This window comes from Absiella sp. AM29-15, assembly GCF_003434225.1.
GTDB classification, from domain to species: Bacteria; Bacillota_I; Bacilli_A; order Erysipelotrichales; family Erysipelotrichaceae; genus Hoskinsella; species Hoskinsella hominis.
The window spans coordinates 1-42,367 of sequence record NZ_QVFL01000026.1 but is presented as its reverse complement, the minus strand read 5'-3'; the positions used below and the strand labels follow the sequence as shown (position 1 = coordinate 42,367).

Below are 42,367 nucleotides of genomic sequence, written 5' to 3'. Positions count from 1 at the left end.
TCATCAAAATTGTTGGCTTTTCATTTCTATTTTCGTTTGTTTTGTATATAATAATACCCGAATAATAAAGGAGAATCATATGAAACTACAAGAACTTTCAACATATAGAAAAAAGCTTTCTTCCACTGATTTTATATATCGTGCAGATTTATTTAGCAAAGCCATATGGGGTGATATGGGAGAGGATTGTGCATCCATCCATGTAAGTGCCCAAGATGATCACTGGCATTTGCATTTTATCCGTACCCAAAGTGGAGAACCATATCCACTTGCGGACACTGTCTGCAATGTCATAGATGAATATGAAAAGGATTTGGATGATGAAACATTATTTGATCTGTTGTCCATGCATCAATTGATTCAGGATTTTCAGACAAGCATTCCCATGTGTCAAATAAAAAAATAAACTTTTTTTCTCCAATCATAGATATGTGTGAATTTCGGTGTTAAGATACAGGTAGAGATATTCATACGATTGTAAAGGAGGTATGAGGTATGTTAAAAGAACAGTTAGAACGCATGCAGCATGGTCTTGGCTTTATCGCAGCTCTTGATCAAAGCGGAGGCAGCACACCAAAAGCATTACGTCTGTATGGCATTGATGAAACACAATATCATAACGATGAGGAAATGTTTGATTTAATTCATGAAATGCGTACCCGCATCATTACGAGTCCTGTATTTACAAGCGAACACATTCTGGCAGCCATCTTATTTGAAAATACGATGGATCGTAAAATCTGTGGTGAATATAGTGCAGATTATCTGTGGAATGTGAAAGGAATCCTGCCAATCTTAAAGGTGGATAAAGGGCTGGCACCACTTGAAAATGGTGTACAGTTAATGAAACCTATTACCAATCTGGATGAGTTATTGATCAAAGCAAAACAACGTCATATCTTCGGCACAAAGATGCGTTCTGTAATTAAGGAAGCCAATCCACAAGGCATCGCAGAAATTGTAGAGCAGCAGTTCGCAATCGCTCATCAAATTGCTCTGGCTGGCTTTATCCCAATTCTAGAACCAGAAGTTGATATTCATGCACCAGATAAAAAGGAATGCGAGGTATTATTAAAGGAAGAAATCATCAATCATTTATCTATGCTGGATGACAATATCCATATCATGTTTAAATTAACGATTCCAGATACACCAGATTTCTATCGTGCCTTAATGAGTGATCCTCATGTTGTACGTATTGTGGCTTTATCCGGCGGTTATACCCGTCAGGAAGCAAATGATAAACTGGCACAGAATCATGGCTTAATCGCAAGCTTCTCCCGTGCATTAACACAAGGATTGCACATTGATCAAAGTGATGAGGATTTCAATGCATTATTAAAAACTTCTATCACTTCCATTTATGAAGCATCTATCTTATAGTCTATGGGGTATCCAAATCGGATACCCTTTCTAAAGGAGCTAACATATGAAAAAAAACGAACAAAACGTCCATACCTATATACAAAGCTTTCCTGCTCATGTGCAAGTAAAGCTACAGAAACTAAGAGAGATTATAAAACAATGCGATCCTGATGTAGAGGAAAAAATCGCTTGGGGTGTTCCTACCTTTTATGACCATGGCTACCTTCTTCAGATTGCTGCCTATCAAACATATATTGGATTTTACACAAATCCTGAAGCCTTACAGCACTTTGAAAAACGATTAGCCCCATATAAAACCAATCATAAAAACACAACGCGTCTACCTTTAGATGTTGACATTGATGAAACACTTATCAAGGATATGGTCACGTATTGTGTACAGATGAATCGAAAGAAATCTAAGTAATGGCTATCATTTCTAAAATTGTAAATTTTCTATTGTAAAATGAAACACAATCGTCTATAATGCAACTGTACGCAGAGTAGAGATAAAAGCGTTAAGTACCCACGAACGGGGAGTTGTCGTGTGGGCGAAAAGGTTTCCTTGCGGTTTTTATCTCGCATCCCGCTGTTGCAATAGAAAATCAATACCTCTTTTTCTATATGCAATATGGAAAAGGAGGTATTTTTATATGAACTTTGCACATGAATGTTTATCAGTACCCAGTCTGATCAAAGAATCTATGAAGGAAAATAAAAAGGTAAAATCCATTTGTGGATGTGCCATGTTAACAGCATTAAATGTTTCCGTTGGTGCCTTGTATATCCCGATTTCCCCAACCCTTCGCATTGGCTTCTCCAGTGTATTTGCCGGTGTGAGCGGTATGGTTTATGGGCCAATGTTGACAGGTTTTGCCGGTGTGATCGCAGATACATTAAAGTATATGATCCGTCCAGATGGTCCTTATTTTCCTGGCTTTGCCATTAATGAATTTTTAACTGGCTTTATTTATGGATGTTTCTTTTATAAAAAGAAAATCACATTACCAAGAGTCATTATTGCACGTGCAGTAATTACCATCTTTATCAACCTGATTTTAACCTCCCTATGGTTGAATATCCTGTATCAATCCCCTTTATTCACAATGATTCGTTTAATCAAAAACATTGTGATGTTCCCTGTTGATGTCGCTATTTTATATTTTGCGTTAAAGGGTGCACAACGGGTAAACCTGAAATAGAAAAAGCATTGACGTCATCATTTTTTCAAACTATACTATACTTAGAAAATGTTTATTAAAGGAGATGAAATGATGCTGCCATTATTGATTTTCATCGTTCTATGTTTCATTTTGGTATATCTCATTCAAATATTGAGTCAGCTAAAAGAAATGAAAGAAATGATGCGCACAAAGCAATTAACAGAATTAAATCAAGTATTAGACGATTATGAAGAAAAGGAATGAAAACACGTTCATTCCTTTTTTATCATCTTTTCCACATCTTCTAAAGCAGGAATTGCAACATTGCCACCCAGCTTTTCTGTGGATAATGCTGCTGTGGCACTGGCAACTTTTAAGATTTTTTCCATATCCCATTTCTTCATCACACCATATGCATAAGCCCCATGAAAGATATCTCCCGCACCTGTTGTATCCAGAGCCTTTACCTTAAATGCCGGTAAATGTATGATTTCATCCCCTTTTCCATATAATAAACCATCTTCTCCAAGGGTAACAACAATTTGTTTCTTATTTAATTTTCTCAAGCTCACAAAGGTATCCACAACACTTTGTGGGTTTTCTTTATCGATGGTGATGCCACTATATTGACGGGCAAAATCCTGTGAACAAACCAAATGATCTACCATAGCGCCTAATAAGCGGGTTTCCTCTTTACATGTGCCTGCATCAAGTACAGATATCGCATCAGGAAAACGTGTCAATGCCTCTAAGCTTGCCTCCATTTCATGACCATCTAATAAAATTACATCACAGGAAGAAGGATATTGAAATTCACATGGATGTAATTCACCCGGACAGTTAAAAATTGTACGACTGCCATTTTCCGCATGGGCGATAATCGTGGACACAGGTGTTTTAAAATCTTCTAGTTCCTTTATATAACGAGTATCCACGCCCTGTGCTCTTAATGTCTGTAAAATCTTTTCTCCATAAAGATCATTTCCTACTCTGGAAATCAACGCACTATCCTCCTGCCATTTCGCACAAAGACTGGCAGCATTGGTCGCAGGTGCTCCTACACATTCCATCGTTTCATAAATACGATACTTTTGATTTTCTATCAAATCTTCATGAATCACATATGTAATATCATATGCACTCTGTCCTATACATAAAATCATAACAATTTCTCCCTTTTCTTATTTAAGCTCTTTATATATGTAATTTCTAACTTCACTAATAAAATACAATGAACCCGTCACAACACAATCTTTTCCCTGTGCCATGGCATCTTTAATCGCACATCGATAATCTTTTTCATATTGGATATGTCCACGTTTTTCCAGCACATGTACATCTAATGCACGTTCATTATAAAATGGAGTTACCACGATATCGCTTGTTAATGTTTCTAGTATATCCAGCATTTCTTCAAAGTTTTTATCTTTCAATACTGAAAAAATCACACGAATGTTTTCATGCCCCTGCAGACTTTCCACAAGTGCTTTGATACCATGTGCATTATGTGCCCCATCCAACAACAATAATGGTTTTTCCTGTATGATTTCAAAACGCCCGATCCAGTTTGCCTTTTTTAACCCTGAACGAAGCTGTGCTTCATTTACAGATATCCTTTGTTTACGATTCAGATAATCAATCACTTCTATACATAATGCCGCATTTTTACTTTGATAAGCCGCATGGCTTTGTAAATGTACTTGTGCGTAGCTCCCATAATCAAACACGATACCATCAGGATATTCCTTCAAATTAGTAATATCCCCTGTGATAAACATTTCACTTCCAGCATCTGTCACATGTTTTTGAAACACCGCAAGACAGCCTGCATCATGTTCTCCAGTAATCAAATCAATACCAGATTTTATAATACCCGCCTTTTCATTTGCGATTTTCTCTTTGGTATCCCCCAGAAACTCCATATGATCTAAGCCGATATTGGTAATGATGGATACCATTGGTCTTAAGATATTGGTTGAATCCAGTCTACCACCCATACCTACTTCAAATACACAATAATCCACCTGATGTTTCAAAAAATACAGTATCGCAATACATGTGTCAATCTCAAACATGCTTAAATCCCATTTCATCCATTCTTCATAATGGGCATTGCTGATATCCAGAAACTCCTGTTCATCAATATATACATCGTTGATACGGATACGATCATAATGCGTAATCATATAGGGGGAAGTAAAACTGCCAACCGTATATCCTGCTTCTTGCAGCACACTGCGGATATCGTTGGTGGTAGATCCTTTTCCATTGGTTCCTGCGATATGAATCGTTTTTAACTGTCCCTGTGGATTTCCCAGAGTATCCATATATTTTTTAAAATGTTCTAATCCATATCCTCTGTTTTTACGCTGTTCAATTTGCGCTACAACCTCATCTGCACATGTAAACTTCATCATTCTTCAATCTTCCATTCTATCGGTGTTCTGCCCATTTCTTTTAAATACGCATTGGTTTTTGAAAAAGGACGGCTGCCAAAGAAACCACGACTTGCGCTTAATGGTGATGGATGTGCAGAGGTGATGATTTTATGCTGGGGATTGGTAATCAGTTCTGCTTTCTTCTGTGCCCAGTTTCCCCACAATAAAAACACAATACCACTTTCATGTTCGTTCAACGCCTGAATTGCATGGTCTGTAAATGTTTCCCAGCCTTTTTTCTGATGGGAACCAGCTTTTCCTTCCACCACACTCATTACCGCATTCATCATAAACACACCCTGCTTCGCCCAATCAATCAAATAGCCATGTGATGGCATATCGATATCCAAATCTGTTTTTAATTCTTTATACATATTTCGTAAACTTGGTGGTATCTTCACACCTTTTCTTACTGAAAAGCACAATCCATGGGCCTGCCCTACTTCATGATAGGGATCTTGTCCTAGCATTACAACTTTTACATCTTCATAAGAACATGCCTTGAAACAGGTAAATAAATCCTCCTTTGGTGGGAAGATTGTTTTTGTCTTATATTCTTCTTCCAGAAACTGCATCAACTGTTGATAATACGGCTGTGCTTCTTCCTGTGTAAAAAATTCATCCCATGATTTCATTCTATCAACTCCTAGCCTGTTTATTATATCATAACCATTTATGTATTGACATCCTGAAAGAGTAGGTCTATACTTTAGATTGTTCTAAATAGAACTAAATTGGAGGTGTCCTATGCAAAGTGAATTTCTTTTTAATATCTCTTTAATCAAGCATTTGTATGATCAGCATATGGAAACTGTTGTACAAGCTTATGATATCAAACGAAAAGAACTGGATATCCTGTTGTTTCTTGCCAATAATCCCGGTTATGATACTGCCAGCGATATCATTCATCGTCGTGGAATTGCGAAGTCCCATGTTTCCACATCCGTACAACATCTGATTGAAAAAGGCCTGATCTACACTGATAAACTAGAAGGCGATAAGAAAAAAATTCATCTTCATTTATGTCCTGATGCTAATGCAATCATACAAGAGGGACGAGAGGCACAGAAGAAGTTTTATCATGTATTAATCAAAGATTTCACAAAAGAAGAAGTCATGACACTTCAAAAACTGTTTAAAAAGATTGAACATAATATGCAGAATGCGGGTAAATAAGAAAGAGGGAAGAATATGTTATTTAAGTTTGTAATTTGTTTTATCGCCGGTATTGGCGCTGGTTTAGGTACTGGTTTTGCGGGAATGAGTGCTGCGGCTGTCATTTCTCCCATGCTCATTGCATTTCTAGGAATGCCTGCCTATGAAGCCGTTGGTATCGCTTTGGCATCGGATGTCTTAGCCAGTGCAGTTTCTGCTTATACATATGGAAAGAATAAAAATTTAGATATCAAAAATGGTATCGTGATGATGATTACCGTATTGATTTTCACAATGGTAGGAAGTTATATTTCTTCCCTTGTGCCAAATGATGCCATGGGTGGTTTCTCTACCTTTATGACATTGTTGCTAGGTATTAAATTTATTGTACGACCAGTTATGACAACCAAAGAAGCCATGGGCGATGTTGATCCAAAGAAACGGTTTATACAATCTGTTTTATGTGGCATCCTGATTGGATTTATCTGTGGATTCATTGGCGCAGGCGGTGGTATGATGATGCTGTTGATTTTAACCAGTGTCCTTGGCTATGAATTAAAAACAGCAGTAGGTACCAGCGTATTCATTATGACATTTACCGCATTAACTGGAGCTGTTTCTCACTTTATGATTGGTGGAGCGCCTGATGTATGGGCACTTGTATTCTGTATTGCTTCTACACTGTTATGGGCAAGAATTGCGGCATTATTTGCGAATAAAGCCAAACCTATTACATTGAATCGTGCAACTGGTATCGTTTTAACAGTGTTAGGATTAGGTATCATTGCGGTAAATTATCTATAACAAAATGACATGGCGAATTGCCATGTTTTTTTGTATCTTATACAATTCATCTGTATTTTATACAAAAAGTCTTTTCATATCGCTTCACAAAAGGTACACTATAGGTAGAAAGCGTATATATGAGGGAGAATCATCATGAACCATTACATCAAAATTAAAGTAAAATATCTTATTCTTACACTTATTGTAGTAGTACTAGCTTGTGGCATTCATGTATTTTATATATGGTGTGCAGATCATCCAGAAATTTGTATCAGTGTAGGTGGAGGCAGTGCAGGTAGAAATTTAAAAATAGAAGCACCTTATATCTCATTTTTTGGCAAAAATGGAATTGATTCTTCTGCTTCCGCAGAATTAAAACTCTTTATGATACACTCGACGCATGAAGTTGTCTGTTCAAATTTAAAAGATGAATATAAAGCCTCTGATATTAAGTTGGATATCGAAGAACAGGACAAACAGTTGCTTTTGAAATACCATGGAACAGCAACCACATTTGATGGAAAGACGGTTGACTTTAAAAGAGAAGAAACAGTTTACTTTGATTTAGATGCAGAAATCACTCGTCATAATTGATCATCTTAAAAAGACACGTTGATGTCTTTTTTTATCCTTAAAACACAAAAAAGCGGATATCTTTTTATCCGCTAATTTTATATTATATATCCTTTGCAATCTCATAACCACGATGGATTGCATCTTTGATATTACCAACTTTTTCTGCATCACCAATGATATGATAGTGTGTATCTGCTTCCTTCAACATATTTTCCATTGCTGGATCAATTCGATATCCTGCCGCAAATACAAGGGTATCCGCATCGCTAATACAATGCTCTTGGCCATCTTTTTCATACCAAATATTTGTTTCATCTACTTTGGTAACCTTGGCTTTACATACAACTTCTACACCTTTACTCATCATACGCTGTACCAACAGGCTTCTTCCCGGACCACTTTCATTCATGATAATTTCATCTGCCATTTCTAAAATGGTAATGGCTTTATTTCTTGGGAAGCGATCATTCACAAGTGGCGCAAGATAATCTGCTGTTTCACATCCAACAGAGCCTCCACCAATGATCACAACTTTACGACCTGGCACTGCTTTACCCGCAAGGATATCATCTGCACTCATCCATTGTTTAAAACCAGTAAAGGCATTGATGATGATTGGTTTTGCGCCTGTTCCTGCAATAACTTCATAACCAGCAAATTCATTTTCCAGCATTTCTTTTGTGACTGGTGTAGATAAACGAATTTCCACGCCTGCATGCTGAAGTTTGCGACGCATATACTGTGTAACTTTAGTCAGGTCTTGTTTTGCGATTGGTACTGCCGCAATATTTAACTGTCCACCTAAATCGTTTTCAGCTTCACATAGAACCACATGATGTCCACGTTTTTTCGCAACATAAGCAGCTTCCATACCAGCAGGTCCACCACCAATGACCAAAACATTTTTCTTCTGGTTAGCTTCTGTAATGGTATCTTCATTTTCAAGCTCCAAGGATGGATTGATACTGCAGGCAACACGTTTTCCAAACATGATACCATTTAAACAACGAAGGCATCCAATACAAGGTCGTATATCCATTTCATTTCCTTCCATTGCCTTATTCACAAATTCTGGATCACATAGGTTGGCACGACCAATCATACAGATATCAGTTTTGCCATTGGCAATCAATTCATCCGCAATCCAAGGTTCTGTGATACGCCCAACACTGGCGATAGGAATATTTACATGCTTCTTGATTTCTTCCGCAAGCAATGCATGAGATCCCTGTTTTGTTCCAGGTGCTGGAATAGAGCTTCCACGTTTGATCGTTGTACCACCAGATACATGGATAAAATCAGCACCAGCGTTTTCTATCTGTTTAGCAATATAAATACCATCATTCAGGTTTAATCCACCATCACTGTATTCATCACCTGATATTCTTACATCAATGATGAAATCTGTGCCACAAACTTTTCTTACTTCTTCAATCACTTCTAACGTTAAACGTAAACGGCCATTGATATCTCCGCCATATTCATCTGTTCGTTTATTATACAAAGGTGATAAGAAGCCACCTAATAAGCCATGTGCATGTGCAGCGTGAATTTCTACACCATCGCCACCAGCCTGTTTGACTCTGGCAGCTGCTTCACCGAATTGTTTGATAATGACTTTCAATTCTTCAATCGTAACTGGTCGTGGTGCTTGTTTTAAATAACTTGGTCCTACAGTAGAAGGCGCAATCAACTGTGGTGTGCCTGGAAGTGGAAAAGCCATATAAGCTGGATGAAATAATTGTGGCATGATTTTAGCGCCATATGTATGTACTGCATCCGCAAGTTTTTTCCAGCCTGGAATATAAGAATCATCAGCGATAGAAATATCTCCTGGCAAATAGATATAGGTTGGCTCAACTGTTGTGACTTCTGTGATAATTAATCCTACACCACCTTTTGCTCTGGCAGCATAATGTGATACCAATTCATCTGTGATATAGCCTTTATTTGCTAGATTGGTAGATATCGGTGGCATAAAAACACGGTTTTTCACAACCGTTTCCCCGATTTGGATAGGTTCAAATAAATGTGGATATTTGTTCATAGTTTACATCTCCTTCATGTGTTAATTGTAACATATCAAGAAAATGTAATCGTTATCATAGGTTGATAAAAAAGGTTATTATTTGCTATTATTCAACTTTTCACAAGTTATAATACAACAAAATTTGACTGATTATTTCCGTTTTATGACGACTTCCAACATATTCTGTTGGGTAGATAACACACTTTGATATTCTGATGCATTTTTAATTTGACATATAATTCCCCCTTGCTGCTTGATAATTTTGACCTGCTCATCTTCATATACCACTTCTTTTATCTCCATCAAAAGATGGGCTAACAGCTTTTTCAGTGCATCATCAAATACCATTTCCTGTTCATGTAATTCATTTCCAACTTTCATATTGCGTTTAAAACGTTTACGATATACACTTGGCACAACCCCATACATCTCTTTAAACACACTCGTATAGGATTTTGAATTTGGCATGCCACATGCTGCTGCGATTTCTTCGATACTGTCTTTCCCCTCTAATAAAGCTTCTAATGAAGCACGTATTCTGACATAAGCCAGATACTTTACAAATGGTATGCCTGTATATTTCTTAAACAGACGTGATGTATAAGATACACTAAAAGATAAGGTATTTGCAACATCTTCTAAGTGTAAATCTTCTTCATAATGTTGATCAATATAACGAATTGCCTTCATATAATTTTCATGATGTGTAGACTGAAAGGGTAGGTTTTCCACAGGATATTTACGATTTGCGGCCACATTGACAAGCTCCATCATAATCGCATTTAATTCAAACAAATTATTCTGTTCTTCCATCAAATGAACAATTAATTGCGCAATCATGTGTCTTAACTTTCCATAAACTTTTGCGTTCTCAACATCTGTACAGATCATGGATTGAAAAGCATCCTTCACTATTGGTACCATTGCTTCAGAAAACCTTGAGAAGTCTACATGAATCGTTAAGATTACATGTTCCCCTTCACCTATTTTTCTTATCATATGAATATCATCCGGGGCAATCATCACAAGCTCATGTTCTTTGATGATTCTAGTAAAATGATCAGACAATGCTTCATATTCTCCCTTTAATACATAGGATATCTCTAAACTGCTTTGTCGTGAAAACACCTGTCGATCAAAACTATTAATACTAAGACTTAAAGGGTAATTAAACTTCTGCCCTGAAAAGTCATAATAGTAATTCATATTCTGCACAATATCACTTCCAATCCTACTAGAAGAAGTATATCATATTATTTTGATTCTAAGCGCACAAAAAAAGCTTTTACTTCCCAAAGCATCAAACAATAATCATTGAGTTTTCAATGATATAGTTTATATACAAAAAAAACAGAGATTCAATTTCATCTCTGTTTCCTTCCAACTGAGGCTATGGTTCTCCGATATACTTCATGGATAATTTAGCATCCATCTAAAGTCAATACTACGATCCTTGCTCTTAAATTACTTCTTCAAACAACGGTTTGATTTTTTTCTTTGTCATAAAGAATGCAATTACCAAAATCAAATAAGTGATATCAAAATTGCCCGGTGAAACAATCTTCACAACGATACAAGCAGCCAATGATGAAACATCCATCTGCATAAAGAAACTGTCAAAATCATAACGCTTAATAATTCTTCTACGTATCATGAAGTTCTGGAAGGAAATACCACCAGCGATACATCCTACTATCACATCTACAATGTAATTTACCAAAAACTTCTGCATTAATAAATTCTTAAAGAAGAACAATACAATACAGGTTGCGAATACATACCAGATACTACTGATCTGAAACTTTTCCCAATCTTGATCACGAATCTTCTTTTTCATTTCTTTATACGCATGACCTTTGGAATTCTTTTGGATATAATCCTTTACATCCTTTGGAATAACCATGGTCACTTTTTTACCATCTTGCATACCTTTTAAACAATCTTCCAAAGCAATGTTTGCGATGATATTGATATCTGTATCACTTTTCTTGGATTTCATCAAACTATCATAGACACGATTAAATCCTGCAAGATATTCTTCATCCAGTTTTTTCATTAAATGCAGATTATCTACATGTATTTTCTTTTTTTTCTTTGCCATTATTAGTCTTGTACCTCAATACATTCACTATCTGTGATGTGAAGATTTGTATCATAGAAGCATGTCAAAGCATCAATCATATATTGAGAATCTTTGATTCCAGCTGTTTCATATGAAGAATGCATAGCAAGCTGTGCAAGTCCGATATCCACTGTATGCATAGATACTTTTTGACTTGATAAATTTCCAAGTGTACTGCCACCTGCTGCATCACTTCTGTTTGCGAAATGTTGTACAGGTACACCTGCTTTTTCACAAATGCCACTAAATACTGCAGAGCTGATTGCATCTGTTGTATATTTCTGGTTTGCGCTATATTTGATGACGATTCCCTTATTCATGTAAGTACAGTTTTCTGCGTCTGTTTTTTCAGGATGGTTAGGATGTACAGCATGTGCATTATCACAAGACACCATAAAACTCTTCGCAACTGCACGATAGTAATCTTCCTTCGCAAAACCTAAATTATCGTTGATTCTTTGCAATACATCAAACAAGAATGTTGAACATGCCCCCTGTTTAGTACCTGAACCAACTTCTTCATTATCGAAACAAGCAAATACATTTACCGCATGATCATTCTTACTATTGATCATTGCCTTTAATGATGTAAATGCACATTGTAAATCATCCAGTTTCGGTGAAGAAATAAATTCTTCTTTTGCGCCCCAGATGCTAGGTGCCATACGATTATATAAATATAAATCAGTACCGAAAATATTTTCTTTGCTTGTGCCTAATGCTTCTGCAATCAATGCATAATAATCACCTTCTCCACATTCTCCAGCAGAGAATAACGGCAGCATATCTACCTGATTATTGTATTTCATTCCACTGTTTACTTCACGATTCATATGAATTGCGACATTTGGAATCAATACCAAATCTTTATCAAAAGATAACAGCTTGCTTACGAAACTGTTTCCTTCTTTCACAAGTACACGTCCAGCTAATGACAATGGTCGATCCATCCATGTTGCACAAAGCATACCGCCATAGCCTTCTGTATTTAACTGTAAGTATCCACCTTTTCCTTTTAATTCCGCAACTTCTTTTACTTTAAAAGTTGGAGAATCACTGTGAGATGATGTTACCTGATAGTGATAATCATCTAATGTATTACCAATCTGGAAAGCAATTAATGATGAACCATTTCTTGTGGTAAAATACTTTCCACCTTTTTCTAATTTCCAATTTTCACATTCTCTTAATTCTTCATATCCAGCTTCCTTCAACATCGCTTTCATACTGTCTACAGCATGAAAACAGCTAGGGCTTTTCTGAATAAATGTTAATAATTCTTTTGCTGTATCTTTATACATGATTTTACCTCCTGATAGATTTTTTCCTGTTTTAGTATAACACAAAAGTTCATGATTATATAGTGAAAGACAAGATATCGCTATCTTGCCTTTTTTGTTTTAAGCATTTGTTTTTTCGCGTTTTTTGATCATTGGCAGAATCAACCCCAATGCAGTCAATACGATTGGTGTAATAACGTTCAACAATGTTGTAAATAAGTCGCCTTCTTTGTACATTCCAAGAATACAACAGAATGCTGTAACGAAGAAGCACCAGAATCCAAAGAAATAAGCAACTTTCTGGTTCTTCACAAACTTATACTCTGGATTAAATTTCTTAATCTTCTTACGCAACATAATGTAAGCTAAGAATACCCATAAATAACGCATTGGCATAGTGACAGAGTTTAACTGTGTCAACTGACGAAGTACTGTATCCGCACTAGGTACCAAAGCCTGAATCAGAATAATAGAACCTGATAAAATAACTACCATCCAAATACCGTTTACATAAGCTCCATATTTATTCTGTTTCAATAATTTTGTAGGAATAAACTGTCTAGCATCTTCATTGTCTAACAACATACGAAGTGGAGCGTCAATACTAATAACAAGAGTTGAGAACTGTCCAATTGCATTACATGCAGCATAGATGATCATTAAGATATTGCCCATACCATAATATTCACCTAACTTCTGGAATGCCCAATAGGAACCATTCGCATTGTAAGCATCAAAGTTGTTTGCGATATCCGCTGGATCAAACATCATACCCATCGCTACTGTACCAAGGATAGCACAAACCATAACCATGATTGCAAGTGCAATCATACCTTTAGGGAATCCTTTAGAAGGATTTTCTACCTTATTAACATAAGGTGAAATCTTTTCACATCCACCAACTGCAAATACCAGGATGGATAAAGATGTAAAATACTTCGTATCAAACTGAGGAATCAGATTACTCCAGCTGAAATCAGCATGCAGATATCCGCCACCCGGATTAATTGCAGGTGCTGCAAACATCATAATAATGTAAAGAATTGACATTACAAACATAGATGTACCAGCAAGTGTCGCAAGTTTCTTCAATGGATTTAATCCTTTACTTGCAATCCAACAGAACAGAAGGAACACGCCCAATGTTGCCAACTGAACCAAACGAGTGTCAAAGCTAGCGTAAGTTTCACTATTCTGGAATACCATCCAGCTTAATGCTTTTAACCCACCACTACCTTTACTTGCAATATATGTAACGTGACATGCCCAATATGTCCACCCTGCATAATATGCAAACTTTGGACTGATTGTTTCGTGAATCCAAGAACTCACTCCACCACCAGAATTTTTAAATGCGGATCCCAGCTCACCTACCATAAGTGCATAAGGCACGAAATATAGAGCGAACATCAGAACCCAGCTGAATATAACCTGTACACCGTTGAAGTACATGTAACCATTTAATACGTTACCGAAACCCCAAACAGTTGAGAACGCCATAAACGCAAGGTTATACCAGACGATCTTTTTTGAACTTTCCATTTTAAACCTCCTATATTTTAAAACGTACGGGGCAATCATACCATTTTTAGCTAATTATTGCTATTCATTTAACGTTATTTATTTATAGATAATGCTACAAAGTGCCAATTATGTCTATAATTATGCAAAACTTTCCATATACAGGTAAAAAAAATCTTAAAAAATCTTAATTCTGTATTACAAATTGGTAAGATATACCATTAAAAAAAGCATACATGATATAATATAACATATACAAGGGGTATACCCATCGCACTACAGAGAAAGACAGGGTGATGCTTAATGAAACAGAAAAACGGAACCAGCACAGTCATTGATCCAAAAGAAACCATTAGTGAGAATATCTTTAGTGTCAAAGGCATAATCATTGTCGCAGGAATCGTCTTATTATGGATTGTTTCCTTCTATTTATTCATGTAGTTTATACATCAAAAAGAAATGTGTATCCTTTGATCACATTTCTTTACTGTCTATTACCATTACGATAGGATTAATATTTTAATTTTTTTCTTACGATTCTATAAAAATCTGCGACTGTGATTCGCTTTTATGCTATAATACTCAAGTCCAGAAAGGAAGAAACGTCTTAAAGGGGTGAAACAAATGGATGAAAAGAATCTGCATCAGCCGATTTTCGACGATGATGAGGGAAATGAAGAATTCTTTGATAAACTATTAAGCTTTAAAAACGTATTGATATTAACAGCAGTTCTTGGCATCCTGTTGTTAATTTATCTGATGTAAAGGAAAAGGTCACTGACCTTTTTTTTAATCTTTTTTCATCTTTTTTGCATGTTCAATGTATTCAAAAATAGATGGCACAATTTTATAAAGCATCATAGCTACTGACACAATCATACAAATTTTAAACAATTTATCATCATTTCCACCATACGGAACAAATGATTTTAATGACAATTCCATGACAAACGTTAGAAATCCTAGTCCAAAATAGAAATCTCTCTTTTCCATAATTTTCTCCTTATCCTAAATATAGGCAAAGGGATTGCCACCAGCAACCCCTTTATTTTAGAATTCATTTGTATCCATGCAAATAATTTCAAATACGTTTTAGAAATAGGAATGATTTGTCATAAGAAATTTAGTTTTCTGAAATCATTTCATGTGTACTACTAGAACCCCTTAATTGAAAATCCTTTAACAGTATCAAACCAAGCTGTGAGCTGAATACCTGAAAGATGATAACACCAAGATTAGCCCGAAATATGATAAAAATGGCTATATATACGGTATAGAAGAATAACAATTTCTTTGTTATTTCTTCCTTTCTCAAGCATAATATCAATGCAATCATCATTAGCATTATGGTTAATGATGCATAACCTATATACTTAAAATACCATAAATTTAGTAAAACAGTAAATAGGTAACACATGCTACAGCGAAATCTGGTTGTACAATGGAAGCTCGTTAATCTTATCTTAATAACTGATAATAATAGAATATAGAAAAATCCAAAGTATGCCTCATGTAATAGGCAACAAATCAGGAAGGATAATCCTAAACATTCTGTTGTTGAAACAATTGCTTCCAATCCATAAAGGAAAACTTCTTTTTCGTCTTCATCGGAAGACTCACAAATGTAATTGGTAAACTTTCTTAATAGCCTATTTACCATGTTTCTCTAAACTTTTTGGTTTTTTAGGCTCATAATGTCCTAACCAAGTCACATTTGAAGAAGCTACGGATGCAGTCTTTACAACTACCTTTTTAATCATGTTTTTCATTTTCTAAATCCTCCTTTTTCTTTAATATATTCCTATAGTATGTGAACTTCAAGTTGCAAGGGATATTTTGTGGTGATAGGGACAAAGCGAATTCATTGTTTAAAAATAAATATATGTATTAAAATATTCATCAATATCAATTACTATATTGCCATTATATTTATTAATAATGCTTTCTATATTTTTCATTCCTATACCATGATTTTTACCATCTGATTTATTAGTGATATACTCTCCATTCTCATATTTTAATCGACTTGAATCAAATGTATTTCTAAGGTTTATAAAGACAACATCTTTATTCTTATCAATAATCAATTCAATAAAACGATTATTCACTTTTTCTACAGCCTCAATACAATTATCCAATAAATTTCCTAATAAGATGCATAAATCAATATTATCCATAAAATCTAAATTATCATTTATATCAATAACATACCGTATATTTAATCCTTTTGTATTAAATAATTTAGAATCTATAATATAATTAAGTATTTCACGATCAGTTTTAACAGCTTTAAATGTACCAATTTTATGATAAATATCTTGTATATATTTCATAGCATTATTTACTTGATTTTCTTGTAACATAGTATAAATTAATGTGATATGGTTTTTTAAATCGTGTGACAACGCTTTGTTCATATCATAACTTTTTTGAAAATCTTCATAATATGTTTTATTGAATTCAAGAGCAGCATGCTTTATTTCTTCGTCTAATAATTTTTTATTGGCCCCTATTAATTCAATATATTGATAAAAAAACAGTAAAAACATAATAGCCATAAATATTATTATACAAGTAGATAATGTATAATTGATATCACCTTTAATAAACAAAGATAAAACTATAGCCATAAGAAAATACATGATTGTTTCAGTTATTGAAAACATAACCATTTGTCTTTTTTTAATATTATAATCTTTAAAATCCATTTTATGCCTTCTAAAGAAGACGAAAATCAAGACTAGTACTATTTTATTCATCATAAAACAAATTTGATATACAAATTCATCATTATAATCTATTTGTCCAATATGCTTTATAAAAAGCGTTTCAATAAAAATACAAAACATATCTAATAATGACAATATAGTAAAAGCGAAAATTATATAGAAAATGCAAAGGCCCTTATCTTCATCAAAGTTAAAAAGGCAATATGAAATAATAATGATTAAAGGTATTAACATAAGAAAAGGATAATTCAATGTATCAAGATAAAAAGATGTCAATGTCAAAATCCCCATAAACACCCACTTCAGCCAGGGATACTTTTCTTTCACAAAGATGGCTGGAAAGCTAAGTGTTAAATAGTTCTCCAACAAAGACATGCAAATACTAAGCAATAACATAAATAATCCCTGTTCTAATCTAGCGTCTTGCTAATGTAAAGGTACGGATGATCGGACCTATATTACGCTTATTGAATTTCACAATTCTTCCGGATTTTAATGTGATTTCTAAGCGTTTGCTGTCTACATTTTTGATATAAATCGGATTGATCAATTCTCCACTGCTGCATTTCACTAAATTTGTTGGATGTTCTTCTAAGAAGTTTTTCATAGAATCCCGTTTTCTAAACAGATAGTTGTCTTTATCTAGAAAGTAAAGATAACTTCCACTTGAATAGATATATTGTATATTATTGATCATAATTCTACATTCAATATTATTACGATCTTCTTTTACATCAACATACGCCTGTCTGATACGCAAGATTTTGAATAGTGCTTCTAATGCTTCTGGCAGTTCTTTTTGATAGTATTGTTTCCTAATGAAACGAAGTGCACTATATTTATACCCTTCACATACCAGTTCATCATGAGAGCTGATAAAGATAATTGGAAATCCTAAATCTTTTTGTTTTAGTTTATTTGCGATTTCAAATCCCTCATGAACGCCCTTCAATTCGATATCCAGCAGGCAGCCATCAAAATCAAAATCATCAGGCATATCCGTAAAACAGTTAACTTTCCAAGAAGGATAAAGTTCTTCTATTTTGTTTTTTAGTAAACCTGAGAATAATTCGTCATCATCGATAATTGCAATTTTACTCATTTTTTATATCTCCCTTTTGTTGTAGAAACATTGTCCTTATTTATTGTACTATTTTTTTTCTCCCTTAAATACATCAGTTTTAAGAAATAATTCTCTTATAAGAGATAACTTGTGACTTTTATGTATTTCCTAGTTATTTATCATACCAAATTATGCATAAAATATCAGCATTTACTCTTATAAGTGGTAAAAAATGGTCTTAACAGGAAATTATATATCATATGTTTAATATTTTGGAATATTCAAACGATGTTAGAGAAAACTATGATATGATGTAGATAACGCAGATCAAATTGTAAATTTTTACAATATTGGAAATATTTTCTATTTATCACGCCAAAGTGTTGTAATTTACGTGCGTTAGTGGTATGATACTAACAAATTTGATAGAGGCGCGGATGCGACTATAACGTACAGAGCTGGCGAGCGATTGATGTATGTTAACAGCAAATCTGCCGAACTGTTTTCTTAGGCATAAGGAAATGGTGGGCTGATGGAGAATATCCATTGGACTGTCTGCGAATACGTAGATGTGCTATCTTATTGTCAGGAGATAAACACCATGTCAGTAAGAGCGAATCTACTGGCATTTTTTATTGTGAGAGGTAAATGATATGAACAAAAATGTGTTAGAAATTTCTGGAGTATCTGTAGAACAGCTGGCGGCTACCTGCAAAACTCCCCTATATGTATACGACGAAAACAAAATACGCCAGCAATTAAGTATGTATCATGAACTGTTTCAGTCTAAGGATTTCGATACAGAAGTTTTATATGCCAGTAAAGCATTTAGCTGTAAAGCAATGGTTGAGCTTGTGAAGACATATGGCTTAAGTCTAGATGTTGTGAGCGGTGGTGAACTGTTTACTGCATATCAGGCAGGATTTCCAATGGAACGTGTTTATTTCCACGGAAATAATAAATCATATGAAGAACTGGAAATGGCAGTTAAATATGGTGTAGGTACGATTATCATTGATAATGATATGGAGTGCGATGCATTAGTTTCTATTATGAAAAACGCAGGTACTTCTATAAAGACAATGTTGCGTGTAAATCCGGGTGTAGAAGCACATACCCATAAATATATTGTGACAGCACATGTGGACAGCAAGTTTGGTATTTCTATCTTGCGTGAACAGGAAATTGCGGATATGATTCATAAATTAACAAGTATTCCTAATATTACTTTTGAAGGCTTCCATTCTCATATCGGTTCTCAGATATTTGATAAGGAAGCGTATGTTGCGGAAATCGGCAAGCTTTGTGAATTCATGAAAATCATGCAGGAACGATTTGGCATCACTTGTTCGTCTTTAAATCTTGGTGGTGGATTTGCGGCATATTATACGCAGGCTGACCATCCAATTCCTTTACAGGATGTTTGTAAGACGATTTTAGATACCTGCAAGGCGCAGAAAGAAGCTTGTGGTTTATCATTCCATAAGGTGATGATTGAACCAGGCAGAAGTATTGTGGCAGAAGCTGGTTCTACATTATATCGTATCGGTTATCAGAAACAGACAGAAAACAAAAAATATCTGTTTGTGGATGGTGGCATGAGCGATAATATCCGTCCTGCTTTATATCAGGCAGAATATGCCTGTGATATCGCAAATCGTATGAATGAAGAAAAAACTGAAAAAGTGACGGTGGCCGGCAAGTGTTGTGAATCTGGAGATATACTGGTAGAGGATGTGATGCTGCCAGAAGCAAAACAGAATGATTTATTGATTATTTATACAACCGGAGCTTATGGCTACAGCATGGCCAGCAACTACAACAAGCTTGGTAAACCTGCCGTTGTCTTTGTAAAAGATGGTGTGGTACGTGTCGTAGTAAAACGTGAAAGCTATCAGGATATGAACGCAATGGATTGTGATGAGGTTGTGAATGTATGAATGTAGTTGAGAAGTATGGAGGAACAAGTGTTGGTACGATTGATCAGATCCTTGCGATTGCTCAGCATGTCAAGGAAATGAAAGAAGCCGGTCACAATATTGTGATCGTTGCCAGCGCAATGGGGAAAACTACAAATAAACTGATTGAAATGACAAAAGCAATCAGTGATAAGGTAAATCAAAGAGAATTGGATTCTTTATTAAGTACAGGTGAACAAAGAACCATTACCTTACTTGCGATGGCAATTGATGCTCTAGGTATCCCTGCAATCTCTTTAACTGGATATCAGTGTGGATTTATTACCAGTCATCATCATGCCCATGCACGCATCAAAGATATTGACATCACTAATTTAAAGAAACATCTGGACGACGGAAAAGTCGTTGTCGTGGCAGGTTTTCAGGGTGCGACAGAAAATGGTGAAATCACAACCCTTGGAAGAGGTGGAAGTGATACAACCGCTGTGGCACTAGCTGCTAAACTTGGCTGGGAATGTCATATATATACAGATGTAAATGGTGTATATACGATTGATCCACGTTTATATCCACATGCAAAACGTTTAAAAGAGATCACTTATAACGAAATGATGCAGATGGCCTGTCTTGGCTCTGGTGTACTGGAAACAAGAAGTGTGGAATTAGCCAGTAAGTATCATGTGAAATTATTTTTAGGCAAGGCCTTAGAGAAAGATAAACGCAAGGGGACATATATTATGGAAACAATAAAGAATTTAGAAGATATGCCGATTACCGGTATCAGTATCAAAGACGACTATGCCATCATGCGTGTGAATGAGCTTCCTAATGATGGAAAATTCCTTGGGGAATTATTTGCGATGATTGCGAAATTAGATATCAATCTAGACACAATTTCCCAGCAGCTGACACATGATGGAAAGGTAAATTTCTCTTTCTATTGTAATAAGCAGCAATCCGATACGATTTTAGAGCATCTGGATGAGTTACATTCAAAATATCCAATCAGCCGTTTATTAGGTTTTGTGAAGCTGTCTGTAGTTGGTGTGGGTATTTCTACACATAGTGGTATTGCCGCAAAGGTATTAAATACATTAAGTGCTCATGGTATTCGTTATTATATGATCACATCCAGTGAGATTTCTATTTCTTTAACAATCGAGGAAAAAGATAAACAAAAAGCCATACAGGTACTTGGCGAAGCATTTGATTTATAAGAAAGGCTATAAAACAGTATAACTGTTGAAGATAAGTGATTCTAAGAGAACCACGAAAGGAGAAGCAATTATGATTAAGGGTAGTATTGTAGCATTGATTACACCGTTCCACGAAGATGGCAGTGTAAATTTTGAAAAACTTGAAGAATTATTGGAATGGCATGTTGCCAATCACACAGATGGTATTCTAGTATTGGGTACCACTGGTGAAAGTTCTACCATGACACATGAAGAAGATGACGCAGTTGTGGAATTCACATTAAAGGTTATCAACAAGCGTTTGCCAGTCATTGTTGGCGCAGGCAGCAACTGTACACAGACAGCTGTGGAAAAGAGTATAAAATACGAAAAAATGGGCGCAGATTATCTGTTGATTATTTCTCCATACTACAACAAGGCGAATAATCAGGGTATGATTGCACACTTTACTGCCGTTGCGGATGCTGTGAATATTCCAATTATCATGTATAACATTCCAGGAAGAACTGGTGTCGCAATCAGTGAAGATGCTGTGAAAGTATTAAGTAAACATCCAAATATCTGTGGCATCAAGGAAGCCAGTGGAAATATTTCATACGCTACCAACATTGCACGTTATTTAAATGATGATTTCGCAATGTACAGTGGAAATGATGATATGATTACCAGTATGTTGTCTTTAGGTGCTAGTGGTGTCATTTCTGTACTTGCCAATGTATTGCCAAAGGAAACACATGATATGGTTATAGACTATCTGAATGGCGATGTTAAAAAATCATTAGAAGCTCAGTTAAAATATCTGGATTTGATTCACGCTTTATTTATTGAAGTCAACCCAATTCCAGTAAAAGAAGCATTGAATATTATGGGCAAAGGCGTTGGCGGTTATCGTCTGCCTTTATGTGAAATGAGTGATGCGCATAAAGAAGTACTGGCACAGGCATTGCATGAGGTGGGACTATGAATATCGTAGTTGTCGGCTTTGGTAAAATGGGACAGCTGGTAAAGAAAACAGCAGAGGAGCATGGTCATCAGGTCGTCATGGTAGTGGATATTACCAATTGCCAGGATTTAGATGCTTTACAGGAAAAAGTGGATTGTGTCATTGATTTCTCTCATCCAGATAATCTGTCATGGATGATTCCCTATGTGAAGAAAAGTGGTGCTGCCCTGGTTTGTGGTACCACAGGCTTAAATGATTTACAGCGTAAACAGATTGAAGATTTAAAAGACAGCAATCGTGTGATTTATTCTGCGAACTATTCTTTTGGTATCGCTGTGTTTAAAGAAGTTCTTTCATTGATTACACCCATGCTGGAAGATGGTTTTGATATCGAAGTGATTGAAAAACATCATAACCAGAAACAGGATGCGCCAAGTGGAACTGCGAAATTATTAGTGGAAACCATGAATCCTGATCATGAATATAAAGAAGTACACGGTCGTAATGGCATGGTTGGAAAACGCCAGAAAGAAATTGGTATCCATGCAGTACGTGGTGGAACCGTTGCTGGTGAACATACCGTTATGTTTTTAGGGGATGATGAAAGTTTTGAAATCACCCATACAGCAACAAGTCGTCAAATCTTTGTGAATGGTGCGATTCGTGCAGCGGAATTTCTGATGACACAAGAAAATGGCAGCTATACCATGAAGGATCTATTATTCAAAAACTAACAAGCAACCCTTATCATCATAGGTAAGGGTTTTTTATTGGTGTAAACACCACGCTTTACTATATGCATGAATTTCTTTTTGGATCGTTTTCGCAGATTTATTAGCGACGATCCCATTCTGTAAGATCGATACAATATTTGTTTTCAGATATAAATCTTTATAATGAATTGATGGTTTTTCTTTGATAGCTCCCATACTCCATAAACGACTGCCATTCATCGCCTGGATCATTTCTTTATTCAAAGCATCATAGATATGAAAGTCTGAAATATCTTCTTTTTGAAGCAATACCACCCCATCATTATGATCAAGATATGCTTGGATGCCTGCTTTACTGCGTACCATATTCATAAATGCCTTTGCGCAATTAGGATAGGGACAGTCTTTGTTTACCATAAATCCATAGGTATCCGCATAGGGCGAATAGCCCTGTTCATCAAGTGATGGCATTGGTTTGATATGTAACTGTTGACTGGCATAATATGGTTGTTTCTTTATCTCTTGTGAAGGCAACAAGCCACTAAAATACCCTTGTGTAAAAAAGTTTGTCGCATGATATGGATCATCTTCTAATTGATGTTCATGATAAAAATCTTTCATTTGCTGAATACAGTCTAAAAATGCATCCTCCATAAATATATCCTCCATTGAAACCCCGCTGTCTGGATCATAATGAGAGAGCCATAATGGAAGAATCTGATCAGCATAATGATTATAGTAATACATATGTGGGTTATGATAATTCATAAAATCTGAGATTTCATCTTCTTTGATCGAATATGTATCCAGCATGGGTTGTGCATATACAAACAGCATCCCCTTCCCTTCTATTGGCTGAAAATAATCTTCTAAAGATGTACGTTTTAAGCTTGATGGAACATCATAAGCAGAGGTTATATCAAAAGCCAAAGCATATGTACGTTTTGATAATGCATCACAATCATTTACCCATTCGATATCATGATAAAACTGCTGATGGAAGCAATTATCCGGACTTACGATATGAATGGCATCTTTTTGTTCAGGATACAGCGTATTCCATAAAGATACCAATGCCTTACCATATGCTTTATTTGATACTTCTACCTGCAAAGATGCATGTTTTTCCAGTTCCACAGAGGAATCCTTTGATAATGTACAAGAACTTAATGTCATACATAACAGAAGATACCATACGATTTTTTTCATTTTTATCACCTAATGAAAAAGTCTATCAGCGAAAAGGTGTAAAATTTGTAGAAGAATGTGGATTTCCACGGTATAATAAAGGTGATGCTAAAAACACGACGCAAACGACGAAAAGGGGGCATTTTATGAAATATTTACCATTACTCTTACAAAACCTGGAAAAAGAAGCTGAAATTCATGAAAAGGATATCTTTAATTATGCACTTCCCCAGTCCTGGAATTTATTCGGCTACTCCAACACAAGGATTTTAAGAAATAACGAAATACTTGTAAATCCTTATGCATTTTATCATTATTCTTTCCAACATCTGTTTTTTGATGAAAAAGGAAAACTGAAAAAAGCACAGTCACTTGTGAAAAAAGACTGGCTAAAAAAAGCAAACATCTATTCTTTACATATCCGCAGTGCGAGTGCATGGGATCATGACCGTGACGACAGTTTAAAAGAAAATTTATATGGTCTAAAGGATAATGGAACCTTTTTAAAGGCAATGCTGCTTTTACCATTTTATAAGCGTATGGGTATCAATACCATCCTGCTTCATCAGATATTCAGTTTAGGAAAAACGCATACCACACATGATTATTCTAATAAAGAATGTGTTTTGGATTTCCGTTTGATTGACGATCAGCTAAAGGATCCTTTGGTACCACAGCTGTCTGCCAAGCAACAGTGTATTGCCTTCATGGAAGCCTGTCATCTATTAGGATTTCATGTGATACTGGAATATTGTCCTGGTAAAATGTCTATCGATAATTTCTACGCAAGAGAGTGTCCAGAATATTTCTATTGGATCAAAGAAGAGGAATATAAAAACTATCATGCGCCAATCTGTCATGCTTTACCACAAAATACACTGCCTTTTTCTTATACTTTAAAGGATTTTTATCGCAGTGAGGATGTAAAGGAGCATATCCAAAAGTTTGTGAAACATGATGATCCTTGTAAGAAAGTATTAGCACCTGCTTTTTCTGATCAAATCAACGCCAATCTTCCTATTGATGAGGATACAACATATTTTCGCTTCTATGAAGATATTCATACACACGCACCTGCTGAGCTGAAAAAAGCCGGTATCCCTTATATGACACAGGATATCATCCGTGCAGATTTGCATCCTGCCAAAAAACCGTTCACAACACTTTGGGATACTTTAACAGAGAATATCATCTGGTATCAGAATGAGTTACAGGTGGATGGTATTTTCCTTGGTAAACCATTTTTGATTCCGGAAAAGCTTCAGAAACAAATGGCTGTACAGGCAAAGAAAAATAAAAAAGGCTTTGTGATGATTGCGGAAGATACCATTCATGAAAATGGTGCCTTATGGAAACGTAAAGGATATGATGCTATATCTGGAAACAGTGCTTATGAAGAAACCCAGATTGAACAATATCGCTTCCACAACTTTGCTTATCAGTTAAAAGGCTGTGTATGTCCAATGTTTGCTGCCAGTGAATTTTATGATTCCAGAAGAAGCAGCTGTTTAGAAAATGGCAAGACGTTGACAAATATGTTAAGTATCATGAATTTGTTTTTACCAAATGGCATTCCTATGTATATGAATGGTGTGGAAAGCTATGAGGTACAGCCACTGCAGCTTAGTGAATACGGGGATCAAAAGTATTTGTACTCCCTTCCTAAATCAGATACCCGTTATCTGAAGCAGGCATATATTGATCGTTATTATTATAACTATTTTGCTCATGATTTAAATACATTGCCTACATTAATGGAGCACGCCAATCACATCCGTGAGGAGTATATAGAAGAAATCCATACACCACAGGCATGTATCCCTGTATGGTTTGATACACCAAGAGATGCTGGTATCGGCTTTACTTATGTAAAGGAAGATAAAGCTTTATTGGTGGTATGTAATACCAATGTACATCAAAGTGTTCATTTACATATCCACACGGAGAATTTAATGAGTGAGCTGCCATTCCGTTATCAAAGCATCTTACAGATCTATTCCACAAATGATCCTTATATCCATGATGTATTCATGGATGATTTCCAGAATATCCCTATGGACTTTGCGCCGGGAGAAATTAAGTTTATTGAATTTAAGGCACAATAGTTAGATAAGAAGTGAAACCTCATTCACTTCTTTTTTTCCACAAAAAAAACATAAGGTCAAATGTGACTTTATGTTTTTCATTTCTTTTCTATCTGCATATAATAATCCAATGTAGGATGTTCACTTTTTATCTTTTCACTAAACAACAGATATTTTACACTGCCTGGTATATAACCATTTTTATCCGCCCATTTTGTTTCCATGTAGCGCTCTGTAGAAGTAATCGCCTTTCTCCAGAAACGACCAAAAGTCGGTTCGATTTCCGCAGTCGCAAAATCGCCTTCCACAACCACCAGCTTTTCCAGATCTGGGTGATATTCCATTCTTCCAACAAACAGCTGAAATTCTCCTTCATCCTGATAAAAATCTTTGATCAACGCAACATAGGGAAGAACTGTATCACATTTACTGACACGTCTGATACGGTCAATCAATTCAAGCATGTCTTTCTTTGCTTCTTTTTCATTGGAAATTGTACTAAAGCCATAGAACATCTGTTCCTCTTTAAACTTCGTCTTAACTTCTTTCATATGGATACCCCTGTCAATTATGCATATTCATAACAGGTCTTTTGTATGGATTTAAAAGATTGCTTATGCCCTCCATCGCAATTTTTTTCATACCATGAAAGATCTGCATGAATCAGACAATCTATATTGCCCTTACCTTATCATGATACCATATTTTCTTAGCGCTAGGTATCTTTTTTTTACATACACAAACGAATTTTCTTTTTTTATATTTTCTTTTCCGATATAATAGATACGGTGATATTATGTACAGATTAAAAGAAGATCATATGGAAGAGCTGGATATCAAAAAAAGCCGCTTCCTGTGCTATTTACATAAAAGTTTTTGTGAAGAAGACGCAAAAGCGTTTATCTTAAAAATCAAGAAGGAACATCCCAATGCGACACATCATTGTTATGCCTTTGTGATTGGTGAACATAATGAATTACAACGAAGCAATGATGATGGGGAACCTTCTGGTACTGCCGGTGTACCCATGCTGGAATGTTTAATGCATTCTCAGATGCAGGATATCACAGCGGTTGTTGTTCGCTATTTTGGCGGTATTAAATTAGGTGCTGGTGGATTGATTCGGGCATATTCTAAAAGTGTATCCAATGCCCTGCAGCACGCTGTTATCACAAAAAAAGAAAATATGAAGAAATATTCTCTCACATTTTCTTATGACCTGATTGGAAAACTTGACCATTACCTGCGTATAAATCATATTATCATATTAGATAAGGTATATGATGAACAGGTAACTTATACATTTCTAGTAAAAGATGCAATTGATGAGGATATCAGTGAAATGAGCAATGGTGCTTTCCTTCCTGAATTTATTGAAGATGTTATAATAGATATGGATATTACATTAGAGGAATCATAACGATTCCTTTTTTGTATCTTTGACTTCCATCCAGCTGAAATCATAGCGGTTGTTTGCATCCTGCCATTTCTTAAAGAAATCAAATAAAAACCGCTGAGCTAAGGAACAAGGTTTTACCTCGTGTTTTGCCTCCTCAAAGCTGTACCACTTTGCCTCATCTACTTCCCAATCACTGACATGATCCAAACACTCATCATTAGCCACTACTGTAAAATTGCACATCAGGGTATTGGTATTGGGGAAATATTCACTGCGATTATATCGATAAGCTTTTACCTTCAGACCAATTTCTTCTTCCAGCTCACGAATTAATGTTTCTTCTAAAGATTCCTTTTGATTTACATATCCAGCGACCAGTACATTATGATCTCTGCCATATTGTTTAATTAATAATATTTTATCTTTATCAGGGTTTAATACCACCATGGAAACAGCTGTACTAAATACAGGGAAACGATATTCTTGACACTGTTCACAATAAGGTATCTTTCCTTCATGTTCATGTTCTTTTAAAATAAGTGGATGTCCACATGTACTGCAATACTTCATTACATCTACCTCCAATTGCTATTAGTATACGGCAAATCAGGGATGCTACGCAATACTTAACCATATTTTTACATTTCTTCATGAATTTTAGTGCTATACTAACAAAATAAGCATACGATAGTAAAGGAAGGAAGACATGTATGACAACAAACTGGAAAAAAACAATTGCGCAAATGATATTGTTGATAGGGCTCATTAGCTTTGCTTTCTGGTTTGCGCTTAAGGATGATTATCAAGAAGTTCTGCATAATCTAAAAAGCGTATCCCTTGTCTGGATTGGTATTATATTTCTTTTTGGTATTTTATATTATCTTTTACAGGGATATATGTTATATACGATCACAAAGCCATATAAAAAAGATGTAACTTTCAAGGATGGCTGCTACAACGCTTATATTGCCGCATTCTTTAATGGGGTGACACCTTTGGGTGGTGGACAGGTAGCACAGACTTATGCTTTTCGTAAACTTGCCATTTCTTATCAAGATATCGCAAGTATCTTGTGGAAAGAGTTTTTTCTTTACCAAAGTGTAGTGGTTGGCTTTGCATGTCTTTTGATTATGACACATTTCACTTTCTCTATTCATACCTTTTCTGGTTATTTCCTATTGGTTTTGGCAGGTCTATGCATCAATGCTTCCGTTATATTGATTCTGTGGACCATGTCGCATTTTCCTAAATTATATACCTGGATCAGTGAAAAAGTCGTTTCCCTTGGGGAAAAGTTTCATATCATTAAAAAGAAAGAGGAAATCTTAGAAAAGTGGAATCTTCAGGTAGAATATTTCACAAAGGAAATCAAACAGTTAAAAAAAGATAAGCGTCTGATTAAAAAAGGTGTGATTATTGATTTATTAAGACAAATTATTTATTACAGTATCCCTTATCTGGTTGGGATTGGATTAGGCCTGCCTTTAAGTTTTGAGGATATCATGACAATTTTACTATTGTCATGTTTTATTCATATGTTAAATGCTTTAACACCATTACCAGGAGATTCAGGCTGGACAGAAAGTGCCTTTATACTAATATTCAGCGTACCTTTTGGAAAGATATATGCCAGCAGTATCATGATCTTATGGCGATTTGCGACATATTATCTGAATATTTTGATTGGTGGATGTATCTTCTTTATCATAAAAACCAAAAATGCTTAAAAACGGTGAAGCATCATCGAATAGATGATATTCCACCGTTTATTTTAACGAACTTCTTTTGCTAATTTCCATAGTTCACTGAAAGACACAAAACCGATTGCATCGCTTTTTTCTTTCGCAACCTGGCGCTGACGTTTTACATTTCCTTCATGTACAGCATTCAGATTATTTTTATCCATCATGTATTGTACATAAGAGAATTTCTTCAAAAGGAACCAATTCGCAATAAAGGTATTGATACATGCTTCCTTGTTTTCACTGGCCGCAAGCGTTTCCCTTAAAGACGCTTCCTGTTCCTTACCCATCTGATTTGCCAAATCATACATTTCTGCATAACTTTCAAACATTTTAGAATCCAGATTACGCTGAACGATACCTGCTTTACTGTTTTGGAAGAAGAATGAATCAACTGCCTGAAGCATCAGCTCCACGTTTTCCTCATTCATACAGTCTGCGATAATCTCATTACGAGTTCCCTCATATTCATTTTCTGGTTCGCTCATTACATAATACAACGCTTTTGCTTTCACATATTCTTCTTTATCTCCTAATGTCAATATGATTGCCTTTTGGACGTCATCGAATTTCCCATATACTACGTAAGGACATACAATGCTTCCTTTAGGCAATTTGAATGCATCCTTATAACGGATGATTTGATTTGCGATTGCATCTTTATTGATATTTAATCTCAGACCTACACAAATCTTGAGATTACAGTCCTTTTCAAACAGTTTTGATAATAAAGTATAAACTTCCTCTTTGCCCTCTACTGTTTCTATCGTGGAAAGATAATCTTCTAAAAAGCCATTAAATTCACAAATTCCGGTATTCCCTTCTCTAGCATCTTGAACTTCACTCAAAATATCATAAATTGCCATAGTTTTCCTCCTTTCCTTGACGTATGTTTGACATTTGAAGATAAATGGAACTATGTCACTGTTGTATATGAATAGGTTCCCGATGATGAGTGGGAACCATAGCGCTTTCATTTTGTTGTTTTCCTAATTTTATTGTACAACCTTTTGAAAATAATTCAATCTTTATTTCATTTTTTTCACTTTTTCATTGTATTAATGTGCCTGTGCATAGTTATATAAAAGCACATTGATTTCACCCATTACATTTTTCCCTGCTTCCCCAAGAGAAGTATATACAGATACTGCATAAGGATGATCACTCATTACCAGTCCTGCGGCATTCCAAGCACTACCATAACAGCCATCCTTCTGCATAATTGGCACATCTAAATAACGCTTCAGACAATCTCCTGGCGCAACTCCATATAATCGCTGTGACAGCTCAGGAAAACTGTTTAGATGCTGATATAAATATACAAGTGCATCATTCATATAATGTACAGTAATATTGTTGGAATAATATGGCGTTTCATAATTAATGGAGCTATATTTTTTAATTGCTTCACGATAGCTTCCCCAGCCGCCTATGCCTTTAAACAGGATACGGGATGCTGTGTTGTCAGAGTAAACGATACTATAAAACTGCAGGTCTGCGATAGATATCTTATCTCCGGGTTTCTTTGTATCCCCGATTGGTCCACCTTCTTCAAAATCATCTTTCTCATAAAGCAGCAAATCACTTTGTAATATCTTTCCAGCATTTTCCTGTTCATAATAATACATATTCAAAGGCAATTTATAAGTACTTCCTGCCACCATCCATTGATTACCATTCACAAAATACTCTTCACCTGTCGTAAAACTATGAAAACTAATCGCAACCTGTGTGGTAAGACCTCTTTTTTTCATATAATCCTTTAAGATTGCTTCTAAACTCATATTCTTATAATCATAATCAAAGGATACCTTTGATACTACATCTACTTTTGGCGTGCTGTCTATCACATTGATAACTTGACACTTCTTTTCTGTATTGCCACTTTGATCTTTTGCACTTACACAAAATTCATGTTCCCCTACAGTAAAGTCCTCTTCTTTCATGTTGAGTGTCACATTTACTTTTGATTTTTCATCTTTTGCGGTATATAGATCTTTAATAGAAAATCCTTTATACAAGTCTACTTCCTTCACAGGGAGTGTGATTTTTGGTTTCACATGATCTTCCACGTGAAAAATCACTGGATAATCTTTATCTCTGAAATGTAAGGTAACTGTATAGTCTTTGATTTCATCAAACTTGAATAAAGAGGAATCAAATTCTTCATCACTTCGTTGTCCTTCAAAATAATAAGAACTGTTGGTTGGTGCTTTTTCATTATAATCTAACGTCACTTCTTTCACTTTTTGTGTAATATCTTCATATACCTGTGTGATATAATAAGCTGCACCAGCACAGCCAACCAATAAAATACTTAAACATAATAAAAGTATAATTTTTATCTTTCTTTTTAATTTTTTCTTTTTCTTCACTGCCATAATCATTTCCCCTTTGATATCTACAATGTAATATTATTTTATCACGTAATGCGACATAATGTATACGTGAATTGTATTTCCGATGTATTTCATAAATTTAACGTTTTTTCCTGATTTTAGGATACTGTTTTTTGATTTTTTCTAATTTTCAATTATTTTTCACGGCTTCTGTTTTGTGTAAGGATTCATATCTGCCAAACGCTCATAGGCATCACTTGTAATTGCGACAACATCACAAAAATAAATACCTTCCGCTTTTAGAATATAAAAGCGATATACAGGCAGACGATATGGTAAAAATGTTCGTATCCGCTTAAGTGTAGGATATAATAAATCATATCCAATGATGTCCTCTTTTGTGAACTCTGTATGATGGAAAAAGTAATAATAATCTCCTTGTAAGAGTTTTTCTTCAGCTTCTTCTTTACTAATCAAAGGCATTGTATCCACTTCTTCAATATTTTTTTGATAAGGAAGCACGATACAGGGATACGCTGCTTCTAATGTATCTATTATTGTAAAATGAATGGCATCTTTACCTTCCGCATATATTGGTGCGTTTTCACTTTTTTGAGTAATCAAAACTTCTAATGCATCAGGTCCTGTTTCAATCACATGATATATAGGTGATGTAATCTTTCTTGTTTGCGCATAAACTGATTGATATTGTTTCGCAAGTTGAAGCATTTTTTCACTATTGCTTATAGTACTTCTTTCTATTTCCTGTTTATATTGGATATGAATGGAGGCATCACGATATACAGAAACATTTTTTTCATCATCTTCTAAGTGATATTTTACATCATAATCATTTGATGATTGAATCTGTCCTTCCATTTGTAGCTGTTCTTTCGCAAGTTGCATACGTTCCTTTAAAAAATTGTCCTCAAAATCACCAATCTCTGCGGCTTGAAGATTTACATTTTGATATCGATATACAGGCAATGCTTTGATATCTTCATATGTGTTATCATAAACATCTTTGCGGTTTTTATCAAATAATGAATCAAATTTACCACCACCTAGCCAATCATAGCTTTGTGGTGTATAGGTCTTTTTTTCTATTTGTGGAATATTGGGCAGATAAGTGATCGCACCATAAGAAACATGTGACTTGGGAATTAAAAAGATGATGAGTATTGCGGTAATGATGACGATTCCCACTGGCAGATAAATTTTTTTTCTACGTTTTTTAACTGTCTGATTCGTTTTTACCTGATATTTCAGCTGAGCAATCTGTTGTTCATTTAATTTAAAATGATTCAGATCATCTTTATATTTCTTCATAGATATCACTTCCTTCCAACATCTCTTTTAAACATTTTCTTGCCCGCCTTAACCATGTTAATATCGTTGCTTCTTTCTTTCCTAGAATAGATGCGATTTCTTTTACGCTGTATTCTTCATAATAAAAAAGATAAACAACATCCCGATATTTCTGTGGCAGTTTTTTAACATATGGCAAAACCACAAGGGGTGTGTAGGTTTCCTCTTGTGCATATTGATCCTTTAATTCTACTGTTTTTCTGATACGTTCATGTTTCCAATGATCTTTACATGTATTGATTGCTATGCGTAGTACCCATGCTTTTTCTTTATAAACATTTTCAAATTCGGGTCGTTTTGCGTTCATGATTTTCACAAAACTATCCTGTAAAACATCCTGAGCATCTGCTTCATGCTGCATATGTTGTAGTACGACGCGATAAACCATATTTCCATAGCGGTCAATGAAATCATCTATCGTTTCACACAACATTTCCTCCTGTTTATCCATACTTCTTCCATTTCCTTTCATAAATATAACGCTTTGTTTTCATGTATTATTTCAAAATCTTAAGAATCCTATGAAAATTCCTGGTTTACTTCCTTTTGAATCCATTATACAATAGATACATATTATAGAAAAGGTGATGAAAAATGAAGACTGAATTACTATTATCTCTTCTGGAAACAAATGCCCGTTACTCTACAAGAGATTTGGCAGATGTTTTATTAGAAGACGAAGACAGTGTCATTCATACGATGAGTGATCTGGAAAAGAAAAAAATTATTTGTGGATACCACACGATCATTAACTGGGATAAGACAAATAAAGAAAAAGTGATGGCGTTGATTGAAGTAGGAGTCACACCGGAACGTGATTATGGCTATGACAAGATTGCGAAGAATATATACCGTTATCCTGAAGTAGATACTATGTATCTTATGAGTGGAAAAAGTGAATTCATCGTAATTATCTATGGAAAAACGATGCAGGAAGTCAGTAACTTTGTTGGCACAAAATTAGCGCCTACACAAAACGTGGTTTCCACATCTACTTTCTTCGTTTTAAAAGAATATAAAGTAAACGGCGTTATTTTTGACGAAGAAGAAAAACATAACGAAAGATTGGTTGTGACGCCATAATGTATGAAAAATTTCTAAGTGAAAAAGTACAGACGATTCGCCCCAGTGGCATCCGTAAGTTCTTCGATTTAGCTTCTCAAATGGAAGGAGTTATCTCTTTAGGTGTTGGTGAACCTGATTTTGATACTCCCTGGCATATTCGTGAAGCCGCAATCTATTCCATTGAAGAAGGCAGAACGCACTATACTGCAAATCAGGGATTATTAGAACTGCGAGAAGAAATCGTATCCTATGCAAAACGCCGTTTCAATCTGGATTATGATCCAAATGATAATGTCATTGTGACTGTTGGTGGCAGTGAAGCAATTGATATCGCCATGCGTGCACTTGTTAATCCAGGAGATGAAGTTATCTTAATGGAGCCATGTTATGTCGCATATACACCAAGTGTAGAATTATGTGGCGCAAAACCTGTGCATATCAAATTGGAGCATAAAGATGAATTTAAATTAACACCAGAAAAACTGGAAGCTGCCATTACTCCAAAAAGCAAGGTTATGCTGTTAAATTATCCTAGCAATCCTACTGGTGGTGTCATGACGAAAGAAGATTATGAAAAGCTTGTGCCAATCATCAAGAAACATGAATTAATCGTCATCAGTGATGAAATTTATGCTGAATTAACATATGATGGAGAGTTCTGTTCACTTGCGAACTTTGAGGAAATCAAAGATCAGGTCATTGTTATCAACGGTTTCTCAAAAGCCTTTGCGATGACTGGCTGGCGTTTAGGTTATACCCTTGCCAACAAAGAGTTCACTGCTGCTATGAATAAAATCCATCAGTACATTATTATGTCTGCCCCTACTGCTGCACAATATGGTGCGATTGAGGCACTTCATAATGGTGATATTCATGTTGCGGAAATGAAAGAAGCCTATGAATCAAGAAGAAACTTTATCACAAAAGGCTTTAATCGTATTGGCTTGCCAACACATCTGCCTCATGGTGCCTTCTATATCTTCCCAGATATTCGCTCTACCGGTTTAACAAGTGATGAATTCTGTGAAAAATTATTGGCAGAAGAAAAAGTAGCTTGTGTCCCAGGCACAGCCTTTGGTGATGCTGGTGAAGGCTTTGTCCGTGTATCTTATGCGTATAGCATTGAGCATATCAAAGAAGCAATCGAAAGAATCGATCACTTCATGCGTAATTATCGCTAATATTCAGGGTATATCGTATATTCGATATACCTTTTTCTTTGCCTTTTGCATATTTTATGTACATAAAAGTTGTTAATTTGCAATTTTTATGTACATGAAAATTGTTTTGATGCAAGAAATATGTACATAAAAGTTGCAACATGTGCTATGAATATAACCAGTGGCAGCCTACTGAAAGTAGCAATAGCTGTAAAAGTAAGAGAACGGCAACAGCAAAGCATGAAAGATTATTATGAGGATTTAGCAAAATATTTTTCTATATATAATATCAGTACACAAGGGTGCATCAAACAATTTCCACTTTATATGCTCATGTTTCTTGCGATATAATATTTACGCAAATATTTTATGACATGTGCAAAGCAAAACGAGAAGAATCTTATGATCATGATTCCTCTCGTTTGTTTTTTCTTTTCCATTTACGCAATAGTTCCTTCATACTAGATATATACACTCTGAGCAATCCATCTTGATCTGCAGAGCTTCTTACAAAAATATATAGCACATGCAGTACCATAATCAATCCCACAATCGGCAGCCAGTCTTTATCACAAAACAGTAAAAAGCATCCCATCATAAATTCCATAAAATATTTAGATGTGAATTGTTTATTATCTTCCTGCATTGTGATTTTGACACTATCCTGAAATTCGTATTCCTCCTTCAATTCCTGATCCATTCGGGCATAGGTTGAACATGTTTCATCTTTTTGATTATATACAGCTTTGATATACGCCTTTTGTATACGACATAGTGCCATTCGTTTATCAATTTCATTAAAATGGTCTTGAAAGATTTCTTCATCATGCTCCTTCTTTAAGATATTTTCGATTTCAGAAATAGAAAAGTCTAGTTGCCGCAATACTTTGATTTTCCATAAAATCAATAATTGATCTTCACGATATTCACGATAGCCGTTCTCATTGCGCAAAACTTCAATCAATCCCTTTTCTTCATAATATAATAACGCTTTTTTTGTGATACCTGTTTCTTTGATTACTTCATGAAATAACATAAATTACACCTTCTAACCATAACTTACAAATCTGTTATGAAACTGTAAGTTCAATCACACGCAGTTTTTTTCTACTTTGATTATACTATAGATGTCAATGATAGGAGGGATACATGATGGCAAAATTCTTACAAATCGCTAAAGCAATCTTCTGTATCGTATGTTTAGGATACGACGAATCTGCATTCATGTAATTATTTAATTGACACGCGTTCTATCACCTTTTTCTGTGTATAAACAAAGTAAAGAAAATAGATGATACACAAGTACGCACATAATCCAAATACAGGCTGTCCTTGATCAATCGCAAGCAACATGAAAAATAATGCGATACATAAGGGGTAGCCTTTTTGTTTTAGACTGACATCAATAATCGCAACCCATATCCAGTAATTCTTTCCTTTCCATGGAAAATGTTGAAATATATATTGTAATACTTTATCTATCCGCTGTTGCTGTTTTTGTTTTTTTCTTTCTATTGCAGTTGCCTGTTTTCCACAAAATAATCTTTCCACCATAAGTTCACGATGCTGTTTCATAATCATAAGATAAGGCAGATGCCAAAATAGTCTTAATAAAAACAGTAAACAGATGCATAAGATAATGAACTGATATTTGGTGATAAAAGATATCCAGTTACCAATATTTAAAATACAAAACATCAAAAATATTGGCATTAATTCTCTTAATGGATTTACGATATTTACACTGATTCCTTCCCCAAAATAACCACTTTTTGTCGCAAAGGTAGCGTAAAAAAATGACACATAATAAACAATTTGTAAAACAAGCATAAAGCTTATAAAGGAAAGCGAAATCGTTGAAGATAATATATAATATATCAACTGTGATAATAAGAATGGTATCAGTTGCGCTATAAAAGCAAATGGCAGAAGCCCTGCGACATACTTTCGTATTTGGATTGGAAATGCTAATAATGTTTTCCATCGTCCTTCGGTTTCGTGATGTGCCATAATCCGGTAAAACAGAAATAATAAAGCAAATGCCGGAAAAGCAGATATCGACATCATTAGCTGTTCATGTGTCATTGGCTCTAAGATTCCTACAACGATTGTTAAGGAATCTTCATTATAAGTACCAAACGCATAAAGAAACGCTAGAATCATCACGATTGCAAGATATTTCCAGTCTTGATCTTTACAAATCATTTTCCATCTCATAAAACATCACCTTTGAAATATGCATGTAACTGATTTTTATCTTTTGTATCTATTGCTATACCTTTTTCATTTAATAAAATCAGGCGGTCCGCTAATGGCTCTAATTGATCAATCGTATGAGTGGTTAATAAAAAAGTTGTATGTTCTTTCATTTCTTGCAAAAGTTCAATCAAGTTAATGACACTTTTTGAATCAATTGCCACAAATGGTTCATCCATCACGATCATATCTGCACCACTTAATAAAATCATCGCAATCCCTGCCTTTTGTTTTTGCCCAGAACTGCATTTGTTTACACGTTGATTTAAATAGTCTACTGACAAGGCTTGTAATACTTTTTGAACAAACGGACTCTGTAAATCGAAATCCTGATGATGAAAACAGCGATAGAAATATCGTAAGTTATCTAGTACACTTAATTGTTCTATCAAAGGAGAATCAAAAGGTAAATAACCTATATGTATACCATTTCGCTCAACACTTCCTTCATATGGCAAAAGACTGCCACATAATAGGTTTAATAGTGTGCTTTTACCGCTGCCATTTCTTCCTGCCAATAGCACACAACCTTCTTCTCCTATTTCTAAGGAAAAGTCATGTAATACATCCACCTCATCATATGCAAATGATAGATGTTCAATTTTTATAGAATTCATTTGAATGCCTCCTGTCTATGCGATGAATTATATGCTCTACCCTAAGGGGAAAGTCAATATTTCTTAAGAATTTTTTACAAAAAAATTAAAAGGACAGCTTTGTACTGTCCTCAAATAATTGATTATGGAGCGCATTGGAGCGTATTTGGCACCCTTTGGAGCGTATTTGGCACCCTTTGGAGCGTATTTGGAGCGTATTGGAGCGCATTGGAGCATATCGGAGCGTATCGGAGCGTATTTGGAGCGCATTGGTTTATATCAAAATAATAACAATCATATTTTTCGAAATAATTTGGATGCATAATCACTAATATAATATATATTTCAATAGTAAAGATAATTAAAATATCATTTTTTTACATAATCAATATCCCCTTAAAATTTTTCTCGTTCATGATTAAAAAAAGCGATATATTTCAATCGCTAATCTTTCGCCTTTTGAACCTTCAATTGTTTTCCTTTGATAGTTTTCTTTTGTAATGCTTTCAAAACGATTTTTCCTTTCCCATGTAGGATATCTACATATGATTGACGATCCTGTATCTGAATGACACCAATATCATCACCTGTGACACCTTCAATTTCACAGATTGCACCAACGATATCGCCAGCACGAATTTTCTTACTTTTTCCACCATTTAAATAAATCTTCATTGTATCCTTACGAAGTTCTTTGCCTTTTTCTTCTTTAATTTCGATTGGATGACGCAAACCTTCTAATGCCTGTTCATTAACGATAACCTCTAAGATTTCTTTCGTATCCTTGATATCTAATGATTCATTTAAAAATTCTTCTAATGACGCAACACGTGCACCATCATATTGTGCAATAAGTGAAATTGCAACACCACTTGCATTTACACGTCCACTTCTACCTAATCGATGTACATAGGTTTCCGCTTGATTTGGCATATCATAGTTTATAATATGAGAAACATCCTTGATATCAATTCCTCTTGCGGCAACATCTGTCGCTACAAGAATTCTCAATTTGCCTTTCTTAAAATCATTCAAATTATCCATACGATCTTCTTGAAGCATGCCACCATGGATTTTATCAACACTTAAATCAAGTTTATATAATGCATCACACACTTCTTTTACATGCTCCTGCGTTTTCGCAAAAATAATACAACTTGCTGGCTGTAACTGGCAAAGCAGCTTGATTAAAAAATCAAGTTTTTCATGTTCTTTCATACGATATGCATAATGTGTCACAAGTTCTGTAACTGCATGAGTACTTGCGATTTCCACCATATTTGCATTTGGAATAAAGCTGGTTGCTAATTCCTGTATCGCTGGTGGATAAGTAGCACTAAATAAACAGGTAGTTAAATTTCCAGGGAAATAACCCATGATTTCTTTTACATTATCAATAAACCCCATATTCAGCATTTCATCAGCTTCATCAATAATACATGTTTTTATATTGTTTAATTTTAGCGTGCCTCTTTGCAAATGATCTAAAATTCTACCTGGTGTTCCTACAACAACATGACAGCGCTGTTTTAAATCCTGTACCTGAAAACGATACGGCTGTTTCCCAAAGATTGCGGCACTTTTTAAACGTTTGTATGCGCCTATATTATCAAATTCCTCTTTGATCTGCAAGGCAAGTTCTCTTGTTGGTGTTAATACCAAGCATTGTGGATCACGTTCATCCCATATAATATTCTCAATAACCGGAATCGCAAAAGATGCTGTTTTTCCACTTCCGGTTTTAGATTTGACGATGACGTTTTTCCCTTCTAAAATTAAAGGAATAACTTCTTCCTGTACTGGTAATGGTTCTTCGTATCCTAGTTTGTCTAATGCTTCTAAAATTGTTGTATCTAATTGAAAATCTTCAAATTTCATTTTATTCACTCTCATTTCCATTCCCTATTATACAGGAAGTAGATAGAAATTGCACAGTTTAAAAAATTAATCAAACATCATTAAGCAATCAAACTAGAAATCATCTTCATAAACAATATAAAAAACGTTATTTATCACTATGATTATTTAATATTTTATAATTTTTCCACAAAAAATAAAGTGTAAATAATATATATGGACTGCACAATAACATAATCAATAACTGTAATTCTGTTTTAATAAAGATATTAGATGAAGAACCAATTTCCGTCAAATAAAATAAATAATGATAATTCATGAATTTTTGTGATAAATAAATTAAACCATAACTGAAGATAATTAGATACAGCCATAGAGAATAGGCTTTCCCTTTTATCAAAGCTTTGTGGGCAAATATCATTATAAAAAAGGGAAGGATATAAATGATATCATCTTGATATATGAATGGTTCGTGAAGCTGTTTTAAAATAAGTATATAAATAAAGTTAGATAATAATATAAAAAAGATAATTACGATGTCCAAAACTACTGCATTTTTATTGGTATTTTTCATAAGATTATTTCCTCCATTTTTATATTCATAGTTTACCATTACATGATTTCCAAATTATGAAGAAACACTTATGTTTTTCTTATTAAATTATCAACTGATAGCAACAGGCAGTTATCAAAACTTACAAAACTGTAATCCTAATGTCACCAAAATGACAAGACAAATACAAAATTACCCATTATAATAGGAGTGTAGAAACAAGGAGGGCACTAATTATGAAGAAAGTCTTACAAATCATTGGCGCAGCTTTATGTATAATGTTATTTGGCTGTGAAGAATCTACTTTCTCAAAATAAGGTCCTTTGTATAAGGCATGGCGATGAAGCTATGCCTTTTTTAATTAATAATCAATTTTTTTAACCAATTCTATAACAAACGTTCAATTGTGTACTATTTTGATATCTGATAGAATGAAAGTAACTTAGGAGCGTGTTTTATGAAAATAAATGAAATTATAAAAACAAAACGTATTGAAAAAGGATTAACACAGGAACAGGTCGCCAACTCGCTTGGAGTTTCTACTCCTGCGGTAAATAAATGGGAAAAGGCAGTTTCTTATCCTGATATTACCTTACTTCCTGCTTTGGCCAGATTATTAGATACTGATTTAAATACCTTATTATGTTTCAAAGAAGAATTAAGTGATCAAGAAATAGGTGAGTTTGTAAATGAATTAGCTAATTTTGCACGTGAGCATACTTTAGATGAATGCTTTACACTGGCACAAAAAAAGCTTCAGGAATATCCTAACAGTGATAAACTAAAGCTGAATATCACAATCACATTAGATGGCCTTGGTATGTTTACCAATGAGAAAAAAATAGTTGCTCATATCAATCAGATACAAGCTTACTATCATGATTTAAAAAATAGTAAAGATACACAAATTACGCAGTATGCGACAACGAGAATTATCTATTATGAGATGGAACAAGCGCATTATGAAAAAGCCGAACAATTATTAAAGGAATTGCCTGATGAGTTACCATTTGATCGTCAACAGATTCATGCGACAATCGAAAAGCAGAAAGGTAATCTGGATGAAGCTTGTAAGTTGATGGAACAAAAATTGCTTCGTATAACTAATGATCTTCACGCTTGTTTTTCTTTTTTGATGAATATCGCATGGCAACAAGGTCGTATAAATGATTGTGATATGCTCGCAGATAAATTTCAAACTATCGCAAAAATTCTTGATTTATGGGAATATACCAGTCGTGTTTTACCATTTGAACTTGCGGTAAAGAAAAAAGATGTGGATGCTTCAATTGCCTGTTTAAAAGATATCCTGGAAACCCTCTCTCTGCCCTGGCAGATGCAAGCATCAGTTTTGTATCAACATATACCAAGTAAAGAAAACAATCCTAAAATGACTCAGATGTTGTCTAAACAGATACTTTATGATTTGGCAAATCCTGAACATGAAGAATATTCATTTATACAACAGGATGAACGTTTTCAGGATATCATAAAACAATACAAAGAAAAAGGAATCGATAGATTCTTAGAAGATTTATAATGTAAAACAGAACGTATAAATGGAGAAACTTGTTACACTTCTCCTAAAATTAAAAGAGTACCCTGAGCCACATTACTTGCTACAGTAAGAGGTGCGGGTACTACGGTCATTCATATTATATATCTTTTACCTAAAAATGCAATGCTAAAATTACGTATATGATTTACTTTTATGATTCGAATATGATAATGTCTTAATGAAACCAAATTGATTTTGTCTTTA

46 protein-coding genes and 2 riboswitches are annotated in these 42,367 nt (G+C 34.8%); of the genes, 21 read left to right on the top strand and 25 right to left on the bottom strand.

Going from position 1 to position 42,367, the window contains the following annotated elements; translation table 11 throughout:
- The first annotated feature begins 79 nt into the window (after positions 1-79).
- From DW761_RS19840 to DW761_RS21105, 5 genes are all read left to right on the top strand, one after another.
- On the top strand, positions 80-406 hold the full coding sequence (locus tag DW761_RS19840) for a hypothetical protein (RefSeq protein ID WP_117519128.1): 327 nt from the start codon (positions 80-82) through the stop codon (positions 404-406).
- Positions 407-495: 89 nt separating this feature from the next.
- Positions 496-1,383: a fructose bisphosphate aldolase gene (locus DW761_RS19835; RefSeq protein WP_117519127.1), complete on the top strand. Its 888-nt coding sequence runs from the start codon at positions 496-498 to the stop codon at positions 1,381-1,383.
- Positions 1,384-1,429: 46 nt separating this feature from the next.
- Positions 1,430-1,792 (top strand): iron chaperone, encoded by a 363-nt coding sequence (locus DW761_RS19830; protein ID WP_117519126.1) that lies wholly within the window; start codon positions 1,430-1,432, stop codon positions 1,790-1,792.
- 70 nt (positions 1,793-1,862) lie between these two features.
- Positions 1,863-1,959, top strand: a riboswitch (THF riboswitch).
- A gap of 59 nt (positions 1,960-2,018) precedes the next feature.
- Positions 2,019-2,567: a folate family ECF transporter S component gene (locus DW761_RS19825; RefSeq protein ID WP_117454898.1), complete on the top strand. Its 549-nt coding sequence runs from the start codon at positions 2,019-2,021 to the stop codon at positions 2,565-2,567.
- 48 nt (positions 2,568-2,615) lie between these two features.
- Complete coding sequence (locus DW761_RS21105; RefSeq protein WP_233513138.1) at positions 2,616-2,792, top strand: hypothetical protein; 177 nt, start codon at positions 2,616-2,618, stop codon at positions 2,790-2,792.
- 8 nt (positions 2,793-2,800) lie between these two features.
- Here DW761_RS21105 and DW761_RS19820 read toward each other — a convergent pair whose 3' ends face one another.
- Genes DW761_RS19820 through DW761_RS19810 form a run of 3 tightly spaced genes read right to left on the bottom strand, consistent with a single transcriptional unit; the run spans position 2,801 to position 5,601 of the window.
- A complete protein-coding gene (locus DW761_RS19820; RefSeq protein ID WP_117519125.1) occupies positions 2,801-3,691 on the bottom strand; it encodes a carbohydrate kinase family protein in 891 nt (296 codons plus the stop codon).
- Positions 3,692-3,709: 18 nt separating this feature from the next.
- Complete coding sequence (locus DW761_RS19815; RefSeq protein ID WP_233512071.1) at positions 3,710-4,945, bottom strand: bifunctional folylpolyglutamate synthase/dihydrofolate synthase; 1,236 nt, start codon at positions 4,943-4,945, stop codon at positions 3,710-3,712.
- Positions 4,942-5,601: a uracil-DNA glycosylase gene (locus tag DW761_RS19810; protein WP_117519124.1), complete on the bottom strand. Its 660-nt coding sequence runs from the start codon at positions 5,599-5,601 to the stop codon at positions 4,942-4,944. Before DW761_RS19810 ends, DW761_RS19815 begins: the two co-directional genes overlap by 4 nt.
- A 112-nt stretch (positions 5,602-5,713) precedes the next feature.
- On the opposite strand from DW761_RS19810, the gene DW761_RS19805 reads away from it, so the two are divergent.
- The 3 genes from DW761_RS19805 (at position 5,714) to DW761_RS19795 (ending at position 7,501) form a co-directional block, all read left to right on the top strand.
- Positions 5,714-6,142, top strand: coding sequence for a MarR family winged helix-turn-helix transcriptional regulator (locus DW761_RS19805; RefSeq protein ID WP_117519123.1), 429 nt, complete (start codon positions 5,714-5,716; stop codon positions 6,140-6,142).
- 15 nt (positions 6,143-6,157) lie between these two features.
- Positions 6,158-6,925 (top strand): sulfite exporter TauE/SafE family protein, encoded by a 768-nt coding sequence (locus tag DW761_RS19800; protein ID WP_117519122.1) that lies wholly within the window; start codon positions 6,158-6,160, stop codon positions 6,923-6,925.
- Between the two features lie 135 nt (positions 6,926-7,060).
- Complete coding sequence (locus DW761_RS19795) at positions 7,061-7,501, top strand: hypothetical protein (RefSeq protein ID WP_117519121.1); 441 nt, start codon at positions 7,061-7,063, stop codon at positions 7,499-7,501.
- 82 nt (positions 7,502-7,583) lie between these two features.
- Here DW761_RS19795 and DW761_RS19790 read toward each other — a convergent pair whose 3' ends face one another.
- The 5 genes from DW761_RS19790 to DW761_RS19770 all read right to left on the bottom strand — a co-directional run bounded on the left by DW761_RS19790 (position 7,584) and on the right by DW761_RS19770 (position 14,456).
- Positions 7,584-9,530, bottom strand: a complete 1,947-nt coding sequence (locus DW761_RS19790) for an FAD-dependent oxidoreductase (protein WP_117519120.1) — start codon at positions 9,528-9,530, stop codon at positions 7,584-7,586.
- A 132-nt stretch (positions 9,531-9,662) separates the two neighbouring features.
- Positions 9,663-10,718 carry a helix-turn-helix transcriptional regulator gene (locus tag DW761_RS19785; protein ID WP_233509518.1) on the bottom strand — a complete coding sequence of 352 codons (1,056 nt, stop codon included), beginning with the start codon at positions 10,716-10,718 and terminating at the stop codon, positions 9,663-9,665.
- Between the two features lie 253 nt (positions 10,719-10,971).
- A complete protein-coding gene (locus tag DW761_RS19780) occupies positions 10,972-11,613 on the bottom strand; it encodes a transporter (protein ID WP_117519118.1) in 642 nt (213 codons plus the stop codon).
- Positions 11,614-11,615: 2 nt separating this feature from the next.
- Positions 11,616-12,935 carry a M18 family aminopeptidase gene (locus tag DW761_RS19775; protein WP_117454907.1) on the bottom strand — a complete coding sequence of 440 codons (1,320 nt, stop codon included), beginning with the start codon at positions 12,933-12,935 and terminating at the stop codon, positions 11,616-11,618.
- Positions 12,936-13,034: 99 nt separating this feature from the next.
- Positions 13,035-14,456 (bottom strand): APC family permease, encoded by a 1,422-nt coding sequence (locus DW761_RS19770; protein ID WP_117454908.1) that lies wholly within the window; start codon positions 14,454-14,456, stop codon positions 13,035-13,037.
- A gap of 282 nt (positions 14,457-14,738) precedes the next feature.
- On the opposite strand from DW761_RS19770, the gene DW761_RS21100 reads away from it, so the two are divergent.
- Positions 14,739-14,876, top strand: coding sequence for a hypothetical protein (locus tag DW761_RS21100; RefSeq protein WP_158552318.1), 138 nt, complete (start codon positions 14,739-14,741; stop codon positions 14,874-14,876).
- 183 nt (positions 14,877-15,059) lie between these two features.
- The gene (locus tag DW761_RS21095; RefSeq protein ID WP_158552319.1) at positions 15,060-15,200 is read left to right on the top strand and encodes a hypothetical protein; all 141 of its coding nucleotides are present in this window, start codon (positions 15,060-15,062) and stop codon (positions 15,198-15,200) included.
- 24 nt (positions 15,201-15,224) lie between these two features.
- Here DW761_RS21095 and DW761_RS19765 read toward each other — a convergent pair whose 3' ends face one another.
- The 5 genes from DW761_RS19765 to DW761_RS19745 form a co-directional block, all read right to left on the bottom strand.
- Positions 15,225-15,428 (bottom strand): hypothetical protein, encoded by a 204-nt coding sequence (locus DW761_RS19765; RefSeq protein WP_117454909.1) that lies wholly within the window; start codon positions 15,426-15,428, stop codon positions 15,225-15,227.
- Positions 15,429-15,558: 130 nt separating this feature from the next.
- Entirely contained in the window at positions 15,559-16,095 is a 537-nt protein-coding gene (locus tag DW761_RS21870; RefSeq protein ID WP_117519117.1) for an accessory gene regulator B family protein, read from the bottom strand.
- The gene (locus tag DW761_RS19755) at positions 16,085-16,204 is read right to left on the bottom strand and encodes an AgrD family cyclic lactone autoinducer peptide (RefSeq protein WP_117519116.1); all 120 of its coding nucleotides are present in this window, start codon (positions 16,202-16,204) and stop codon (positions 16,085-16,087) included. Before DW761_RS19755 ends, DW761_RS21870 begins: the two co-directional genes overlap by 11 nt.
- 99 nt (positions 16,205-16,303) lie before the next feature.
- Positions 16,304-17,143 carry a sensor histidine kinase gene (locus DW761_RS19750; RefSeq protein WP_158553855.1) on the bottom strand — a complete coding sequence of 280 codons (840 nt, stop codon included), beginning with the start codon at positions 17,141-17,143 and terminating at the stop codon, positions 16,304-16,306.
- 436 nt (positions 17,144-17,579) lie between these two features.
- Positions 17,580-18,266 carry a LytR/AlgR family response regulator transcription factor gene (locus DW761_RS19745; protein WP_117454913.1) on the bottom strand — a complete coding sequence of 229 codons (687 nt, stop codon included), beginning with the start codon at positions 18,264-18,266 and terminating at the stop codon, positions 17,580-17,582.
- A 379-nt stretch (positions 18,267-18,645) separates the two neighbouring features.
- Positions 18,646-18,812, top strand: a riboswitch (Lysine riboswitch).
- A gap of 68 nt (positions 18,813-18,880) precedes the next feature.
- Here DW761_RS19745 and lysA point away from each other — a divergent pair.
- The 4 genes from lysA (at position 18,881) to dapB (ending at position 23,019) form a co-directional block, all read left to right on the top strand.
- Positions 18,881-20,167, top strand: a complete 1,287-nt coding sequence (gene lysA, locus DW761_RS19740) for a diaminopimelate decarboxylase (RefSeq protein WP_117519114.1) — start codon at positions 18,881-18,883, stop codon at positions 20,165-20,167.
- Positions 20,164-21,363: an aspartate kinase gene (locus DW761_RS19735; RefSeq protein WP_117454915.1), complete on the top strand. Its 1,200-nt coding sequence runs from the start codon at positions 20,164-20,166 to the stop codon at positions 21,361-21,363. The genes lysA and DW761_RS19735 overlap by 4 nt, the downstream gene beginning before the upstream one ends.
- Positions 21,364-21,433: 70 nt before the next feature.
- Positions 21,434-22,306, top strand: a complete 873-nt coding sequence (dapA, locus tag DW761_RS19730) for a 4-hydroxy-tetrahydrodipicolinate synthase (RefSeq protein WP_117519113.1) — start codon at positions 21,434-21,436, stop codon at positions 22,304-22,306.
- Positions 22,303-23,019: a 4-hydroxy-tetrahydrodipicolinate reductase gene (dapB, locus tag DW761_RS19725; RefSeq protein WP_117519112.1), complete on the top strand. Its 717-nt coding sequence runs from the start codon at positions 22,303-22,305 to the stop codon at positions 23,017-23,019. Before dapA ends, dapB begins: the two co-directional genes overlap by 4 nt.
- Before the next feature lie 33 nt (positions 23,020-23,052).
- On the opposite strand, the gene DW761_RS19720 is transcribed toward dapB, so the two are convergent.
- Positions 23,053-24,207 (bottom strand): hypothetical protein, encoded by a 1,155-nt coding sequence (locus DW761_RS19720; RefSeq protein ID WP_117519111.1) that lies wholly within the window; start codon positions 24,205-24,207, stop codon positions 23,053-23,055.
- Between the two features lie 125 nt (positions 24,208-24,332).
- On the opposite strand from DW761_RS19720, the gene DW761_RS19715 reads away from it, so the two are divergent.
- Positions 24,333-26,291 (top strand): maltodextrin glycosyltransferase, encoded by a 1,959-nt coding sequence (locus DW761_RS19715; protein WP_117519129.1) that lies wholly within the window; start codon positions 24,333-24,335, stop codon positions 26,289-26,291.
- 77 nt (positions 26,292-26,368) lie between these two features.
- Here the strand turns inward: DW761_RS19715 and DW761_RS19710 are convergent, their stop codons facing one another.
- On the bottom strand, positions 26,369-26,821 hold the full coding sequence (locus DW761_RS19710) for a hypothetical protein (RefSeq protein ID WP_117519110.1): 453 nt from the start codon (positions 26,819-26,821) through the stop codon (positions 26,369-26,371).
- A 245-nt stretch (positions 26,822-27,066) separates the two neighbouring features.
- On the opposite strand from DW761_RS19710, the gene DW761_RS19705 reads away from it, so the two are divergent.
- On the top strand, positions 27,067-27,690 hold the full coding sequence (locus tag DW761_RS19705) for a YigZ family protein (RefSeq protein ID WP_117454921.1): 624 nt from the start codon (positions 27,067-27,069) through the stop codon (positions 27,688-27,690).
- Here the strand turns inward: DW761_RS19705 and DW761_RS19700 are convergent.
- On the bottom strand, positions 27,685-28,239 hold the full coding sequence (locus tag DW761_RS19700) for an NAD(+) diphosphatase (RefSeq protein ID WP_117519109.1): 555 nt from the start codon (positions 28,237-28,239) through the stop codon (positions 27,685-27,687). The genes DW761_RS19705 and DW761_RS19700 overlap by 6 nt on opposite strands.
- 140 nt (positions 28,240-28,379) lie before the next feature.
- Between DW761_RS19700 and DW761_RS19695 the strand changes: the two genes are divergently transcribed.
- Positions 28,380-29,396 carry a lysylphosphatidylglycerol synthase transmembrane domain-containing protein gene (locus DW761_RS19695; protein ID WP_117454923.1) on the top strand — a complete coding sequence of 339 codons (1,017 nt, stop codon included), beginning with the start codon at positions 28,380-28,382 and terminating at the stop codon, positions 29,394-29,396.
- Between the two features lie 44 nt (positions 29,397-29,440).
- Here DW761_RS19695 and DW761_RS19690 read toward each other — a convergent pair whose 3' ends face one another.
- The 4 genes from DW761_RS19690 to DW761_RS19675 form a co-directional block, all read right to left on the bottom strand.
- Positions 29,441-30,277 carry a hypothetical protein gene (locus tag DW761_RS19690; RefSeq protein ID WP_117519108.1) on the bottom strand — a complete coding sequence of 279 codons (837 nt, stop codon included), beginning with the start codon at positions 30,275-30,277 and terminating at the stop codon, positions 29,441-29,443.
- 192 nt (positions 30,278-30,469) lie between these two features.
- Positions 30,470-31,792, bottom strand: a complete 1,323-nt coding sequence (locus DW761_RS19685) for a serine hydrolase (RefSeq protein ID WP_158552710.1) — start codon at positions 31,790-31,792, stop codon at positions 30,470-30,472.
- Positions 31,793-31,951: 159 nt separating this feature from the next.
- A complete protein-coding gene (locus DW761_RS19680) occupies positions 31,952-33,079 on the bottom strand; it encodes a hypothetical protein (RefSeq protein ID WP_117519106.1) in 1,128 nt (375 codons plus the stop codon).
- Positions 33,066-33,569 carry an RNA polymerase sigma factor gene (locus DW761_RS19675; RefSeq protein WP_117454934.1) on the bottom strand — a complete coding sequence of 168 codons (504 nt, stop codon included), beginning with the start codon at positions 33,567-33,569 and terminating at the stop codon, positions 33,066-33,068. Before DW761_RS19675 ends, DW761_RS19680 begins: the two co-directional genes overlap by 14 nt.
- 143 nt (positions 33,570-33,712) lie before the next feature.
- Here DW761_RS19675 and DW761_RS19670 point away from each other — a divergent pair, with 143 nt between their 5' ends.
- From DW761_RS19670 to DW761_RS19660, 3 genes are all read left to right on the top strand, one after another.
- Positions 33,713-34,201 (top strand): Lrp/AsnC family transcriptional regulator, encoded by a 489-nt coding sequence (locus DW761_RS19670; RefSeq protein ID WP_117454927.1) that lies wholly within the window; start codon positions 33,713-33,715, stop codon positions 34,199-34,201.
- Positions 34,201-35,364 carry an aminotransferase class I/II-fold pyridoxal phosphate-dependent enzyme gene (locus DW761_RS19665; protein ID WP_117454928.1) on the top strand — a complete coding sequence of 388 codons (1,164 nt, stop codon included), beginning with the start codon at positions 34,201-34,203 and terminating at the stop codon, positions 35,362-35,364. The genes DW761_RS19670 and DW761_RS19665 overlap by 1 nt, the downstream gene beginning before the upstream one ends.
- Positions 35,365-35,484: 120 nt before the next feature.
- On the top strand, positions 35,485-35,694 hold the full coding sequence (locus DW761_RS19660) for a hypothetical protein (protein ID WP_117519105.1): 210 nt from the start codon (positions 35,485-35,487) through the stop codon (positions 35,692-35,694).
- Between the two features lie 55 nt (positions 35,695-35,749).
- Here DW761_RS19660 and DW761_RS19655 read toward each other — a convergent pair whose 3' ends face one another.
- From DW761_RS19655 to DW761_RS19635, 5 genes are all read right to left on the bottom strand, one after another.
- Complete coding sequence (locus DW761_RS19655) at positions 35,750-36,379, bottom strand: MerR family transcriptional regulator (protein ID WP_117519104.1); 630 nt, start codon at positions 36,377-36,379, stop codon at positions 35,750-35,752.
- 194 nt (positions 36,380-36,573) lie between these two features.
- On the bottom strand, positions 36,574-37,560 hold the full coding sequence (locus tag DW761_RS19650) for a hypothetical protein (RefSeq protein ID WP_117519103.1): 987 nt from the start codon (positions 37,558-37,560) through the stop codon (positions 36,574-36,576).
- On the bottom strand, positions 37,557-38,216 hold the full coding sequence (locus DW761_RS19645) for an ABC transporter ATP-binding protein (RefSeq protein WP_117519102.1): 660 nt from the start codon (positions 38,214-38,216) through the stop codon (positions 37,557-37,559). The genes DW761_RS19650 and DW761_RS19645 overlap by 4 nt, the downstream gene beginning before the upstream one ends.
- 423 nt (positions 38,217-38,639) lie before the next feature.
- Positions 38,640-40,073: a DEAD/DEAH box helicase gene (locus DW761_RS19640; protein WP_117519101.1), complete on the bottom strand. Its 1,434-nt coding sequence runs from the start codon at positions 40,071-40,073 to the stop codon at positions 38,640-38,642.
- A gap of 127 nt (positions 40,074-40,200) precedes the next feature.
- Positions 40,201-40,626: a hypothetical protein gene (locus tag DW761_RS19635; protein WP_147323338.1), complete on the bottom strand. Its 426-nt coding sequence runs from the start codon at positions 40,624-40,626 to the stop codon at positions 40,201-40,203.
- A 436-nt stretch (positions 40,627-41,062) separates the two neighbouring features.
- Here DW761_RS19635 and DW761_RS19630 point away from each other — a divergent pair, with 436 nt between their 5' ends.
- Entirely contained in the window at positions 41,063-42,145 is a 1,083-nt protein-coding gene (locus DW761_RS19630) for a helix-turn-helix domain-containing protein (protein WP_117519099.1), read from the top strand.
- Positions 42,146-42,367 lie beyond the last annotated feature (222 nt).

What these genes read in the sequence shown, in the direction of transcription:
- DW761_RS19840 (WP_117519128.1), top strand. Translation starts at nt 80, where the DNA reads ATGAAACTACAAGAACTTTCAACATATAGAAAAAAGCTTTCTTCCACT.
- DW761_RS19835 (WP_117519127.1), top strand. Translation starts at nt 496, where the DNA reads ATGTTAAAAGAACAGTTAGAACGCATGCAGCATGGTCTTGGCTTTATC.
- DW761_RS19830 (WP_117519126.1), top strand. Translation starts at nt 1,430, where the DNA reads ATGAAAAAAAACGAACAAAACGTCCATACCTATATACAAAGCTTTCCT.
- DW761_RS19825 (WP_117454898.1), top strand. Translation starts at nt 2,019, where the DNA reads ATGAACTTTGCACATGAATGTTTATCAGTACCCAGTCTGATCAAAGAA.
- DW761_RS21105 (WP_233513138.1), top strand. Translation starts at nt 2,616, where the DNA reads ATGTTTATTAAAGGAGATGAAATGATGCTGCCATTATTGATTTTCATC.
- DW761_RS19820 (WP_117519125.1), bottom strand. Translation starts at nt 3,691, where the DNA reads ATGATTTTATGTATAGGACAGAGTGCATATGATATTACATATGTGATT.
- DW761_RS19815 (WP_233512071.1), bottom strand. Translation starts at nt 4,945, where the DNA reads ATGATGAAGTTTACATGTGCAGATGAGGTTGTAGCGCAAATTGAACAG.
- DW761_RS19810 (WP_117519124.1), bottom strand. Translation starts at nt 5,601, where the DNA reads ATGAAATCATGGGATGAATTTTTTACACAGGAAGAAGCACAGCCGTAT.
- DW761_RS19805 (WP_117519123.1), top strand. Translation starts at nt 5,714, where the DNA reads ATGCAAAGTGAATTTCTTTTTAATATCTCTTTAATCAAGCATTTGTAT.
- DW761_RS19800 (WP_117519122.1), top strand. Translation starts at nt 6,158, where the DNA reads ATGTTATTTAAGTTTGTAATTTGTTTTATCGCCGGTATTGGCGCTGGT.
- DW761_RS19795 (WP_117519121.1), top strand. Translation starts at nt 7,061, where the DNA reads ATGAACCATTACATCAAAATTAAAGTAAAATATCTTATTCTTACACTT.
- DW761_RS19790 (WP_117519120.1), bottom strand. Translation starts at nt 9,530, where the DNA reads ATGAACAAATATCCACATTTATTTGAACCTATCCAAATCGGGGAAACG.
- DW761_RS19785 (WP_233509518.1), bottom strand. Translation starts at nt 10,718, where the DNA reads ATGAATTACTATTATGACTTTTCAGGGCAGAAGTTTAATTACCCTTTA.
- DW761_RS19780 (WP_117519118.1), bottom strand. Translation starts at nt 11,613, where the DNA reads ATGGCAAAGAAAAAAAAGAAAATACATGTAGATAATCTGCATTTAATG.
- DW761_RS19775 (WP_117454907.1), bottom strand. Translation starts at nt 12,935, where the DNA reads ATGTATAAAGATACAGCAAAAGAATTATTAACATTTATTCAGAAAAGC.
- DW761_RS19770 (WP_117454908.1), bottom strand. Translation starts at nt 14,456, where the DNA reads ATGGAAAGTTCAAAAAAGATCGTCTGGTATAACCTTGCGTTTATGGCG.
- DW761_RS21100 (WP_158552318.1), top strand. Translation starts at nt 14,739, where the DNA reads ATGAAACAGAAAAACGGAACCAGCACAGTCATTGATCCAAAAGAAACC.
- DW761_RS21095 (WP_158552319.1), top strand. Translation starts at nt 15,060, where the DNA reads ATGGATGAAAAGAATCTGCATCAGCCGATTTTCGACGATGATGAGGGA.
- DW761_RS19765 (WP_117454909.1), bottom strand. Translation starts at nt 15,428, where the DNA reads ATGGAAAAGAGAGATTTCTATTTTGGACTAGGATTTCTAACGTTTGTC.
- DW761_RS21870 (WP_117519117.1), bottom strand. Translation starts at nt 16,095, where the DNA reads ATGGTAAATAGGCTATTAAGAAAGTTTACCAATTACATTTGTGAGTCT.
- DW761_RS19755 (WP_117519116.1), bottom strand. Translation starts at nt 16,204, where the DNA reads ATGAAAAACATGATTAAAAAGGTAGTTGTAAAGACTGCATCCGTAGCT.
- DW761_RS19750 (WP_158553855.1), bottom strand. Translation starts at nt 17,143, where the DNA reads ATGGATTTTAAAGATTATAATATTAAAAAAAGACAAATGGTTATGTTT.
- DW761_RS19745 (WP_117454913.1), bottom strand. Translation starts at nt 18,266, where the DNA reads ATGAGTAAAATTGCAATTATCGATGATGACGAATTATTCTCAGGTTTA.
- lysA (WP_117519114.1), top strand. Translation starts at nt 18,881, where the DNA reads ATGAACAAAAATGTGTTAGAAATTTCTGGAGTATCTGTAGAACAGCTG.
- DW761_RS19735 (WP_117454915.1), top strand. Translation starts at nt 20,164, where the DNA reads ATGAATGTAGTTGAGAAGTATGGAGGAACAAGTGTTGGTACGATTGAT.
- dapA (WP_117519113.1), top strand. Translation starts at nt 21,434, where the DNA reads ATGATTAAGGGTAGTATTGTAGCATTGATTACACCGTTCCACGAAGAT.
- dapB (WP_117519112.1), top strand. Translation starts at nt 22,303, where the DNA reads ATGAATATCGTAGTTGTCGGCTTTGGTAAAATGGGACAGCTGGTAAAG.
- DW761_RS19720 (WP_117519111.1), bottom strand. Translation starts at nt 24,207, where the DNA reads ATGAAAAAAATCGTATGGTATCTTCTGTTATGTATGACATTAAGTTCT.
- DW761_RS19715 (WP_117519129.1), top strand. Translation starts at nt 24,333, where the DNA reads ATGAAATATTTACCATTACTCTTACAAAACCTGGAAAAAGAAGCTGAA.
- DW761_RS19710 (WP_117519110.1), bottom strand. Translation starts at nt 26,821, where the DNA reads ATGAAAGAAGTTAAGACGAAGTTTAAAGAGGAACAGATGTTCTATGGC.
- DW761_RS19705 (WP_117454921.1), top strand. Translation starts at nt 27,067, where the DNA reads ATGTACAGATTAAAAGAAGATCATATGGAAGAGCTGGATATCAAAAAA.
- DW761_RS19700 (WP_117519109.1), bottom strand. Translation starts at nt 28,239, where the DNA reads ATGAAGTATTGCAGTACATGTGGACATCCACTTATTTTAAAAGAACAT.
- DW761_RS19695 (WP_117454923.1), top strand. Translation starts at nt 28,380, where the DNA reads ATGACAACAAACTGGAAAAAAACAATTGCGCAAATGATATTGTTGATA.
- DW761_RS19690 (WP_117519108.1), bottom strand. Translation starts at nt 30,277, where the DNA reads ATGGCAATTTATGATATTTTGAGTGAAGTTCAAGATGCTAGAGAAGGG.
- DW761_RS19685 (WP_158552710.1), bottom strand. Translation starts at nt 31,792, where the DNA reads ATGGCAGTGAAGAAAAAGAAAAAATTAAAAAGAAAGATAAAAATTATA.
- DW761_RS19680 (WP_117519106.1), bottom strand. Translation starts at nt 33,079, where the DNA reads ATGAAGAAATATAAAGATGATCTGAATCATTTTAAATTAAATGAACAA.
- DW761_RS19675 (WP_117454934.1), bottom strand. Translation starts at nt 33,569, where the DNA reads ATGGATAAACAGGAGGAAATGTTGTGTGAAACGATAGATGATTTCATT.
- DW761_RS19670 (WP_117454927.1), top strand. Translation starts at nt 33,713, where the DNA reads ATGAAGACTGAATTACTATTATCTCTTCTGGAAACAAATGCCCGTTAC.
- DW761_RS19665 (WP_117454928.1), top strand. Translation starts at nt 34,201, where the DNA reads ATGTATGAAAAATTTCTAAGTGAAAAAGTACAGACGATTCGCCCCAGT.
- DW761_RS19660 (WP_117519105.1), top strand. Translation starts at nt 35,485, where the DNA reads ATGTACATAAAAGTTGCAACATGTGCTATGAATATAACCAGTGGCAGC.
- DW761_RS19655 (WP_117519104.1), bottom strand. Translation starts at nt 36,379, where the DNA reads ATGTTATTTCATGAAGTAATCAAAGAAACAGGTATCACAAAAAAAGCG.
- DW761_RS19650 (WP_117519103.1), bottom strand. Translation starts at nt 37,560, where the DNA reads ATGAGATGGAAAATGATTTGTAAAGATCAAGACTGGAAATATCTTGCA.
- DW761_RS19645 (WP_117519102.1), bottom strand. Translation starts at nt 38,216, where the DNA reads ATGAATTCTATAAAAATTGAACATCTATCATTTGCATATGATGAGGTG.
- DW761_RS19640 (WP_117519101.1), bottom strand. Translation starts at nt 40,073, where the DNA reads ATGAAATTTGAAGATTTTCAATTAGATACAACAATTTTAGAAGCATTA.
- DW761_RS19635 (WP_147323338.1), bottom strand. Translation starts at nt 40,626, where the DNA reads ATGAAAAATACCAATAAAAATGCAGTAGTTTTGGACATCGTAATTATC.
- DW761_RS19630 (WP_117519099.1), top strand. Translation starts at nt 41,063, where the DNA reads ATGAAAATAAATGAAATTATAAAAACAAAACGTATTGAAAAAGGATTA.